The organism is Saccharopolyspora sp. NPDC050389, from assembly GCF_040655595.1.
Taxonomy (GTDB): Bacteria; Actinomycetota; Actinomycetes; order Mycobacteriales; family Pseudonocardiaceae; genus Saccharopolyspora.
The window spans coordinates 1-54,994 of the sequence record NZ_JBFAKG010000009.1 but is presented as its reverse complement, the minus strand read 5'-3'; the positions used below and the strand labels follow the sequence as shown (position 1 = coordinate 54,994).

General features: G+C 70.4%; 57 protein-coding genes and 1 pseudogene (1 of these 58 cut by a window edge). 29 read left to right on the top strand and 29 right to left on the bottom strand.

Annotated features, from left to right (window positions below):
• Positions 1 to 446 carry the 5' portion of a GntR family transcriptional regulator gene (locus AB0I53_RS08175; protein WP_358598341.1) on the bottom strand. 316 nt of this gene lie to the left of the window's left edge, so only the first 446 of its 762 coding nucleotides appear in the window; its start codon is at positions 444 to 446; the stop codon falls past the left edge of the window.
• A 183-nt stretch (positions 447 to 629) separates the two neighbouring features.
• Here AB0I53_RS08175 and AB0I53_RS08170 point away from each other — a divergent pair, with 183 nt between their 5' ends.
• The 6 genes from AB0I53_RS08170 (at position 630) to AB0I53_RS08145 (ending at position 6,517) form a co-directional block, all read left to right on the top strand.
• Positions 630 to 1,850 (top strand): CaiB/BaiF CoA-transferase family protein, encoded by a 1,221-nt coding sequence (locus tag AB0I53_RS08170; RefSeq protein WP_358598338.1) that lies wholly within the window; start codon positions 630 to 632, stop codon positions 1,848 to 1,850.
• Between the two features lie 49 nt (positions 1,851 to 1,899).
• Positions 1,900 to 2,877 carry a tripartite tricarboxylate transporter substrate binding protein gene (locus AB0I53_RS08165; protein ID WP_358598335.1) on the top strand — a complete coding sequence of 326 codons (978 nt, stop codon included), beginning with the start codon at positions 1,900 to 1,902 and terminating at the stop codon, positions 2,875 to 2,877.
• Positions 2,874 to 3,359: a tripartite tricarboxylate transporter TctB family protein gene (locus tag AB0I53_RS08160; protein ID WP_358598332.1), complete on the top strand. Its 486-nt coding sequence runs from the start codon at positions 2,874 to 2,876 to the stop codon at positions 3,357 to 3,359. Before AB0I53_RS08165 ends, AB0I53_RS08160 begins: the two co-directional genes overlap by 4 nt.
• 16 nt (positions 3,360 to 3,375) lie before the next feature.
• A complete protein-coding gene (locus AB0I53_RS08155) occupies positions 3,376 to 4,893 on the top strand; it encodes a tripartite tricarboxylate transporter permease (RefSeq protein WP_358598329.1) in 1,518 nt (505 codons plus the stop codon).
• Positions 4,886 to 5,659, top strand: coding sequence for an enoyl-CoA hydratase/isomerase family protein (locus AB0I53_RS08150; protein ID WP_358598326.1), 774 nt, complete (start codon positions 4,886 to 4,888; stop codon positions 5,657 to 5,659). The genes AB0I53_RS08155 and AB0I53_RS08150 overlap by 8 nt, the downstream gene beginning before the upstream one ends.
• Before the next feature lie 63 nt (positions 5,660 to 5,722).
• Positions 5,723 to 6,517, top strand: a complete 795-nt coding sequence (locus tag AB0I53_RS08145; protein WP_358598323.1) for a maleylpyruvate isomerase family mycothiol-dependent enzyme — start codon at positions 5,723 to 5,725, stop codon at positions 6,515 to 6,517.
• Between the two features lie 72 nt (positions 6,518 to 6,589).
• Here AB0I53_RS08145 and AB0I53_RS08140 read toward each other — a convergent pair whose 3' ends face one another.
• Complete coding sequence (locus AB0I53_RS08140; protein ID WP_358598320.1) at positions 6,590 to 7,972, bottom strand: serine hydrolase domain-containing protein; 1,383 nt, start codon at positions 7,970 to 7,972, stop codon at positions 6,590 to 6,592.
• A 141-nt stretch (positions 7,973 to 8,113) separates the two neighbouring features.
• Here AB0I53_RS08140 and AB0I53_RS08135 point away from each other — a divergent pair, with 141 nt between their 5' ends.
• On the top strand, positions 8,114 to 8,851 hold the full coding sequence (locus tag AB0I53_RS08135; RefSeq protein ID WP_358598317.1) for a TetR/AcrR family transcriptional regulator: 738 nt from the start codon (positions 8,114 to 8,116) through the stop codon (positions 8,849 to 8,851).
• Here the strand turns inward: AB0I53_RS08135 and AB0I53_RS08130 are convergent.
• The gene (locus AB0I53_RS08130; protein WP_358598314.1) at positions 8,848 to 9,879 is read right to left on the bottom strand and encodes a hypothetical protein; all 1,032 of its coding nucleotides are present in this window, start codon (positions 9,877 to 9,879) and stop codon (positions 8,848 to 8,850) included. The genes AB0I53_RS08135 and AB0I53_RS08130 overlap by 4 nt on opposite strands.
• Positions 9,880 to 10,042: 163 nt before the next feature.
• Here AB0I53_RS08130 and AB0I53_RS08125 point away from each other — a divergent pair, with 163 nt between their 5' ends.
• Positions 10,043 to 10,951, top strand: coding sequence for an aminoglycoside phosphotransferase family protein (locus AB0I53_RS08125; protein ID WP_358598311.1), 909 nt, complete (start codon positions 10,043 to 10,045; stop codon positions 10,949 to 10,951).
• A gap of 75 nt (positions 10,952 to 11,026) precedes the next feature.
• On the opposite strand, the gene AB0I53_RS08120 is transcribed toward AB0I53_RS08125, so the two are convergent.
• Both AB0I53_RS08120 and AB0I53_RS08115 read right to left on the bottom strand, forming a co-directional pair.
• Complete coding sequence (locus AB0I53_RS08120; protein ID WP_358598308.1) at positions 11,027 to 11,233, bottom strand: hypothetical protein; 207 nt, start codon at positions 11,231 to 11,233, stop codon at positions 11,027 to 11,029.
• Between the two features lie 11 nt (positions 11,234 to 11,244).
• Complete coding sequence (locus AB0I53_RS08115; RefSeq protein ID WP_358598305.1) at positions 11,245 to 11,715, bottom strand: hypothetical protein; 471 nt, start codon at positions 11,713 to 11,715, stop codon at positions 11,245 to 11,247.
• Between AB0I53_RS08115 and AB0I53_RS08110 the strand changes: the two genes are divergently transcribed.
• Together AB0I53_RS08110 and AB0I53_RS08105 are read left to right on the top strand one after the other, a co-directional pair.
• On the top strand, positions 11,714 to 13,510 hold the full coding sequence (locus AB0I53_RS08110; RefSeq protein ID WP_358598663.1) for a DUF4158 domain-containing protein: 1,797 nt from the start codon (positions 11,714 to 11,716) through the stop codon (positions 13,508 to 13,510). The genes AB0I53_RS08115 and AB0I53_RS08110 overlap by 2 nt on opposite strands.
• An 11-nt stretch (positions 13,511 to 13,521) precedes the next feature.
• Positions 13,522 to 14,520, top strand: a complete 999-nt coding sequence (locus tag AB0I53_RS08105) for a transposase (RefSeq protein WP_358598302.1) — start codon at positions 13,522 to 13,524, stop codon at positions 14,518 to 14,520.
• Here AB0I53_RS08105 and AB0I53_RS08100 read toward each other — a convergent pair.
• On the bottom strand, positions 14,402 to 14,854 hold the full coding sequence (locus AB0I53_RS08100) for a GNAT family N-acetyltransferase (RefSeq protein WP_358598299.1): 453 nt from the start codon (positions 14,852 to 14,854) through the stop codon (positions 14,402 to 14,404). The two genes, AB0I53_RS08105 and AB0I53_RS08100, sit on opposite strands and share 119 nt — an antisense overlap.
• Positions 14,855 to 15,085: 231 nt before the next feature.
• Between AB0I53_RS08100 and AB0I53_RS08095 the strand changes: the two genes are divergently transcribed.
• The 5 genes from AB0I53_RS08095 to AB0I53_RS08075 all read left to right on the top strand — a co-directional run bounded on the left by AB0I53_RS08095 (position 15,086) and on the right by AB0I53_RS08075 (position 19,372).
• The gene (locus AB0I53_RS08095; protein WP_358598296.1) at positions 15,086 to 15,484 is read left to right on the top strand and encodes a MerR family transcriptional regulator; all 399 of its coding nucleotides are present in this window, start codon (positions 15,086 to 15,088) and stop codon (positions 15,482 to 15,484) included.
• Between the two features lie 485 nt (positions 15,485 to 15,969).
• A complete protein-coding gene (locus AB0I53_RS08090; protein WP_358598293.1) occupies positions 15,970 to 17,427 on the top strand; it encodes an MFS transporter in 1,458 nt (485 codons plus the stop codon).
• A gap of 347 nt (positions 17,428 to 17,774) precedes the next feature.
• Positions 17,775 to 18,242 (top strand): hypothetical protein, encoded by a 468-nt coding sequence (locus AB0I53_RS08085; protein WP_358598290.1) that lies wholly within the window; start codon positions 17,775 to 17,777, stop codon positions 18,240 to 18,242.
• On the top strand, positions 18,239 to 18,373 hold the full coding sequence (locus AB0I53_RS08080; protein ID WP_358598287.1) for a hypothetical protein: 135 nt from the start codon (positions 18,239 to 18,241) through the stop codon (positions 18,371 to 18,373). The genes AB0I53_RS08085 and AB0I53_RS08080 overlap by 4 nt, the downstream gene beginning before the upstream one ends.
• Positions 18,374 to 18,412: 39 nt before the next feature.
• Positions 18,413 to 19,372: a recombinase family protein gene (locus AB0I53_RS08075; protein WP_358598284.1), complete on the top strand. Its 960-nt coding sequence runs from the start codon at positions 18,413 to 18,415 to the stop codon at positions 19,370 to 19,372.
• An 82-nt stretch (positions 19,373 to 19,454) separates the two neighbouring features.
• Here AB0I53_RS08075 and AB0I53_RS08070 read toward each other — a convergent pair whose 3' ends face one another.
• The 3 genes from AB0I53_RS08070 to AB0I53_RS08060 all read right to left on the bottom strand — a co-directional run bounded on the left by AB0I53_RS08070 (position 19,455) and on the right by AB0I53_RS08060 (position 21,037).
• A complete protein-coding gene (locus AB0I53_RS08070) occupies positions 19,455 to 19,682 on the bottom strand; it encodes a sigma factor (protein ID WP_358598281.1) in 228 nt (75 codons plus the stop codon).
• Complete coding sequence (locus tag AB0I53_RS08065; RefSeq protein ID WP_358598278.1) at positions 19,679 to 20,368, bottom strand: hypothetical protein; 690 nt, start codon at positions 20,366 to 20,368, stop codon at positions 19,679 to 19,681. The genes AB0I53_RS08070 and AB0I53_RS08065 overlap by 4 nt, the downstream gene beginning before the upstream one ends.
• A 123-nt stretch (positions 20,369 to 20,491) precedes the next feature.
• Positions 20,492 to 21,037, bottom strand: a complete 546-nt coding sequence (locus AB0I53_RS08060) for a DUF1697 domain-containing protein (protein WP_358598275.1) — start codon at positions 21,035 to 21,037, stop codon at positions 20,492 to 20,494.
• A 59-nt stretch (positions 21,038 to 21,096) separates the two neighbouring features.
• On the opposite strand from AB0I53_RS08060, the gene AB0I53_RS08055 reads away from it, so the two are divergent.
• Positions 21,097 to 21,483 carry a hypothetical protein gene (locus AB0I53_RS08055; protein ID WP_358598272.1) on the top strand — a complete coding sequence of 129 codons (387 nt, stop codon included), beginning with the start codon at positions 21,097 to 21,099 and terminating at the stop codon, positions 21,481 to 21,483.
• 49 nt (positions 21,484 to 21,532) lie between these two features.
• The gene (locus AB0I53_RS08050; protein ID WP_358598269.1) at positions 21,533 to 22,807 is read left to right on the top strand and encodes a cellulase family glycosylhydrolase; all 1,275 of its coding nucleotides are present in this window, start codon (positions 21,533 to 21,535) and stop codon (positions 22,805 to 22,807) included.
• On the opposite strand, the gene AB0I53_RS08045 is transcribed toward AB0I53_RS08050, so the two are convergent.
• Positions 22,708 to 23,169: an STAS domain-containing protein gene (locus tag AB0I53_RS08045; protein ID WP_358598267.1), complete on the bottom strand. Its 462-nt coding sequence runs from the start codon at positions 23,167 to 23,169 to the stop codon at positions 22,708 to 22,710. The two genes, AB0I53_RS08050 and AB0I53_RS08045, sit on opposite strands and share 100 nt — an antisense overlap.
• Before the next feature lie 313 nt (positions 23,170 to 23,482).
• Here AB0I53_RS08045 and AB0I53_RS08040 point away from each other — a divergent pair, with 313 nt between their 5' ends.
• Positions 23,483 to 24,016 (top strand): adenylate kinase, encoded by a 534-nt coding sequence (locus AB0I53_RS08040; protein WP_358598264.1) that lies wholly within the window; start codon positions 23,483 to 23,485, stop codon positions 24,014 to 24,016.
• 7 nt (positions 24,017 to 24,023) lie between these two features.
• Here AB0I53_RS08040 and AB0I53_RS08035 read toward each other — a convergent pair whose 3' ends face one another.
• Both AB0I53_RS08035 and AB0I53_RS08030 read right to left on the bottom strand, forming a co-directional pair.
• On the bottom strand, positions 24,024 to 26,423 hold the full coding sequence (locus AB0I53_RS08035; RefSeq protein ID WP_358598261.1) for an ATP-dependent Clp protease ATP-binding subunit: 2,400 nt from the start codon (positions 26,421 to 26,423) through the stop codon (positions 24,024 to 24,026).
• A 308-nt stretch (positions 26,424 to 26,731) separates the two neighbouring features.
• A complete protein-coding gene (locus tag AB0I53_RS08030) occupies positions 26,732 to 27,019 on the bottom strand; it encodes a hypothetical protein (RefSeq protein ID WP_358598259.1) in 288 nt (95 codons plus the stop codon).
• 409 nt (positions 27,020 to 27,428) lie between these two features.
• On the opposite strand from AB0I53_RS08030, the gene AB0I53_RS08025 reads away from it, so the two are divergent.
• On the top strand, positions 27,429 to 27,830 hold the full coding sequence (locus AB0I53_RS08025) for a GNAT family N-acetyltransferase (RefSeq protein WP_358598661.1): 402 nt from the start codon (positions 27,429 to 27,431) through the stop codon (positions 27,828 to 27,830).
• 16 nt (positions 27,831 to 27,846) lie between these two features.
• Here AB0I53_RS08025 and AB0I53_RS08020 read toward each other — a convergent pair whose 3' ends face one another.
• The gene (locus AB0I53_RS08020) at positions 27,847 to 28,722 is read right to left on the bottom strand and encodes a helix-turn-helix transcriptional regulator (RefSeq protein WP_358598257.1); all 876 of its coding nucleotides are present in this window, start codon (positions 28,720 to 28,722) and stop codon (positions 27,847 to 27,849) included.
• Positions 28,723 to 28,871: 149 nt separating this feature from the next.
• Between AB0I53_RS08020 and AB0I53_RS08015 the strand changes: the two genes are divergently transcribed.
• Both AB0I53_RS08015 and AB0I53_RS08010 read left to right on the top strand, forming a co-directional pair.
• Entirely contained in the window at positions 28,872 to 29,942 is a 1,071-nt protein-coding gene (locus AB0I53_RS08015; protein ID WP_358598254.1) for an MFS transporter, read from the top strand.
• A 17-nt stretch (positions 29,943 to 29,959) separates the two neighbouring features.
• Complete coding sequence (locus AB0I53_RS08010; RefSeq protein WP_358598251.1) at positions 29,960 to 30,787, top strand: alpha/beta hydrolase; 828 nt, start codon at positions 29,960 to 29,962, stop codon at positions 30,785 to 30,787.
• Between the two features lie 76 nt (positions 30,788 to 30,863).
• Here the strand turns inward: AB0I53_RS08010 and AB0I53_RS08005 are convergent, their stop codons facing one another.
• From AB0I53_RS08005 to AB0I53_RS07985, 5 genes and pseudogenes are all read right to left on the bottom strand, one after another.
• Positions 30,864 to 31,217, bottom strand: a complete 354-nt coding sequence (locus AB0I53_RS08005; protein WP_358598659.1) for a hypothetical protein — start codon at positions 31,215 to 31,217, stop codon at positions 30,864 to 30,866.
• Between the two features lie 316 nt (positions 31,218 to 31,533).
• A pseudogene (locus AB0I53_RS08000) lies at positions 31,534 to 31,986 on the bottom strand (FAD-dependent monooxygenase); the annotation flags it as partial.
• A 129-nt stretch (positions 31,987 to 32,115) separates the two neighbouring features.
• Complete coding sequence (locus AB0I53_RS07995) at positions 32,116 to 32,739, bottom strand: TetR family transcriptional regulator (RefSeq protein ID WP_358598248.1); 624 nt, start codon at positions 32,737 to 32,739, stop codon at positions 32,116 to 32,118.
• Between the two features lie 59 nt (positions 32,740 to 32,798).
• On the bottom strand, positions 32,799 to 33,452 hold the full coding sequence (locus AB0I53_RS07990) for a phosphoribosyltransferase family protein (protein WP_358598656.1): 654 nt from the start codon (positions 33,450 to 33,452) through the stop codon (positions 32,799 to 32,801).
• A gap of 104 nt (positions 33,453 to 33,556) precedes the next feature.
• Complete coding sequence (locus tag AB0I53_RS07985) at positions 33,557 to 35,314, bottom strand: ABC-ATPase domain-containing protein (RefSeq protein ID WP_358598245.1); 1,758 nt, start codon at positions 35,312 to 35,314, stop codon at positions 33,557 to 33,559.
• Positions 35,315 to 35,667: 353 nt separating this feature from the next.
• On the opposite strand from AB0I53_RS07985, the gene AB0I53_RS07980 reads away from it, so the two are divergent.
• Entirely contained in the window at positions 35,668 to 36,441 is a 774-nt protein-coding gene (locus AB0I53_RS07980; RefSeq protein ID WP_358598242.1) for a lysozyme, read from the top strand.
• 69 nt (positions 36,442 to 36,510) lie between these two features.
• Here AB0I53_RS07980 and AB0I53_RS07975 read toward each other — a convergent pair whose 3' ends face one another.
• Both AB0I53_RS07975 and AB0I53_RS07970 read right to left on the bottom strand, forming a co-directional pair.
• Entirely contained in the window at positions 36,511 to 37,503 is a 993-nt protein-coding gene (locus tag AB0I53_RS07975) for an LCP family protein (RefSeq protein ID WP_358598239.1), read from the bottom strand.
• A gap of 320 nt (positions 37,504 to 37,823) precedes the next feature.
• The gene (locus AB0I53_RS07970; protein ID WP_358598237.1) at positions 37,824 to 39,080 is read right to left on the bottom strand and encodes an aspartate aminotransferase family protein; all 1,257 of its coding nucleotides are present in this window, start codon (positions 39,078 to 39,080) and stop codon (positions 37,824 to 37,826) included.
• Between the two features lie 117 nt (positions 39,081 to 39,197).
• On the opposite strand from AB0I53_RS07970, the gene AB0I53_RS07965 reads away from it, so the two are divergent.
• Positions 39,198 to 40,679, top strand: coding sequence for an NAD-dependent succinate-semialdehyde dehydrogenase (locus AB0I53_RS07965; protein ID WP_358598234.1), 1,482 nt, complete (start codon positions 39,198 to 39,200; stop codon positions 40,677 to 40,679).
• Positions 40,680 to 40,738: 59 nt separating this feature from the next.
• On the opposite strand, the gene AB0I53_RS07960 is transcribed toward AB0I53_RS07965, so the two are convergent.
• The 4 genes from AB0I53_RS07960 to AB0I53_RS07945 all read right to left on the bottom strand — a co-directional run bounded on the left by AB0I53_RS07960 (position 40,739) and on the right by AB0I53_RS07945 (position 43,597).
• Positions 40,739 to 41,431 (bottom strand): GntR family transcriptional regulator, encoded by a 693-nt coding sequence (locus tag AB0I53_RS07960; protein ID WP_358598231.1) that lies wholly within the window; start codon positions 41,429 to 41,431, stop codon positions 40,739 to 40,741.
• Between the two features lie 14 nt (positions 41,432 to 41,445).
• Entirely contained in the window at positions 41,446 to 42,207 is a 762-nt protein-coding gene (locus AB0I53_RS07955) for a maleate cis-trans isomerase (RefSeq protein WP_358598229.1), read from the bottom strand.
• A gap of 125 nt (positions 42,208 to 42,332) precedes the next feature.
• The gene (locus tag AB0I53_RS07950) at positions 42,333 to 43,091 is read right to left on the bottom strand and encodes an Asp/Glu racemase (protein ID WP_358598226.1); all 759 of its coding nucleotides are present in this window, start codon (positions 43,089 to 43,091) and stop codon (positions 42,333 to 42,335) included.
• Positions 43,092 to 43,102: 11 nt separating this feature from the next.
• Positions 43,103 to 43,597 (bottom strand): DUF3830 family protein, encoded by a 495-nt coding sequence (locus AB0I53_RS07945; protein ID WP_358598223.1) that lies wholly within the window; start codon positions 43,595 to 43,597, stop codon positions 43,103 to 43,105.
• A 269-nt stretch (positions 43,598 to 43,866) separates the two neighbouring features.
• Here AB0I53_RS07945 and AB0I53_RS07940 point away from each other — a divergent pair, with 269 nt between their 5' ends.
• Both AB0I53_RS07940 and AB0I53_RS07935 read left to right on the top strand, forming a co-directional pair.
• Entirely contained in the window at positions 43,867 to 44,844 is a 978-nt protein-coding gene (locus tag AB0I53_RS07940; RefSeq protein WP_358598220.1) for a D-2-hydroxyacid dehydrogenase, read from the top strand.
• Positions 44,844 to 46,262 (top strand): amidase, encoded by a 1,419-nt coding sequence (locus AB0I53_RS07935; protein ID WP_358598217.1) that lies wholly within the window; start codon positions 44,844 to 44,846, stop codon positions 46,260 to 46,262. Before AB0I53_RS07940 ends, AB0I53_RS07935 begins: the two co-directional genes overlap by 1 nt.
• A 6-nt stretch (positions 46,263 to 46,268) precedes the next feature.
• Here the strand turns inward: AB0I53_RS07935 and AB0I53_RS07930 are convergent, their stop codons facing one another.
• Positions 46,269 to 47,234 carry a putative sulfate exporter family transporter gene (locus tag AB0I53_RS07930; protein ID WP_358598653.1) on the bottom strand — a complete coding sequence of 322 codons (966 nt, stop codon included), beginning with the start codon at positions 47,232 to 47,234 and terminating at the stop codon, positions 46,269 to 46,271.
• Positions 47,235 to 47,415: 181 nt separating this feature from the next.
• Between AB0I53_RS07930 and AB0I53_RS07925 the strand changes: the two genes are divergently transcribed.
• A complete protein-coding gene (locus AB0I53_RS07925) occupies positions 47,416 to 48,330 on the top strand; it encodes a LysR family transcriptional regulator (protein ID WP_358598214.1) in 915 nt (304 codons plus the stop codon).
• Between the two features lie 282 nt (positions 48,331 to 48,612).
• Here AB0I53_RS07925 and AB0I53_RS07920 read toward each other — a convergent pair whose 3' ends face one another.
• Positions 48,613 to 50,064 (bottom strand): gamma-aminobutyraldehyde dehydrogenase, encoded by a 1,452-nt coding sequence (locus tag AB0I53_RS07920; protein WP_358598211.1) that lies wholly within the window; start codon positions 50,062 to 50,064, stop codon positions 48,613 to 48,615.
• A gap of 89 nt (positions 50,065 to 50,153) precedes the next feature.
• Positions 50,154 to 51,431 (bottom strand): MFS transporter, encoded by a 1,278-nt coding sequence (locus AB0I53_RS07915; protein ID WP_358598208.1) that lies wholly within the window; start codon positions 51,429 to 51,431, stop codon positions 50,154 to 50,156.
• A gap of 69 nt (positions 51,432 to 51,500) precedes the next feature.
• Here AB0I53_RS07915 and AB0I53_RS07910 point away from each other — a divergent pair, with 69 nt between their 5' ends.
• A complete protein-coding gene (locus AB0I53_RS07910; protein WP_358598206.1) occupies positions 51,501 to 52,211 on the top strand; it encodes a GntR family transcriptional regulator in 711 nt (236 codons plus the stop codon).
• A 137-nt stretch (positions 52,212 to 52,348) separates the two neighbouring features.
• On the opposite strand, the gene AB0I53_RS07905 is transcribed toward AB0I53_RS07910, so the two are convergent.
• On the bottom strand, positions 52,349 to 52,801 hold the full coding sequence (locus AB0I53_RS07905) for a VOC family protein (protein WP_358598204.1): 453 nt from the start codon (positions 52,799 to 52,801) through the stop codon (positions 52,349 to 52,351).
• A 52-nt stretch (positions 52,802 to 52,853) separates the two neighbouring features.
• Complete coding sequence (locus tag AB0I53_RS07900) at positions 52,854 to 53,849, bottom strand: WYL domain-containing protein (protein WP_358598201.1); 996 nt, start codon at positions 53,847 to 53,849, stop codon at positions 52,854 to 52,856.
• A 91-nt stretch (positions 53,850 to 53,940) separates the two neighbouring features.
• Between AB0I53_RS07900 and AB0I53_RS07895 the strand changes: the two genes are divergently transcribed.
• Together AB0I53_RS07895 and AB0I53_RS07890 are read left to right on the top strand one after the other, a co-directional pair.
• Positions 53,941 to 54,501, top strand: a complete 561-nt coding sequence (locus AB0I53_RS07895) for a DinB family protein (RefSeq protein ID WP_358598651.1) — start codon at positions 53,941 to 53,943, stop codon at positions 54,499 to 54,501.
• 146 nt (positions 54,502 to 54,647) lie between these two features.
• Positions 54,648 to 54,994, top strand: a 347-nt coding sequence (locus tag AB0I53_RS07890) for a crosslink repair DNA glycosylase YcaQ family protein (RefSeq protein ID WP_358598198.1), incomplete at its 3' end; no start/stop codon positions are given.

The following is a 54,994-nucleotide window of genomic DNA, read 5'->3' as shown; positions in this document are numbered from 1 at the left end:
AATTCGAAGGAGCATTCCATGAAGGCCGGTTCGTCGCCGGCGGCTGCGGCGTCGTCCATGCGCTGCAGGGCTTGCCGGCAGCGGCGCAGGCGGGCGGGTTCGGTGACCGGCACGCCCAGCCGCACCGCGAGTCGTTCGAATTCGGCGCGCAGGGTGCAGATCTCGTAGATGTCGTGCAGCGTCAGCGGGGTCACGATCACGCCTTTGCGCGGCACCTGCCGCACGAGGCCTTCGCGTTCCAGCACTCGCAGCGCTTCCCGCAGCGGTGGCCGGCTGATGCCCAGCTCGTGGGTCAGGCGGTTCTCCACGATGCGCTGCCCGCACAGCAGATCGCCGCCGATGATCATGCGGCGCAGCGTGGCGGCGGCCAGTTCCACCAGGCTCGGCGGGCCGACGATGCTCGGGGCCCGGCGGGTCGCGGGGCTGTCTTCAACGGATCCGGTCACGTCCAGCAGTCTCTCCTCCCGGGCCCGGCTCCCGGTGCTCTTTCGCGCCAGCGTCGTGGCGCTGGTCCGCTTGGAGCAACCTCGTCGGGCAAGCTTGTCAGCTCTGTTCTGCCTGCTGTAGACAAAAGTCAGGTGATGCCGATCACGGTATCCGGTTTCCGCCCGGATTTCTTGGAGCCGCGCATGACTTCTCCCCCAGATTCCCGATCCCAGGCCCCGCTGCACGGGGTGCGCGTGGTGGAGATCGGCGCGTTCATGGCCGCGCCGTTCGCGACGATGCAACTGGCCGACCTCGGTGCCGACGTCATCAAGGTGGAAAACCCCGCCGGTGGTGATCCGGTGCGCCAGACCGGGCCGTTCCTCGACGGCCACAGCTCCCCGTTCGTGCGGCTCAACCGCAACAAGCGGTCGGTGGCGCTGGATCTGAAGACCGACGAGGGCCGGCGGCTGCTGTGGTCGCTGCTGGACACGACGGATGTGCTGGTGGAGAACCTGCGGCCGGGTGCGCTGTCCGCGCTGGGTTTCGGCTACGCCGCCGTGCACGCCCGCAGCCCGCGGCTGGTGTACGTGTCGGCGTCGGGGTGGGGGCAGGACGGGCCGCTTGCCGCGCAGCCGGGGCTGGACATCATGGCGCAGGCCCGCGCGGGGCTGATGAGCATCACCGGCCCGCCCGGCGGGGAGCCGGCCAAGGTCGGGGTGCCGATGTGCGACCTGGTGTGCGGGTTGTACGCGGCGATGGGCGCGATGGCCGCGCTGCGGGCCCGGGAGCACACCGGCGAGGGCCAGCACGTGGACGTGTCGCTGTACGAGTCGGGTGTGTCGTTCGCGGTGTGGGAGGCCGGGAACTTCTTCGCCACCGGCGAGGTCGGCCGCGCGCACGGCTCGGCGCACCAGAACAGCGCCCCCTACCAGGCGGTGCGCAGCAAGGACGGGTGGGTGACCGTCGGGGCCACCACGACGAAGACCTGGCCGGCGTTCTGCCACGCCCTCGGGCTCACCGAGTTGCTCGACGACGACCGCTACACCAGTTCCTACGACCGTTACCACCACCGCGACAGCCTCATCGCGGCCATCGAGGTGGCCACGGCGTCCCGCACCACCGAGGAGATCGTCGAGGTGCTGGTGGCCGCGGGGGTGCCGTGTGCGCCGATCGCCACCATGGACCGGGTGTTCACCGACGAGCACCTCGGGCACCGTGGTTTCTTCTGGGACGCGCCGCATCCCTCGCTCGGCGAGGTGCGGCAGATCGGTTCGCCGATGCGGATGTCGGCGACCCCGGCGCGGCGCGGCGCCGCCGGGCCGGTGCTGGGCGCGCACACCACGGAGGTGCTGGCCGAGGCCGGCGCCGGCGCTGAGGAGCTGGCGCGGTTGCGCGAGTCCGGGGTCATCGCCACCGGCGAGTAAATCCCCTACTTCTTCCCTTTTTCGCGACGCAGCTCAAGGAGGAGCAGCGATGCGCGTGTTGTTGCGGGGTCGTGGCGTGTTGGCCGCGTTGTGCGCGGTGGTGCTGCTGGGCGGGTGCGCCACCGGCGGCGCCGGGCAGGACGGTGCCGGTGGGCCGCGGCCGGCCGGGAACGTGACGATGGTGGTGCCCTTCGCCGCCGGCGGCGGCAGCGACATCGCCGGGCGGGCGATGGCCGACGGGCTGGCGGGTGTGGAGCCGGGGCTGCGGGTCAACGTCGACAACCGGGAGGGCGGGCAGGGCGCGGTCGGCTACTCCTACTTCCTGGCCAAGGCCGGTTCGCCGGACTACCTGCTGGCCACCGAGACGTCGCTGCTGTCGCTGCCGTTGAGCGTCGACGTGGCGTTCTCCTACCGCAGCTTCACCCCGATCATGAAGGTCGGCGAGGACTACACGCTGCTGGTGGCGTTGCCGGAGTCGCCGATCACCAGTTGCGCGGACGCGGTGGCGCAAAGCCGCGGGCGGCGGGTGCTGGCGGGGATTTCCGGTGCGGTGGGCCCGGATGCGGTGGTGTTCTCGCAGATGGAGCGGGTGGCCGGCGCGGATTTCGACACCGTGCCCTACGAGGGCGGCGGGGAGACCCTCTCGGCGGTGCTCGGCGGGCAGGTGGAGCTGGCGTCGCTGAATCCCAGCGAGGTCGTGGGCCAACTGCGGGCCGGGCAGCTCAAGGCGCTGTGCGTGTTCGCCGACCAGCGCTACACCTATCCGGAGCTGGCGGGGATTCCGACGTCGGTGGAGCAGGGCGTGCCGGTGTCCTTCGCGCAGTTCCGCGGCATGATCGCGCCGGGAGGGCTCAACCCGCAGGCCGCCGAGTACTGGATCGGGCTGGCCCGCCGGTTCGCCGACTCCCCCGCCTACGCCGAGTACGTCGAGTCGGAGTTCCTGCAGCCGCGGGTGGCCTTTGGTGAGGAGTTCACCGCGTACTTGCGGGACAGCGAGGAGCTGCTGGCGCAGGTGGTGCGGCGATGAGCGGGCAGCGGTCGCCGCAGGTGGCGCTCTTCGGCGGGTTGACGCTGGTGGGTGCGGGTTTCGCGGTCAGCGCGGTCGGTTACGGGGTGCTGCTGCCGGAGTCGCGGATCGGGCCGGGGTTCCTGCCGTTGGTGGCCGGCGGGTTGCTGGCGGTGTTCTCGGTTCTGCTGCTGGTCGAGCAGCTGCGCCGGCCGGCCCCGGCCGTCCCGGAGCGCGGCACCGATGATTTCGGGCGAACGCCTGCGCAGCGGATGTGGATCCTGCGGCGGGTGTTCGCGCTGCTGCCGGCGGCGCTGCTGGCGGTGCCGGTGGTGGGCATGGTCGCCGCGTTCGGGCTGCTGGTGCTGGTGATCTCCACCTGGCTGGAGCGGCGGCGGGTGCTGCCCGCGGTGGCGCTGTCGGCGGTGTCGGCGGCCGCGATGCACGTGATCTTCGCGGTGGTGCTGCGGGTGCCGCTGCCCACCGGCGTGTTCGGGTTCTGAGAAACCGGAGGCCCGCGTGATCGACAATTTGTTGTTGGGTTTATCGACGGCGTTCACGCCGACGAATCTGTTGTGGTGCTTCGTAGGCGTGGTGCTGGGGACCGTGATCGGGCTGTTGCCCGGGCTCGGTTCGAGCACGGGTGTGGCGATCCTGATCCCGCTGACGCTGACCGTGGAGCCGGTCACCGCGCTGATCATGCTGGCCGGGATCTACTACGGCTCGCAGTACGGCGGCACGATCACCTCGGTGCTGCTGTCCACGCCGGGCGAGGCGGCCAGCGTGGTGACCACTTTGGACGGTTATCAGATGGCGCGGCAGGGCCGTGCGGGCGCGGCGCTGGCGATCGCGGCGATCGGCTCGTTCGCGGCGGCGATCGTGTCGCTGGTGCTGCTGGCCGCGCTGGCGCCGCCGTTCGCGCAGTTCGCGTTGCGGTTCGGGCCGCCGGAGAACCTGGCGGTGATGGTGCTGGCGTTGGTGACGATGGTGGTGCTCTCGACCGGTTCGAAGTTGCGGGCGGCCGCGATGGCCTGCGCCGGGATGTTGCTGGCGTGCGTGGGCATCGACGCGGGCACCGGCGAGGCCCGCTACACCTTCGGCAGCATCGAGCTGCTGTCGGGCATCCCCTACATCGAGGTGGTCATCGGGTTGTTCGCCGTCGGCGAGGTGCTGTACCAGATCCGGGTGGGTGCGGCGACGCCGATTCGCGCGCGGTTCCGGGATCTGGTGATCCGCCGCCGCGACATCCGCGATTCGGCCGGCGCGATCGGCCGGGGCAGCGCGATCGGGTTCCTGCTGGGCACGCTGCCGGGCGCGGGATCGACGCTGGCGTCGTTTCTGGCCTACGGGCTGGAGAAACGCGTCTCGCGCAACGCCGCGCAGTTCGGGCACGGCGCGATCCAGGGCGTCGCGGCGCCGGAGAGCGCCAACAACGCCGCGGCCAACGCCAACTTCATCCCGACGCTGACGCTGGGCATTCCCGGCGGTGCGACCACGGCGGTGCTGCTGGGCGCGTTGACGGTCTACGGGGTGCAGCCGGGGCCGCTGCTGTTCGAGGAGCAGCCGGAGCTGGTGTGGGGTCTGCTGGTGTCGTTTTTCATCGGCAACGTGATCCTGCTGGTGCTCAACCTGCCGTTGGCGCCGGTGTTCGCGCAGCTGCTGCGCATCCCTTACGCCTACCTGTACCCGTTGATCCTGTTCACCAGTTTCGTCGGGGCCTACGCCATCGACAACAACGTCTTCAGCGTGTGGCTGGTGCTGATCTTCGGTGTCATCGGCTACGGCATGAAGCGCTTCGACCTTCCGATGGCGCCGCTGGTGGTCGGGGTGGTCATCGGGGCGTTGTTCGAGAAGGCGCTGGTGCAGTCCTCGGCGCTGCTGGACGGCAATCTGTGGCTGGTGCTGACCAAACCGATCGCGGTGGTGATCCTGGCGCTGGCGGTGGTGCTGCTGGCCGGCCCGGTGCTCACCCGCCGCGTCCGCGTGTTCCTCCGGCGCGGTGCGCCGGAACCGTCCGATGAGGAGTCGCATGTCTGACGAGTTGCTGGTGGCCCGCGAGGGTGCCGTGTTGCAGGTGACGTTCAACCGGCCGCGGCAGCGCAACGCGATGAGCTGGGAGATGTACGACGGGCTGGTCGCCGCGTGCGAGGCCGCCGACGCCGATGACGGCATCCGGGTGCTGGTGTTGCGCGGCGCCGGGGATGAGGCGTTCGTGGCCGGCACCGACATCGCGCAGTTCACCGAGTTCACCTCCGGCGAGGACGGGGTGGCCTATGAGCAGCGGATGGAGGCGGTGCTGGAGCGGCTGGAGACCACCAGGGTGCCCACGGTCGCGGCGATCTCCGGGTTCTGCGTGGGTGCGGGCATCGCGTTGGCGGCGGCGTGCGACATCCGGGTGTCCACGACGACGGGCCGGTTCGGGGTGCCGGTGGCGCGGACGCTGGGCAACTGCCTGTCGATGAACACCTATTCGCTGCTGGTGTTCCACCTGGGGCCTGCTCGTGCGAAGGACATGTTGTTGCGGGCGCGGATGTTCGGCGCCGATGAGGCGCATGCGGCGGGGTTCGTCGCGCAGCTGTGCGAGGTCGGCGAGCTGGAGGAGACCGTGGCGGGCGTCGCCGAGCGGCTGGCGCAGCACGCGCCGTTGACGATGTGGGCGGGCAAGGAGGCGGTGCGCCGATTGCGGTTGGCGAACCTGCCCGACGGCGACGACCTGGTGCGCACCGTGTTCGGCAGCGACGACTTCCGCAACGGGGTGCGCGCTTTCCTGGACAAGAGCCCGCACCGCTGGACCGGCCGCTGAGGGTCGCGGGCAGCGCCCGGGGGTATCCGGGTGTTGTCCGAGGATCGAGCGAGGGGGTGGATCATGACCACCATCGTGCGGGCCCATGATGTGGCGCGAACCGAGCATGCTCACGCGGCCGAGGTGCTGTTCCCGGAGGTCAGGGCGATGCGGGCGCTGCTGGGCGAGTTGTCGGCCGAGGAGTGGCTGATGCCCACCGACTGCCCCCGCTGGACCGTGCGGGACGTGGTCGCCCATGTGCTCGGCAACGCAGAGGTCACGCTCGCCCCGGATCTCATGGTGCTGCGGGCGGGGGAAGGCACGCTGCGGTATCCGCAGCTGTACCGGCTGGATGCGATGAACGAGATGGCGGTGGACGCGTGGCGGGATCGGCAGGCCGGTGAGCTGGCGGCGGAGTTCGCGCCGTTGTGGCGGCAGGTGATCCGGGCGCTGCCCGGCATGACCGAGTCGGTGCGCGGCCAGACGTTCGACACCGGTTATCCCGGGGCGCTGCCGGTGGCGATGGGTTACGTGGTGGATGTGGTGCTCGCCCGCGACATGTGGATGCACCGCATCGACATCTGCCGGGCGACTGGGCGGGAGTTCGCCGTGCACGAGCATGATCGCGGCGTGGTCGAGCAGGTGCTGCGGGATCTCGACGATGCGTGGGCGGGGCCGCCGCTGGTGCTGGAGCTCACCGGCGTGGTCTTCGGCGGCTGGCAGATCGGCGCGGATGCGCCGGTGGCGACCGTGCGCGGCGATGCTGTGGGTGTGCTGCGCATGTTCTCGGGCCGCACCGAGCCGCAGCCGGATCTGATCGTCGAGCACGGTGACAGCGCGGTGCTGGGTGCGCTTCGCGACGCGCGCGTGCCGTTCTGAAGGTTGCCGGTCGATGCTGGTCAACGGCGAATGACCCGCGCACTGGGCGCGGGTCATTCGCGGCGTTCCCGTTCAGGCGGCTTTGGGTGTGGCGCGCATGAAGACGTACACGCACGGGGTGCCGTTGGCCAGCGTGGAGAACACCACCGGGCTGTACGCCTCGCCGCCGAGGTTGAAAGATGCGGCGAAGACCGTTGGTGTTACCGGCACCAGGCCCGCCTCCAGGGGTGGGGCGATGCCTTTCAGGTCATCGACGAATTCGTAGCGGATCCGTGCGCTGCCTGTGTCGTCCTGGCTGATGGTCGTGATGACTCCGGCGCGCCGGTAGCTGCCCAGCAGCGGTGTCGGGTCCACCTCGGGTGGGTTCGCCGGTGGGGCGAACGGTGCTGGCATGTGGGCGTCGGCCAGCTCGGCCAGCAGTTCCCGGAACAGGTCGGTGTAGAGCCGGGCGACGTCGCCGCCGTTGGTGAGCAGCACGATCGCCACGCCCGTCTGCGGGATGACGCGCAGGTAGGAGTGCTGCGAGACCGCGCTGCCGTCGTGGCCGAAGCCGAAGATCCCGTTCCAGTCGTGCAGGGTCCAGCCGAGGCCCCAGGCGTCCGCGGACACGCTCCATTTGTCCGGGCTGTCGATCTCGCGGCGCTGCATCGCGGCGACCGCATCAGTGGACAGGATCCGGGTGCCGTCCGCGGCGATGCCGCCGTCCAGGTGCATCTTGGCGAAGCGGGCGACGTCACCGGCCGAGACGATGACCCGGCCATACGGCCCCGCCGAGCGTGGCAGCACGTCCCAGACGGCTGCCGGTTCGGGATCCTGACCGGGTTGGCCGAGGTGGCCCATGGCCACCCGGAACCGCAGCGCCTCTTCCGGCAGCGTCATGGAGCGTTCCAGCCCGAGCGGGGTGAACAGCCGGTCTCGCAGCGCCTGGTCCCAGGTCTGCCCGGTGAGCACCTCGATGATCCGGCCGAGCACGACGTAGCCGAGGCTGCCGTAGGAGAACGCCGTGCCTGGCGGGCAGTCCAGCGCCACGTCTCTGGCGGCTTCGACGTACTTCGCCAGGCAGTCGTCGCCCCGGCCGGCGTCGTAGATGAAGTCGTTGGTCACCCCGCCGGTGTGCGACAGCAGTTGCCGGATGGTGATCGTCTTGGTGGCTTCGGGATCCGGGGTGCCGAACTCCGGTAGGACGCTCACGACCGGCGCGTCCAGGTCCAGCTCGCCGGAGTCGACCAGCTGCATCACCAGCGTGGCGGTGTAGGTCTTGGCGAGTGACCCGGCGAGGAACAGCGAGTCGGGGGTGGCGGGCAACCCGGTCTCGCGGTGCAGCACACCGCTGGCCAGCTCGTGGACGGTGCCGTCGGCGAGCACGGCGAGCGTGGCTGCCGGGACGTGATGGGTTGCGCGCAGCTCGTCGAGCCTGGCTTGCCACCGGTCAACGTCGAATCGCGGTACCGACATGAATGGAGATCCCTTCTCTGACCTGCGAACCGAACATTGTGCGGAGTTACGCACACCGTACGGAGACCGTGCGTTGTTCGCAAGGACGTACACTGTTCGGGCAGGATCGTTGTGGACCGCGCGAGAGGGCGAGGAGACCGCATGCCAGCCGACGAACAGCCGTTTCCCTCGGTGTGGGCCCGTCCGCAACGGCGGCGGCGGGAACAGCCGGCACTGAGCCGGGAACAGATCGTGGCCGCGGCGCTGCGATTGCTGGACGCCGAGGGCATCGACGCGTTGAGCATGCGCAAGCTCGGCACCCTGCTCAACGCCGGGGCCACCTCGATGTACACGCATGTGGCCAACAAGGACGAGCTGATCGAACTGGTCGTGGACGAGGTCTACGGCGAGATCGACGTGCCGGTCCTTGGCGATGCCGCGGGCTGGCGGGCGGCCATCACCGGCTGCGCGCACAGCATCCGGTCGACGCTGCTGCGCCACCCGTGGATCGTCTCCGTGCTCGGCGAGGCAGGCGTGGCCTATCTCGGGCCGAACCTGATGCGGCTGACCGAGGCCATCCTCGCCGTGTTCGAGGAAGGCGGCTTCCCGTTGGAAGCGGCCGACCAGGCGATGAACACGGTCTTCGCCTACGTCATCGGGATGTCGACCAGCGAGGCCGCCTGGTTGACCATGCTCGCGCGCAGCGGTCAGGGCGAGCAGGAATGGGCCGAGCGCCTGTGGCCCGCCGCGCAACGAGCGGTGCAGGACTATCCGCGGCAGCGCAAGCTGTACGCCGCGCAACGAGGCCAGAATCTGCGCAGTACCCGCGATGGCGAATTCGCCGCCGGGCTGGACTGCGTCCTGCACGGCCTCGCAACCCGCCTCGTACCCGCCGGCTAGGTGCCGGCCAGCGGTACACCGATCTGGACGTCGAGGTAGGACACGTGGTCCGCGCCGTCGACCGGGCCCCGGCGCGCGTCGACGATCACGACGGTGCCGGCCACGATCCCGGCGAAGCCGGTTCCGGAGAGGCGGCAGTCCTCGATTCGTTCGGTGACCGCGCGGCGAACCTCCTCGGTCAGGAACGTGAGCCCGCGCGGGAATTCCTGGCTGAGTGGATGCCGTTGCCGGCCTGCTTCGATCCAGCTGCCGATGCCGAACTGGGCCGAGACGATCTGGTCGCCGCGGAGCGAGACCCGGAAGTAGCCGTTCGACTGGACGCGGTTGCAGGCCTGCTGCGGTGGGTAGGCGCAGTCGTATCCGCCGGCCCGGAGATCGTCGACGGCGGAGCTCATCGTCGTCGCGTAGTGCTCGGCAGCGAACGGCCAGCGCCGCACCGAGGCGTCCCGGGCGGTGACGACCAGCCCGTCGACGGCGGAAAGCGTGTAGTCGGCATGCCGGTCCCGCCACGCCGTCCGCGGGATCTCGGTGCCATCGCGCCGTCTGCGATCCTGCTGGAAATCGTCGATCTCCTGCCGGATCCGGTCACCGGCGCCGGCCCAGATCGCGGCCAGCGCCGGTACCGCGGCGGCCGTGACCGGATCCTCGCTCCCGGGGTCCAGCTGAGGGAACGGGAACCACGCCCAGGTCAGCTGGTCGTCGCGGTCGAGCACGAACTGCGCCACCTGCGGAACGATCGTGTCCGTCGCGTCCCGGTGACCGACCCGGCACCACAGGGCACGCCCGTCTGCGTTGACCCGGACCTGCGCGCAGAACCAGCCGGCGTCGGTCAAGGGCGCGGTGATCGACTCGGCGGTCCCGCCGGGCGGGATCGGTTCGGCCCACGAGCTCTCCCCCGCCGCGCCGTGTTCGTACACTCCGGCGGGCGGTAGCGCGGGCGGCTCGACCGGCCCGGTGCAACCGGTCAACGCGAGCGCGCCAAGAGCCATGCCCAACCAAGGCGCGGAGAACGTGCGTGATCGGGGCATGGTGATCATCAAAGCAGGCGGTCAAGCCGGGCGACCTGCTGACTGCGGAAAAGCGCCGCTGCTGCTCGGCGCCCGTCTAGAGTGGTTGTCGTGCTTTGACGTGTTCGCGGCCCGCCTCGGACTCCTTCGTCCACGTGATCATCGATGACGAAGGAGTGGTTCGATGATGTCTTCTGCTGTGGTGGTTCCGGCCGCGCTCGCGGCGACCCATCGCAACAACTCCCGCTGGATCGACGGGCTTCCCGCGCTGGCCGAGCAGCGGCTGGCGGCGTGGCGGCTGCGGCCGGATGGCGCCGCTTGGCACGGCATGGTGGCACTGGCGCTGCCGGTCGTGCGCGCCGATGGCGGCGCCGCGGTGCTGAAGTTGCAGCCGGTCACCGAGGACACCGCCGGGGAGCCGGTGGGGCTGCGGGCGTGGGCCGGGCGGGGTGCGGTGCGGCTGCTGGAGCACGATCCGGATTCGGGCAGCATGCTGCTGGAGCGGCTCACGACGCGATCCCTGTCCAGTGTGGACGATGATGTGACGGCGGCGCGGATCCTGGCCGGGCTGCTGGCGCGATTGAGCGCGGTGCCCGCTCCGCCCGGGGTGCGGCGGCTGTCGGAAATCGCGGCCGCGATGATCACCGAGGCTCCCGGTGCCTGCGCGCGGCTGACCGATCCGGCGCAGCGGCGGCTGCTGGAGCACTGCGCGGGCGTGGTCGAGGAGTTGCGCGGCGAGGCGGGCGACCGGTTGCTGCACTGGGACCTGCATTACGACAACGTGCTGGCGGCGAGGCGGGAACCGTGGCTGGCCATCGACCCGCAGCCGCTGGCCGGTGACCCGTGTTTCGAACTGATGCCGGCGTTGCACAACCGGTGGGACGACGCGGTGGCCACCGGCGATGTGGCCGCGGCGGTGCGCCGCCGGTTCGAGGCGATGATCGAGGTGCTGGGCCTGGAGCGGCAGCGCGCGGCGGGCTGGACGCTGGGGCGGGTGCTGCAGAACTGCCTGTGGGAAATCGAGGACGGCGAAACCGGGCTCAGTGACGTGCAGGTCGCCGTGGCGGAGGCGCTGATCGAATGGGGCCCGTGACCGCGGCCGATCAGGGTGGCACGCACGCACCATTGTGGACAGTTACCCGCCGGCGAAGCCCGCCAGGGGCTGGGCTCACCGCCCGGTTTCCGCGCGGAACCGGCCGACCGCCCAGGTCAGCGTGCGGACGGCGTTGCGCCCGTATGGGGCGTCCTCGCCGGGTTCGGTGAGGCGCTCGCGCAGGACGAGTCGCGCCCGCGTGTAGTTGTGCGCGGTGCTGATCCATTCGAAGACCGCGTCGGCCGGCGCGGGAATGGTGCGTTGCACGGTCACGGTTTCCATGTCGGCTCTTCTCATCGGGTGAGCGGGCGGCGTTCGTCTGCCGCGCGCAGCTTGTCGGGATTGCGGACGGCGTACAGCCCATGCACGAGCCCATCACCGATGTCGAACATGCGGATCGAGTCGAGCCGGCCATCGGCGCTGAACAGCACCGCGGGCAGCGCGTTGTAGACGGCGAGGCGCGCGTCCATGTGCGACATGCGTCGCTGGCCGAGCCCGGTGATGTAGCGCGCGACCGGTTCGCGGCCCGTGATCGGCCGGCGCGCCGCGGTCACCTGCCCGCCGCCGTCGGAGATCTGGACGACGTCCGGAGCCATCACGTCCATGAGGGTCTGGACATCGCCGGTCTTGGCGGCGAGCAGGAACCTGCCGATGACGGCCTGGCTCGTCCGCGCCTCGGGCTGGAAACGCTTCCGCCGGGCGTGGACGTGCTCGCGGGCGCGATGCGCTATCTGCCGGACGTTGGTGTCGGACTTGCCGACCATGGCGGCGATCTCGGGGTGGCTGAAGCCGAACACCTCGCCCAGCACGAACTGGCAGAGCAAAGCGATCCAGCGGCACCAGGGCGAGATCCGGGCGGCGTACGGGTTCCGGGCGAACACCGAGGAGGACCAGGAGCGCCTGGCCCAGTGGCTGGCCGTGGAGCTGTGTCCGGTGGAGCTGTCGCGCGAGCGGCTGGCGGCGGCGGCGGTGGTGGCCCGGTGCCGCAACGACCTCATCGAGCCGCCAGCACCGGGACAGGTTGGGCGGCTGGTGGGCCGGGCGGTCAAGGAGTTCGAGGCCCGGTGCTGCCGGATGACGCTGGACCGGCTGACGCACGCGACCCGCTCACGGCTGGACGACTTGGTCGCCGGAGACGACGGCGCCGAAGGCCAGGACGGCGAGGGGGCCGTGTCCGGGGGCGGGCGGTCGCACTTCACCGAGCTGAAGACGGACCCCGGGGGCGCCGGGCCTGGAGAGTCTGCTGGCGGAGGTGAACAAGCTGGAGCGGGTCCGGGGATCGAGTTGCCGACCGACCTGTTCGCGGACGTGTCGGAGAAGCTGGTGGACGCCTGGCGGGCGCGGGCGTCGAAGGAGTACCCGGCGAACCTGGAGCGGATGAAGCCGCCGCGGCGCCTGACGCTGCTGGCCACGCTGTGCCATGTGCGGCAGACGGAGATCACCGACTCCCTTGTCGACCTGTTCATCCAGCTCGTGCTGAAGACCAACACCCGTGCGGAGCGGAAGGTCGACAAGGAGCTGACGAACGAGCTGAAGAAGATCCGGGGCAAGGAGGGCATGCTGCTGCGGGTCGCTGAGGCGGCGCTGGCCGAGCCCTCGGGTGTGGTGCGGCGGGTGATCTATCCGGTGGTCGGCGGGGAGAAGACGCTCAAGGCACTGGCGGCCGAGGCCGCGGCGAACGAGGCCCGCTACAAGGCCCGGGTGCGCACGGTGCTGCGCTCGTCGTACTCGGCGCACTGGCGCCGGATGCTCTCGCCGCTGCTGCGGGGGCTGGAGCTGAAGTGCAACAACACTGCCTACCGGCCGGTGATGGACACGATCGACCTGCTCAAGCGGTACTTGGAGCAGCCGATCAACGAGGGCGCGTTCTTCGATGCGGCGGAGACGGTGCCGCTGGAGGGCGTGGTGCCCGAGCAGTGGCGGGCTGCGGTGGTCGACGAGAAGGGTCGTATCGAGCGCATCCCGTACGAGCTGTGCGTGCTCGTGGCGCTGCGGGACGCGCTGCGCCGGCGGGAGATCTGGGTAGTGGGCGCCAACCGGTGGCGTAACCCGGAGGATGACCTGCCTGCCGACTTCGAGGACAACCGGGATGTGCACTACGCCGCGCTCGGCCAGCCGCTGGACGCCGGGGAGTTCATCACCGCCCTGCAAGGCCGGCTGCGCACCTCGCTGGACCGCTTCGAGAAGTCGCTGGCGGAGGGCACCACGGGCGGGGTGGCGATCGCGCGGAAGCACGGCGAGCCGTGGATCAGGGTCTCCCCGCGCGGCAAGCAGGAGGAGCCGGAGTCCCTGGGGGCGATCAAGGACGAGATCGAGCGCCGGTGGGGCACCATCGACCTGCTGGACATCCTGAAGTACGCCGAGTTCGACACCGACTTCATCGCCGAGTTCACCTCGGTGGCCACACGGGAGGTCACCTCGAAGGAGGTGCTGCGGCGCCGGCTGCTGCTGGTGCTGTTCGCGCTGGGCACCAACATGGGCATCAAGCGGGTGGCGGTCACGGGCAAGCACGGCGAGAGCGAGGCGACGCGCTGCGGCGGGTGCGGCACCTGTTCGTAAACCGGGCCAACATGAGCGCCGCGCTGGTCAAGCTGGTGAACGCCACTTTCGCCGTGCGCGATGAGGTGGGGTGGGGCACGGGGACGGCGTGCGCGTCCGACAGCCGCAAGTTCGGCTCCTGGTCCTCGAACCTGATGACCGAGTGGCACCAGCGCTACCGGAGCCCCGGGGTGATGATCTACTGGCACGTCGAGCGGAAGTCGGCGTGCATCTACTTCCAGCTCAAGAGCTGTTCCGCTTCCGAGGTGGCGTCGATGATCGAGGGTGTGCTGCGGCACTGCACCGACATGGAGGTCGACCGGCAGTACACCGACACCCACGGCGCCTCGATCGTCAGGTTCGCCTTCGCGCACATGCTCGACTTCAAGCTGATGCCGAGGTTGAAGAACATCGGCTCCGCGCGGCTGTACCGGCCGGCGGCCGGTGAGGACGAGAAGTGGCCGCACCTGGCGCCGGTGCTCTCGACCAAGACGATCGACTGGGACCTGATCCGCCAGCAGTACGACCAGATCGTGAAGTACACCACCGCGCTCAGGTTGGGCACCGCGGAGGCCGAGCAGGTCCTGCGCCGCTTCACCCGCGGCGGGCCCAAGCACCCCACCTACCGGGCGATCGAAGAGCTGGGCCGTGCTGTACGGACGGCGTTCATCTGCGACTACCTCGCCGACGTCGAGCTGCGGCAGGAGATCCACGAGGGGTTGCAGGTCGTGGAGAACTGGAACAGCGCGAACAAGGACCTCTTCTACGGCAAGGACGGCGACCTGGCAGGTGCGGACAAGGAGTCCCAGGAAGTGTCCATGCTCGCCCTCCACCTGCTTCAGTCCGCCCTGGTCCACGTCAACACGCTGCTGATGCAGCAGGTCCTCGCCGATGACAAGTGGGCCGACACGCTCACCGACGCGGACCGGCGGGCCCTGTCCCCCCTGTTCTGGACGCACGTGAACCCCTACGGCCGGTTCGAACTGGACATGAACAGCCGCCTGGAGCTGGACCTGACCGCCACGGAGTGAAGCCGATGGCCCGGTAGAGCCGCTCGCCTTCGCCCGTGGCGTTGAGGTTGATGACCTTGCATCCTTGCTGGTCGAACCAGTCCACGAGAGCGGTGAGCACGGCCGTGGCCATGCCGCGGCGGCGGAAGCCGGCTGTTGTGGCGACCAGGCGGACGTGCCCGGTCAGGCCGCTGTGCCGGGGCCGGGGAGGTGCTGGTGCACGGTGCGCAGGGCGCAGGGCGCAGGGCGCAGGGCGCAGGAAGCGAGGCTGCGGTCGGGGGCGTCGACGACGAAGGCGCCCATCCGCGGGGTGTCGAGGCCCTCGCGCAAGTGGTCGCGCAGGTGCGCGGCCCATGCGCCGTCGAGACGGAACTGACGGAGGCCCTGGCCGCGTAGCGCCGGGCTGCCGCTACCGGCCGGTGGCGGGTTGGCGGGGCGTTCGGCGAGGTAGAAAGTGCGGGCGACCTCGACGGCCGCCGTGACGGAGCGCAGGCCCCTGTCGTGGGCCGCCGCGTCCCGTGCCCGCGCTGTGGCGCCCTCGGACGCTTGACCTTGACGCTGGTGTCAGGGTTCTAGTGTCCGAACCATGTTGAAGGAGATCGAGATGCGGATCGGAGAGCTGGCGAACCTGACCGGCGTCAGCGCCCGGTCCCTGCGCTACTACGAGCAGCAGGGCCTCCTGGCGCCCCTCCGCGCCGAGAACGGCTACCGCGTGTACGGCGAGCTGGACGCCGTACGGGCCGTGAACATCAAGGACGCCCTCGACGCCGGCCTCACCCTAGACGAAGTCCGCCCCGCGCTGGTCAACGGTTGCCTGGACGTGCCGCTGCGCGAAAGCCCGTACTGCGCTGACGAGTTGCGGCGGGCCACCGACCGGCTCACCGCGCTGGACGACCGGATCGCCGCGCTCCAGGAGCTGCGCAGCCGGCTCGCGAAGCACATCGATGAGACCGTCACCCGCCGCCCTGTGGGGGGCACGGACTGACGGCCGCCACCGAAACGCGGGCCCGAACCTACGGTGCCGCGCCGATCAGCCGTGTCCTGCCACTGGCCGCGGGCCGCCTTCGCCGCCGGAACCGACGACATGGTCATCGCCGTGGTGCTCCCTAGATCGCCGCCGACCTGCGGGTGAGCGAGCCGGCGGCAGGTCAGCTCGTCACCGTCTTCACGCTTGTCTTCGGCCTGGCCACACCGGTCATGCCGTCCTGACGCCTACGGCGGGCTGGCGACACCGTTGATCACCAGGCGGCCGGTCCCGAATCCGTCGGGAGCATCCAAGTGACAACGAATCACGCCGTATTCGACCCAAAGGTCGAGGCCATAGGGACAACTTCGTCTGAGCCAACTTCCCGATGGCACCCTCCCCAGGCCGCCTCGCCCTACGACACGGCATGAGGACCGATCGAGTTCGCGTCACACCCCTGAGCACCCATGAATCCGACAGGCCCTGAACAACCATTGGAGTACGAAGTGACAGTCACGGAACCAGGAACGGGAGCGCCGGATACCGGCGTGCCCGCAGGTCGACGCCGGTGGGCGCTCGTTCTCCTTGCCGGAGCGCTGGCGCTGGACGTCAGCGGAGTTGCGGTCATCAATGCCGCGTTGCCCTCCATCGGTGATGAGTACAACATCGACGGCTCCACGCTGCAGTGGACGATGACGGCCTATGCCATTGCCTTTGCCGGGTTCCTCCTGCTCGGGGGCAGGGTCGCAGACGTCCTGGGCCGCAGGAAGATCTTCGCCGTGGGCGTCGCGCTCTTCGCCGCGGCCTCGCTGGGCGCCGCGCTCGCCCCGACCGTTGGGGTGCTGATCGCGGCTCGTGCACTGCAGGGGATCGGTGCAGCGCTGTCCGGCCCTGCGTCGCTTGCTCTGCTCAGCCAGATCTTTCCTGAAGGGCCGCAGCGGAACCGGGCGCTGGCGGTCTATGCGGCGACCGGCGGGTCCAGCTTCAGCGTCGGGCTGGTTGTCGGCGGGGCTCTCACCGACTTCCTTGGCTGGCGCTCGGTGTTCGCGGTCAGTGTTCTCGCCGGAGTTCTGATCCTGGCAGGGGTCCGGGCGCTGCTGCCTGCGGGCCGGCGCCAGCCGCGCCCCTTGGATATCCCGGGCGCGATCCTGGTCACTCTGGGTATAGGCCTGGTCGTGTACGGCGTGAGCGAGGGCAGTGAAGTCGGCTGGGGGTCCGCACCGGTGCTGGTCTCACTGGTGTTGGCCGTGATCGGGCTGGCGGGCTTCGTCGTGTGGGAGAAGGGGCGTACGGAGCCGTTGCTTCCGATGAGTATCTTCCGCAGCCGCTCGGTGAGGGCCGCCTCCCTCACCGGTGCTGTCTTCTACACCGGTGCTGGTGGGCTGCTGTTCTTCTCGCCGCTGTACGCGCAAGGGATACTCGGTTACTCGCCGTTCGAGTCTGCACTGGCCGTCCTGCCCGTGGGCGTGGTCGTGATCATCAGCTCGCAGATCGCCGGACATCTGATGTCGCCAGCGGCTTACAAGCCCCTGATGGCTGCCAGCCTGCTTCTCATCGGAACCGGCGTCACTCTGTGGGTGGGCACACCTCAGGACGGTTCGTACTGGGTGGACATGCTCCCCGGCATCGTGGTCATGAGCACCGGCCAGGGTTTGGGTTTCGGCGCGATGACGGCCGCCACGCTGGAGGGCCTGCCGCTCCATCAGCACGGAGTCGCTGGTGCGGTCAATGTGACCCGGCAACAGCGTCGGTTTGGCGATCTTGGTTGCTGTTTCGACCGGTGTCAGCGGCGGTGCCACAAATCCAGCCGATCAACTGTCAGGTTTCCACGCGGCATATTGGGTGGCGGGCGCCATCGGGCTCCTGGGTGGGCTGACCGTTCTGCTCACCAGGTTTCCCAAGATGGACACCACGCCATCAGCTTCCGAGGAGAGGCCGTGACAGTGCAAGCCGGACGTACCTGAACATGCCCGGCGGCCACGTCCCTGCCCCCTGATGAGGGCAGGACACGGGTCATACTCCGCTTCGGCCGCATCCTCCCGGCAGAGCCGCCCGAGTCCTCGGAGAGCGCGACGAGGCGGGTCGTCGGCTGATGGGCCGAAACGGCCGCCATCGGCCGTGGACGGTCACCACCTCGGGGGGCGATCGAGCTCACCGCCCCGCGGGTGAACAACAAGCGCACCGACGAGATGCTGTCCGAACAGCGCGAACGGGACTGAACGCGGCCGGGCAGCGGAGGGGGACGCGCTGAGCGGCACAACGAGCCGGGAGCACCAGCGCGCAGCGGCCCGGCAGCTGGCTGGGCGGGCACGTGAGGTCCAGCGCGTGGACGGGGGCTGGGCGGCGGCGCGAGCTGCTGCGGCGGATCAGCCGGGGCCAGTACGGGCGACGGAAGGGCTGGCCCCACGTCCCCGAACTCAGTTCGCCGTGGCAGGACACGGTCGCCGCGGAGCGGGACGGATGGCGCACGCGCGCGGCCAACCTGGACGGCGAGGGCGATCACGCGTTCGCTGTCGATTACCGCGTCTGCCGCCGCCGCCGGCTCGGCTGGGTCGAGAACCCGTACACCCCCGAGCATCTCCAGCGGTGCGGGCTGGCCTCCGCGGGGCTGGCCGCCCTGCGCCAGAAGTACGGGCTGTCCTGGCACACGCTCGGCGGCCGCGGACGGGACTCCCACGCTTTCTGGGGGCGGCGCCGGTGTGCCAGGCGGCTACCAGCAGCGCGAGGTCTGCCCGCACGTCCCCCACGGGTGAGACCGCACCGTACGCCCGTCCGGTGACCGGAGGCGGCTGGGAAAAGTCGCGCTACCTCGCCCAGGACGCCGAGGACCGGGCTGCGGATGCCCGTGCCGCCGCCGAGGCCCTGGCCGCCGAGTGCGGCGATCCCACCCCAGCGCCCCGCAGAACGTGAACTACCTGTCTTCCGCCGTTGTTTCATAGGTGACCACTCATGAAACAGGCGCTCTCCGGCGGCCCACCTGCGGCGATCATGTTTCATGAGTTGTTGCAAACGGCCGGACACCTGAAACACCCTCATGAAACGCTCTGGGTCGTGAGCGACGACTTCAAGCGCGTGGAAGCCAACGACTGCCCGATGTCCACCTGTGCCGTCCTGGCGGGCTCGCCCTGCCGCACCGGCAAGGGCAAGGTGGCCGCGCAGTACCACACCGCCCGCTTCCGCCTCGTGCCGCAACTCTCCAAGGCGCTCAACGTGCCCACCCCTGCCCTGCGCAAGCCCGGCTCGGCGTGGGCCGAGCTACCCCGCCCGGTGAACGCCGTCAAGCCGGTCGGGCACATCCGTATCGGGTACGCCCGTGCGTCCACCGCCCGGCAATCCCTCGACGCACAGCTCGACTCTCTCGCCGAGGCCGGGGTCACCCGCATCTTCTCGGAGAAGATCTCCACCCGTGCCACCACCCGGCCCGAGCTGGACAAGGCCGTTGCTCTCGCCGGTGAACTGCGCGCCTCCGGCGTCCGCGTCACCCTCGTCGTCCACGAGCACAAACGGCTCGGCCGAGGCATCGAACTGGCGACGCTAACCGAAGAGTTGAAGGCCAGCGACGTCGGCCTGGAATTCCTCACCGGGGAACTCCAGGGCTCGCACGACCCCTCCGGCATCGTGTTCACCGTGCTGGCCGCCCTCTCTGGCAGCGAACGCGAGTACATCCGCGACCGTACCCTCGAAGGCCACGAATCCGCCCGCACCCGCGGCAAGACCATCGGCGGCGCCAGCGTCGCCGACCCCGACATGCTCGCCATGGCCCTCCACCTGCGCGAGCAGGAACTGAGCCTGCGCGACATCGCCGCCCGCCTCATCATCACCACCGGCAAGAAAAAGGGCCAGCACCCCTCACCCGCCACCGTGATGCGGATGCTGCGCGAGCACGACGAGCAGACGGCCGGCGTCTGATGGCTGGCCCTCGCGCCAGATTCAGACCCGAGCCTCACCCAGCGCTACATGTCCGTTCGCCGTAGCTATACGAGAACAGGGCCTAGTCCTCGCGTCGCCGCCTCGCCGCGCGGAGCTGGTTGAGCGATTGCCGGGTGACGACCTGCGCGAGGTACGCGCGCGGGTTCGCCACGTCACGCGGATCGGTGTCGCTCCACCGGAGGTAGCTGTCCTGCAGCACGTCCTCGGCGTCGGCCGCGCTGCCGAGGATCTCGTACGCGATGGTGAAAAGCAGCGGCCGGTACTCGGCGAAGACCGCGTCGGAGCTCATCGGACCGCCTTTTCCTCGCCCGCACGGGTCGGCTGGGGCCTTGGTAGCCATCGGTAGGTGGCGGGCTTCCTCCTGATCGACGCCACCGTCGAACGGCAGACGAACTCCTTGACCACCGCGGCGGGCCGGCCGGACAGCATGAACCGGCGCGGGCTGTCGTCCGCGCGGGCGGCCTGGATGAGCGCGGCGCGGCGCCCCAGACTCACCGCTTGCCCGCCGAGCCCGACCGACAGCGACCCGGGTTCCTGGCCCCGGATCAGGGCCAGCACCGTGTCCGCGCCGTGCGCGCCCATGGGTATCGCCGCCTGGCAGCTCATCCGGAGATGGACGGCCACACCCGTCGGCGGCGCGGCCGCATCGCCGACTCCCACGATCCGCGGATGGTCCACGCACACGAGGGTCTCGTCGGTGAGCAGCCGGGCATGCTCGTCGACCGGAAGTCCGCTTCGCAACGCGAGATCGGGCACCTCGAACGAACCGGCCCATATCGTGCAGTCGCTCGCGACGACGTTCCCGTCGTCGGTGCCCGCCGCGTGCTGGTGCAACCGGAGCCGCTCGACGAACCGAGAACGCGGGTTCACCACCGTGACCTCGACGTCGCGATGTCCCGCGGCCGCGATCCGGTTCACCGCCATCACTCCGGCGTATCCCGCGCCGACCACCACGACCTGCAGGCGCCCAGCCATCGCACGTCTCCTCTCGCTGCGGTGCCACTAAACCCTGGGACACCGCGCGAAGCTCAACCGTGACACGAGGTCACTGTGCGCTGGGCCACGCCCGACTCCCGGCCGCGACGAGGGCGGACGCGGTCATGCTCGCTGCCGGGCGAGGCCGGCCAGTGCGATGACCGTCTTCCAGTTGCGGGCGGTGAGGCTGACCCCGAGCCGCTTCTCCAGGTAGGCGGCGGTGACTTTGCTCCGGCCCGCCCCGGCCGGGTAGTGCAGGTAGAGCTCCCGCCCGGCCAGGTGGAGTTCTTCGGGCGCACCGTCGGGCACGGTCAGCTGCGCGGCATGGCCGGCGTCGGGTTCGGCGGCCAGGAACGCCACGTGCAGCTTGGTGTGGTCGCTTTGCCCTTCCTGGAACGGGTGGCGCGCGGCGATGCCGGTGATCTCGGCGCCGGTGCGCACCATGACCGGAGTGTCCACGCCGAGTTCACCGGCCAGCCGCCGCCGCAAATCCGCCGCCACGGCCTCGGGGTCGGCGCGATCGGAGGTGAAGACCACGTTGCCGCTCTGCAGGTACGTCGCGACCTCGCCGTGCCCGGCCGCGGTGACGAGGTCGCGCAGGTCGGCCATGGCGACGCGACCGCGGCCACCGAGGTTGACCGCGCGCAGCAGCGCGATGTAGGTGTGCACGGCGGGAATCCTGCCATCTTCCGGCAGGTCCGGGCGGCCTGTTCCTAAGATGATCGTCCATGGTCGTCCCTTCCTCAGCCCCGCTTCCGGTCGTCACGATCGGGGACATCGTGTGCACCCGGACGGAGGTCATGACGCCCTCGGGCACGGCACCGGTGGGCGAGGTGGCGTGGACGTTCACCGACATGAGCCGCACGACCCGCGCGATCCCGGCGTGGGCGATCGTGCTGTGCGTGCTGTTCGTCTTCGCCTGCTTCCTGGGCCTGTTGTTCCTGCTGGCGAAGGAGGAACGCACCGAGGGATGGGTGCAGATCGGGGTGCAGGGGCCGCGGCTGCTGCACTTCACGCAGATCGCGGTGACCTCGCCGATGGCGGTCGCCGACCTCAACGCGCGGGTGAACACGGCGCGGGCGGTGTCGTTCCAGGCCGGGCAGCAGCTCAACTAATCGCGAAACCTCTTCGCATTTTGTGGTGGGTTGGTTACCGTCGCCGACCATGCCCCTCCGGCGCTGGATGACCACGCTCGCCGCGCTCACACTCACCCTCGGCATGGCCGCGCCCGCCCACGCCGAACCCACCACCCGACCGCTGACCGACCTCGACGGACGACCACTGCACGTCTCCGGATTCAACAACGGCAACAGCGCCAAAAACGCCGCCGACGCCATGCCCTGGACCGGACCCGACGACATCGCCGCCGAAGCCACCAAGATCGGCTCCAACTCCGTACGCCTGCTGATCTTCTGGTCCAAAGTCGAACCGGCCCCCGGCACCTACGACGACACCTACCTCGACGACATCGCCGAACGCATCGACTGGTACTCCCGCTCAGGCATGCACGTCGTCCTCGACATGCACCAGGACATGTGGGGACCCGCCGTCACCGGCAACGACCGCAACAACGGCGCACCAGCATGGGCCACCCACTTCGACGGCCTCCCCGCCGAAGTGCAAGACCCCTGGCCCCTGACCTACCCGCAACCCGGCGTCACCCGCGCCTTCGACCACTTCTGGGGCACCACCGGCAAACACCCGGAACTGGCCGAACACTTCACCAAAGCCTGGCAGCACGTCGCACAACGCTTCGCCACCGACCGGCGCGTCCTCGGCTTCGACCTCATCAACGAACCCTGGGGCGGCAGCGTCCCATCACCACTGTTCGAACAACACCTGCTCGGCCCGCTCTACCAGCGCACCATCGATGCCATCCGCGAAGTCGACGACACCCACTGGATCTTCGTCGAACCACAAGCCCTCGGCGTCAACCAAGGCCTGCCCTCAGCACTCCCACCGCTGACCGACCCCCGAGAAGGCGAAGCACGCATCGGCTACGCCCCACACCTCTACCCGCTCCTCCTCGACAGCGGCCAGACCTACACCGGGCTGACCCGCACCCTCACCCTCGCCACCATCAAGCAGTGGTTCGCCACCAACACCAACACCGCACAACGGCTCGGCGCACCACTGATCATCGGCGAATTCGGCCTCGACGCCACGAAACCCGGCGCCCTCGACTACGTCGACGACGTCCGCGCCGAAGCCGACAAGGCAGGCGCCGGCTGGTGGTACTGGTCCAACGACCCAGGCGGCTGGGCGCACCCGACGGCGGCTGGGCACCCCTGGCCGACCACCTCGCCCGCAACAACGACGGCTGAAGCCCTACCGAGGCGTCACCCACGCGCCTCGGCGACGGCTTCGGCCGCCGTAGCCCGGCACACGAACCGCTCACGCAACCCGGTGATCGTCAGCAGCCGCAGCACCGCACCATGACCAGGAACCACGAACAACCTGGTCCGGCGGTGCTCGGCGCGACGCTGCGCGTGCAACAACAGCTCGACAGCCGCACTGCTGGCGAAGGACACCTCCGAAACATCCACAACGATGGCCTGCAAAGCAGCGGCCGTCAGCCGCTGCCGGATCAGCTCGGTAAGCCTGGGCACCGTGGCAAGATCGATCTCACCACCGATGCGAACCACCACAACGCCCGGAACAGGCCACTCCACGGCCAGCCGCAACGCGGACGTGCACATCGGATGCGCGACGATCGGATCGTCGCTGGCGCGCGGCGCGACGATCGCGTGGCCCGTGCCCACCCACGCGGCCGGTGACATGCCTGATCTGGAGACGATCACGCTACCTCCCCTGGTTGCGTATCGACGGTTCGGTTGGCCACGGGACCGGGAACTCGCCGCTGCGCTCAACGCAAGGGGTACGCCGTGGCGGCTGCTCAACCGCACCTCCCACCGTAGGAGCCGCCGCCCGACCCAAACAAGGCTCGCCACGTTCGTGTGACATTCGGTCTCGATCAGGTGGCAGCGAGGCGGCAACGCACCCAAATACCGACCAGCCGGGCGACATTCCACCCCGCCGCCCGCGCCACCCAGTCACACAGAGTGACCGCGAAATGGGGCGTTCCGGCACCCGCAACACGCTAAGCTGCCGACCATGCCGGCAGGCCCCGCCCAACGCATCGTCGTCTACGGCGTGACGGGATCCGGTAAATCAACCGCGGCAAGCCGCATCAGCGAAGCCACCGGACTCCCGTGGCACTCCGTGGACGACCTCACCTGGGAACCCGGCTGGGTCGAAGTCCCGGCAACCGAACAACGCGACAAGATCCAAGCCATCTGCACCCAGCAGGAATGGATCCTCGACTCCGCCTACGGCAAATGGCTCGACATCCCCTTCGCCCGCGCCGACCTCATCGTCGCCCTGGACTACCCCCGCTGGCTGTCCCTGAGCCGCCTGCTCCGACGCAGCATCGCCCGCGTCATCACCAAGACCACCGTCTGCAACGGAAACCGCGAAACCATCCGCACCCTCCTCGCACACGACTCGATCCTGCGCTGGCACTTCCGGTCCTTCCACACCAAACGCGCCCGAATCCGGCAATGGGCCACCAACCCCCACGGCCCCACCGTCTACCGGTTCCGACGCCCCAAAGACCTCACCACCTGGATCAACACGCTCCACCACTGAACCGCGATCACCCGAACACGCTGTGCCGCTGAACCGGCTGCGAACTCTCCACCTCGGCACGCTCCACCGGCGCCGCATGCCGACCACCCGACACCGGCTCCCACACCGACGTCACCGCCAGCGACAACTCCCCATCAGCCACATCCACCGACACCTGATCACCCGCCGACACCGTGCCGGCCAGCACCATCGACGCCAACCGGTTGTCCAACTCCCGGGCGATCACCCGCCGCAACGGCCGCGCCCCGAACTCCGGCTGATACCCCCGATCCACCAACCAATCCAAACCGGCCTCACCCACGACCAACCGAATGCCCTTGGACTCCAACTGCGCACCGGTGCGCTCCAACAACAACGACGCGATCCGCCGCAACTGCTCCGCACCCAACGGCCGGAACACCACCACATCATCGATCCGGTTGATGAACTCCGGCCGGAAGAACGCCCGCAACTCCTCCAGCACCACCACCGCCGACTCCCCCGCATCGGCACCCGCATCCAGCACCCGATCAGCCCCGATGTTCGAGGTCATGATCACCACCACGTTGCGGAAATCCACCAGCCGACCCTGCGAATCGGTCAGCCGCCCCGCATCCAACACCTGCAGCAACGTGTTGAACACATCCGGATGCGCCTTCTCCACCTCATCCAGCAACACCACCGAATACGGCTGCCGCCGCACCCGATCCGTCAACTGCCCCGCCTCGCCATAACCCACATACCCCGGCGGCGCCCCCACCAGCCGCGACACCGTGTGCTTCTCCTGGAACTCCCCCATGTCCAACCGCAACAACCGCTGCGCATCACCGAACAACGCGTGCGCCAACGCCCGCGCCAACTCCGTCTTGCCCACACCGGTGGGCCCCAAGAACAAGAAACTCCCGATCGGCCGATCCGGATCCGCCAAACCCGCCCGAGCCCGACGCACCGCCTCGGCCACCGACGCCACCGCCGCATCCTGACCGACCACCCGCGACCGCAACTGCTGCTCCAACTCCAGCAACCGCTGCACGTCCTGCGCGCTCACGTCCGCCACCGGAATCCCGGTCCGCGACGCCACCACATCCGCCACGTCGTCGGCGACCACCGTCGGCTCGAACACCGCCGACTCCCGCACCTCACCACCACGCCGCAACCGCACCCGCGAACACGCCTGATCCAGCAGATCCACCGCCTTGTCCGGCAAGAACCGATCCGCGATGTAGCGCTGCGACAACTCCGCCGCCGCCGACAACGCACCATCATCGATGCGCACCCGGTGATGCCGCTGGTACTTCTCCCGCAACCCCTCCAGCACCACCACCGTCTCGGCCACCGACGGCTCCCCCACCATGATCGGCGCGAACCGGCGCTCCAACGCCGGATCCTTCTCCACGTGCCGCCGGTACTCCTCCACGGTCGTCGCCCCGATCAACCGCACATCACCACGCGCCAACGCCGGCTTCAGCATCGTGCCCGCATCCATCGAACCCTCACCCGCACCGGCCCCCACGATGCTGTGCACCTCGTCGATGAACACCAGCACGTCCTCCCGATGCGCCCGGATCTCCGTCAGCACATCCCGGAACCGCTGCTCGAACTCTCCCCGGTACTTCGCCCCGGCCACCATCCCCGCCAGGTCCAGCGACACCACCCGCATGTCCGCCAACGACCACGGCACCGCGCCCTCGACGATCCGCCGCGCCAGCCCCTCCACGATCGCGGTCTTGCCCACCCCCGGATCCCCCACGAACACCGGGTTGTTCTTCGACCGCCGACCCAGCACCTCGATCGCCTGCTCGATCTCGGCATCCCGGCCCACCACCGGATCCAGCTTCCCGGCCCGCGCCAACTCCGTCAGATCCAACCCGAACTCGTCCAGCCGCGGCGTCACGCTCAACACCGACCGAGCCCCACCCCGATCACCCAACTCGATCGCCCGCGCCAACGCCCTCCCGGCCACCGAATCCGCATCCGCGGCCAACCCCAACACCAGATGCCGCGCCCCCACCACGTCGACACCCTCGCCCAACGCCTGCTGATAAGCCCCCAGCAACGCCCGCCGAGCCGCCGACGACAACCCCGCACGGCCCACCGCCCCAGAATCCTGCGCCACCACCGCCGACCGCACCGCGGCCGCCAACTCCTCCACCCGCACCCCGGAGGACACCAGCAACTCCGCCGTCGCCGGAACCTGCGTCACCGCCCACAGCAGATGCGCACCGTCCAACTCCCGGCTGCCCCAGTCCACAGTGGCCCGAACCGCCTTCGACACCACCTCATGCGCCTGCGCATCCAGCAACGTGCCCAACGCCAGACCGCGCTCCGACGCCGAAGCATCCCCCGACGCCCCCGAGAACACCTCGCTGAACAGCGAATCAAAGGCGGCAGAGGAATCACCGACACTGCCGCGAACCAAAGGGGCCACCTCCACACGCACACGCAGGCCCCGCCTGCAACCGAACTCCAGCAGCAGACCAGCACTCGGCACCCGCACGGCAGGACCGGCGCCCGACCGCCGATCCCACCAGCGCGCCCACCGGCAGCACCGCGCTGATCCCCACGACCGCGCTACCGAGCCCGCGCCCCGGATCACCTACCGGATCCGCGAGGCACGACTCGATCATCGCAGTCGTGATGTTGGCACCAACATACTGAGAGGCCCGCAACAGCCGTGCAGCACCACTGTGGTCGCTCCCGGCACCGCACCGACGGTGCTCGCCCGCGTGCCCCGGGTCAGCTCGCGCGCTTCTGCGCCTTCTCGATCGCGTCGGCCAACCGGGTCAGCTCCTTGCCGATGTGCGACAGGCGCTCCGACATCACGCTGGCGTGCCCGGACAGCGGGCCGGCGTGCCCCGCGGCCCGCAGCCACTCGGTCACCCCGCCGCACCCGACGGCCATGCCCTCGACCGTCAACGAGAACCCGCGCATCACCTGCTCGATCTCCTCGACGCTGTGCGGCACAGCGGGATCGCGCAGGCGATCGCCCAGCGCGGCGGCGGCCTCGCCGACCTGCCACGCCACCTCGGCCGAATAGCCCGACTCGCCGGAATCGGCACTCCGTCTCGTCCCCGACCGCCGAGGTGGCGTGTGCCTACCCGCCTGCGTCGGCGTGTTGTCGGAATGTCCAGCGGCAGTCATAACGAACCAATCAACCCGAGACGGACACCTAGCTCCACCCCGACGCGCCAGAAGCCCCCCGACCGGTGGCGCAAGTCCACCCGTTTCCCGGTTCTCCGCAGCGCAGGAGTAGGTGCCGCGAGGTTATCGCGTAGTGGCCTCGGTTGGTGCAGGTTGGTCCGCAGGATTAATTTTGATCAACACTGAAACCATGGGAACTATCAAAATAAATGCTGTGCCAACGCGATCCCAGCGGTCGCTCAGCGCCGGAAAAGCGATTTCCTCCCCGGTTGTGGGCTGGGACGATCGCGTGGTGGAGATCGACTACCGCTGGCGGGCCGAGACCGCCGACGACGAACTCATCGCCCTGACCATCTCGCACGGCGGCACGGCCGAGCCCGGCTGGTGGGACCGGGTGCGCGCGCACAGCCTGGGCTGGGTGACCGCGCGGCTGCCCGACGAAGCGCTGATCGGTTTCGTCAACGTCGCCTGGGACGGCGGTGACCACGCCTTCCTGCTCGACACCAAGGTCCGGCCGGACCACCAGCATCGCAGCATCGGAACGGAACTCGTGCGGCGCGCGGCGGAGGCCGCCCAGCGGGCCGGCTGCACCTGGTTGCACGTCGACTTCGAGCCGCACCTGCGCGGCTTCTACTTCGACTCCTGCGGCTTCCGCCCCACGGACGCAGGCCTGATCCTCCTGGCGGATCGCTGACGCGCCGCGCCCCGGATCAGCCGGGCAGCGACGCGCCCACCCTGGACTCCCCGCTGATGGAGGTTCCCAGCAGCCGCAGCGCGGCCTCCGAAGGCGAACCCGGTTCCGCGGTGAACAAATCCAGCCGCTGATCCTGCTGGTCCGGCACCTGCAGCGCCTGGTACTCCAGCTCCAGCGGCCCGACCAGCGGATGCCGCAGCCGCTTGCAGCCGTGGGTGCAGTCGCGCACCCGCCGCCGGCCCCACAGTTCCGCGAACTCGGGGCTCTTCATCGAAAGCTCCCCGACCAACGCCGCGATCAGCGGTTCATCCGGGTAGCGGCCGGCGACCAACCGCAGGTAGGCGACGTGCCCACGCGCCTCATCGGTCCACTGCGGATAGAGCTCGCAGGTGTGCGGATCGAGGAACAGCATGCGCGACAGGCTCGGCCGGTCCGCCGTCCGGTTCGGGCTGCCGGAGTCCAGGTGCCCCGCCAGCAACGCGTGCCCGAGCCGGTTCCAGGCCAGCACGTCGTTGCGGCGGCCGATCACCAGCGCGGGCACCGCGTCCATCGAGCCCAGCAGGTGCCGCATCCGCGGCCGCACCGACTCCGGTCGCGGCGCCCGCCGCTTCGCGCGCACCGGCCGCGCCAGGTTCCGCAGGTGCACCTGCTCGGTGTCGTCCAGGCGCAACGCGCGCGCGATCGCGTCGAGCACCTCTGCCGAGACGTTGCGGCTCTGCCCCTGCTCCAAGCGCGTGTAGTACGCGACGCTCACGCCCGCCAGCTGCGCCAGCTCCTCGCGGCGCAGGCCTGGGACCCGCCGCCGCATCCCGTAGGACACCAGGCCCACGTCCTCGGGTTTCAGCCGCGCCCGCCTCGACCGCAGGAAGGCCCCGAGCTCACCATCGTCCACATCGGCCAGTCTGCCCGACCCGCGGCACCGCAACCTGACCCTGCCAGGGGTACGCACCGCACTCCTACGAAACGGCGAGGCCTGGGTAACCCCGCCACCGCGACCGAGGCTTGCCGGGTCAACACCAACCGGCACGAAAGGCCGTCGCCATGCCCCTGGCCCTGCTCGCCCTGGCCATCAGCGCGTTCGGGATCGGCACCACCGAATTCATCACCAACCGCCTGCTGCCCGACCTCGCCGCGGCGTTCGGCGTGTCCATCCCCACCGCGGGCCTGCTCACCTCCGGCTACGCCCTCGCCCCCACCTACGGCGTGCTGATGGCCGGACGGGTCGTGTCCGCGCTAGCCCACGGCGCGTTCTTCGGTGTCGGCTCCGTCGTGGCCGCCGGCCTGGTCGACGCCCGCAAGAAGGCCAGCGCGATTGCGCTGATGTTCACCGGGCTGACGCTGGCCAATGTCCTCGGCATGCCGATGGGCACCCTGCTCGGCCAGCAGTTCGGCTGGCGCTCGGCGTTCTGGGGCGTGACCGCGCTCGGTGTCGTCGGCCTGATCGGCATCGCCGCCCTGGTGCCCCACCAACCCGCCGAACCGGGCAGCGGCCTGCGCGGCGAACTCGCCGCCTTCCGCCGCCCGCAGGTGTGGCTGGCGCTGGCTGTCACCGCGATCGGCTTCAGCGGCCTGCTCACCTCGTTCACCTACGTCGCCCCGATGCTGACCGACGTGGCGGGCTTCTCCCCCGCAAGCATCGCCTGGCTGCTGGCGATCTACGGAGCCGGGCTGGTCGTAGGCACCTACCTCGGTGGCAAGGCCGCCGACCGGGCGCTGCTGCCCACGATCTTCACGCTCCTGGCCGCACTGGCTGCCGTCCTAGCGCTGTTCCCCGCGACACTGCACCACCCTGTCGCGGCCGTGGTCGCGCTGTTCGTGCTGGGCGCGGTCGGATTCGGCACGATCCCGCCCCTGCAGATGCGCGTGATGCAGCTGGCCGGCGGCGCGGCGACGCTCGTCTCGGCCGCCAACATCACCGCGTTCAACCTCGGCGCCGCCGCCGGAGCGTGGCTCGGCGGACTCGCCATCGACGCCGGCTTCGGCTACGCCTCCCCCAACTGGGTCGGAGCCGGGCTGACCGCGGCAGGCCTGGTCCTCGCCATCGCCACCGCAGACCTGCGCCGCACCAACAGGCGTCCCGCATCCGCGGACCGCGCCCCGGCCCACCACTGACCACAAAGGACACCAACGTGCCGACCACCACCATCGGAAGCAGCACCGTCGACTACCGCAGCACCGGCTCCGGTCCCGGGCTGCTGCTCATCCACGGCACCGGAGCCGACGCCGAGAGCAACTGGACCGAGCTGATCAACAGCGTCGCCGCCCGCTTCACCGCCGTCGCGGTCAACCTTCCCGGATCAGGCCGCACCCCGGCTTCACCCGAGCCCCTCGACATCGTCACCCTCGCCGACCAGGCCGCCGCCACCGCAGCCGCGGCGGGACTAGCCGACTTCCACGTCGTGGGGCACTCGCTGGGGGCCATGATCGCCACCGCCGTCGCCACCGCCGTCGCCACCCGCCACGGGACCCGGGTGCGTTCCCTGGTGGCCCACGCGGGCTGGGCACGAAGCGGCGCGAGGGAGCAGTTCCAGTTCGGCCTGTGGGCAAGCCTGCTGCGGACCGATCCGGAGCTGCTGGCCCGGCACCTTCAGCTCACCGCCATGGGCCCGGCCACCCTCGCCGGTCGAGACGCCGACGAGTTCGAGCAGGCGGTCACCGGATTCACCGACATGCTGAGCCGACAGCAGCTGCAGCCGCTGATCGAGCTCGACGCCCACGTGGACATCCGCTCGCTGCTCGGCTCGATCACGGCGCCCTCGCTGGTCCTGGCCGGCCGCGACGACCAGATCGTGCCCGTCGCCCACCAGCACGAACTGGCCCGCGCGATTCCCGGCGCGGTCTACCGGGAGCTGCCCGGTGGACACGGTCTGCCGTTCGAGGACCCGGCCGTCTTCACCGCGGCCATCGCCGACTGGTTGGACGGCCAGGAATCCGCGACTTCCGAGGCGAGGCGTTGATCAGCGGCGGCTGACAGGCTTCCCCGGCGCGCCGGGGAAGCCACTGCCCACAATGGACGATCAGCGGTTTCCCCGGTCAGGCGCGGGCGGTCGCCGCGACGCCGAACCACCGCTCGGCGGCGGTCTGGAGCGCATCCAGCTCGGTGGCATCCGGACAGAGTGATGCCGATGCCCACGCCACGTAGCAGTCCGGCCGGAGGAGCAGGGCGGTGGCGCCGATGTCGGCTCCGTCGAGCCGCCCGCGGATCACGTCCGCCTGGTCGTGGTGCCCGGCGAGCGTTCCCGGCGATCCGTCCTCGGTCAGGTCGATCAGCAGCGGGCGCGCGCTGCGGGTCAGCTCCGCCAGCCGCACCGGCCCGGTTTCGGTGTGCAGCGCAAGTTCCGGGGCGCACCGGCCGATGAGCGGGTGGAGGCCGGCGGCGGCTCCCATGTCGTAGCGGACGTCGGCGCCGGCGGTGAGATCCGCGATGTGCTGGATGGTGGCGGGGATCGTCGAGCAGCTCGGTGAACAGTTCGCGCAGGGCGGTGACGTCGCTGCCCGGGGCGATCAGCGGGTCCTGCCCGGGCAACGGCGCGTATCCGAACCCGCCGTGCTCGGTGCGGTGCGGCAGGAACGGCAGGATCGCGCCGCTGCCGGGCACGTTCAGCGCGCCGGTCGTGGGATCCACCCACTCCGCGGGAACGGTGGCGTCGGCCGTCCGGTTCGTCGTCCGGTCGTAGCTGACGCCGGGAAAGCCGATGCCGGCGCGCTTGCGGACGACGCTGTGGGCACCGTCCGCGCCGACCAGGTACCGGGCCCGCAGCCGGTACGGCCCGTCCGGGCCCGTGACCTCGACCGTGACGACGTCGTCGTCCTGCGACAGGCCGGTGACCTCATGTCCCCGGCGGATGTCGGTGCCCAGCTCGACGGCCCGCTGCGCCAGGACTTCCACGATGCGGCGTTGCGGCACGGCCAGGTTGTAGACGGGGCTGTCCGCCAGCAGGCCCAGGTTCAGGCTCATCCCGGCGAACATGAAGTAGGCGGAGTTCGGCTGCGGTGGTTGCGGGCTGCCGCTGAGCCGCTCGTGCAGTCCTCGGCGGTCGACCATCTTCACCACCTGGCCGACGAGGCCGTTGGCCTTCGGCTCGTCGCTGGGCGCGGTCAGTCGCTCCAGCACGATCGGCCGCAGCCCGGCCAGGCCCAGCTCGCAGGCCAGCATCAGCCCGTTCGGGCCGCCGCCGGCGATGACGACATCGGCGATCATCGGGGATTCGCTCCGTTCGTTCGAGAGGAAAAGGGCAGGACGAATCGGCCCGGCCGCGACCGGGCCGAGCGATTCCGTCGCGTTTCAGGGAGTCGGGAGGCCCGCCGCGATCCGGGCGAGCGCCTCGCGCAGCAGCGGTACGGCGGAGCCGTGCGGGTCTTCGCGCAGCCAGTGCGTCACGGCCGTGGCGCTGCCCGCGCCGACCACCGCGGCGACCAGTTGCGGGTACAGGTCGTGCGCCACGTCGGTGCCGGTGCGTTCGGCGATGGCCTTGGCCAGTTCGTCCTGCGCGGTCGCGTTCGCCTTGAGGACCTCGCCCTGCACCGCTGGTTCGGCGAGCATGAGCCGCAGCCTGTCGATCCAGCCCGGGTCGCGGGCCTGCTGGTCGTCCGGTGCCGGCGCGAACTGGGCCTGCACCGCGCTGCCGATCGCGTCCCACAACGGTTCGGTGGCCGGTCGCGCGCGCAGCTCGTCGGCGATCCGCAGGGCGCGTTCGAGGTGGCTGGCGACGATGGCCTCGGCCTTGCCGGCGAAGTAGTTCCGGAAGGTTCGCGGGGAGACGTTCGCCGCCGCGGCGATGTCGTCCGCGGTGACGTCCTGCCATCCGCGTTCGACGACCAGGCGGATCGCCGCCCGGCTCAGCGCGAGGCGTGTTTCGCGCTTCTTGCGCTCCCTCAGCCCGATGCGGGCGTCGTCTTCGGTGGCCATGCCGACCACAGTAGCAAATCTTGCCAAATTTGCAAGATTTCCAAATTGGCATGTTTATGTCAGTCGAAGTCGTGGAGGATCTCGAAGATCTCCTCGTCGGTGGTGGCGTTGAAGTCGCGGTACCACTGCCCCACCGCGGCGAAGCCGACCGGCTGCAGCACGCACACCACCACGTCGGCTTCCGCGCGCAGCGCGGCGACCGCGTCCGGCGCCCCCACCGGGACGGCCAGCACCACGTTGCGCGGCGCCGACTCGCGCAGCATCCGCACCGCCGCGCGGGCCGTGGCCCCGGTGGCCAGCCCGTCGTCGACCAGCACCACGTCACGCCCAGCCATCGGCAGCGGTTCGCCGCGCTGGAACAACCGCTCCCGGCGCCGCGCCTCGGTCCGCTCCCGCTCGCAGGCCGCCTGCAGCGTCCGCTCGTCGAGGTGGAACGAGCGCACCAGCTGCGGGTCGTAGCTCGCCGGGCCGTCGGCGGTCACCGCACCGACGGCGAGCTCCGGCTGGCTCGGCGCGCCGATCTTGCGGGCCACGCAGACCCGCAGCGGCGCCTTCAGCACGCGAGCCACCTCGGCGGCCACCGGCACCCCTCCCCTGGCCAACCCGAGGACCACGGGATCGACCAGCTCCAGTCCGGTCATCCGCTGGGCCAGGACCCGGCCGGCGTGCCGGCGATCGGCGTAACCGGCGGTGGTTCGTTCCGGGAAACTCATGCGAGGCATCGCTCGCCTCCCGTCCGCCGCGCGTGCGCACGACAGCACATCGGGTAAACCACTCGCCTCGATGATGCCCGTCCGCCGCCGCTGGGCAAACCTCCTCACGTGCGAAAACCGGCCACCCGCAGCACCCGGAGCCGGTTCAGCGCGGCCGCCAGCTCGAAGCGCCGCGGCACGGCGAAGTCCCCCACGTAGCGCTCGTCGACGGCCGCGACGCCGCGCTCGGCGACGTCCGCAGCGAAAGCATCGAGCACCTCCGCGACGGTGCGGGCGCCATCCAGCACTCCGCGCCGCGCGCAGCTGACCAGCGCCAGGCCGATCCCGGTGACCTGCGCGGGGTCGACGACCTGCTCGACGCCGCGCAGTTCCACAGTGGATTCGCCCAGAGTCAGCGCGTCCACCCCGCGGGCGCGGACCTTCGGGCGTTCGGTGGGGATCGAGCGCGGATCCACCACGCGGTGGCGGGCCGGCGGGAACGCCTGGGCTTCCGAGCGGCGGCCGGTGGGCGCGGCGGCCAGCTGCTTGGCGCGCTCGGTGACGTCGCGGGCGCGGTAGGCGTCGAGCATCAGCACCTGGTCGGCGACGTCCATGTAGTCCCCGGAGCCGCCCATCACCAGCACCGTCGACACCCCGTGCGCGGCGTGCAGCGGCCGGATCAGGTCGACGAACGGCGTCAGCGGCTCGGACTCCTTGGCCACCAGCGCCTGCATCCGGGCGTCGCGGATCATCAGGTTCGTCGCCGCGGTGTCCTCGTCGACCAGCAGCACCTTCGCCCCGGCCTCCACCGCCTCCACGATCGCGGCCGCCTGCGAGGTCGAGCCGGAGGCGTTGTCGGTGGAGAAGTCGGTGGTGTCGGCGCCGGTGGGCAGGTGGCTGACGAACGGGCTGACGTCCACGCGGTGCACCCGCCGCCCGTCCTCGGCGCGCACCTTGACGGTGTCCTCGCGGCACACCACCAGTTCCCGGCCGTCGCCGGGAACGTGGTCGTAGACGCCGAACTCCAGCGCGCGCAGCAGCGTGGACTTGCCGTGGAACCCGCCGCCGACGATCAGGGTGATCCCCTCGGGCACTCCCATGCCGCGCACCCGGCCCCGATTGGGCAGCTCCACCTCGACGCGCAGCGACTCCGGCGAGGCGAACGGCACCCCGTCGGTCAGCGGCCGCTCGTCGACGCCGCTGCGCCGGGGCAGCATCGCGCCGTCGGCGACGAACGCCACCAAGCCCAGCTCCGGCAGCATCCGGCGCAGCGCGTCGGTGTCCTCAATGGAGTCCACGAACTCCCGCAGCCGCCGCTGGTCGGCCGTCGCCCAGCGCAGCGCGGCCTCCACCACGTCGGGCAGCTCGTCGCACAACGCCTGCTCCGCCTGCCTGCCGTCGATGGTCCGGCCGCGCCCCGGCAGGTCGATGCCGAGGCGCAGCACCACCGTTGCGCCGACGATCTGGCAGGCGCTGCGATCCAGCACCTCCTGCCGGCCGGCGTCGACCCGCAACCGGCTGTCGCCGAGCCTGCGGTGCGCCGCTCGCACCAGGTATCCGGCCAGCGCCCGCGCGCGCACCGGCGTCGACCACAACTGCTCGGGGAAACCCGCGACCGCCGGATCGACCCGGACCTCGCAGCGGCTGGCCGGCGCGAACGGGTCCGGCTGCACGCGCTGGATCTCCAGGGTGAACCCGCCGAAGGACCAGCGGCCGCTCAAGGACTTGTAGCGGCCGTAGCTCGCGCCGTGCATGGCGCGCAGTTCCTGCCCCAGCGCTTGCTCGTCGCCGCGATCACCGCGGGGCCGCTCGTCGCGCCGGCGATCACCCGGCCCCCGATCCCTGTACCGCCCCGCTCCGGGACCGCCCGTTCGCTGTGCCATGCCCGAGACCTACCGGACGGGCCGCCGATTCTCCAATCGGGAGACCTGGATCACTCCGGATGCCACCACAGTGGACGCACGCAGTGTCCACATGGGGCAAATCCGGCGAAACGCCGTGCCGGGACCCAGCGGGCCCGCAAACTGCGGGTTATTCTCCCAACGCGCAAGATCCGCTACCCCACCCGGTCCGACACCTCGGACTCTCGGTCCCACTCGACGACGATGCCTGTTTTGGTGAGGAGGCGAGTGCAGTGCTCTGCAAATCCCGCGGTCCGGTCGGCAGCCGCAATCGGCGACGCCTGGCCCGCAACGTTTCCCGCCGTCCACGTAGGACCGCGGCCCTTCTCGCGGCGATGATCGCCGCAGCGGCGCTGGCCGGTGGCACGGCCCACGCCGAGCAGTCGCCCACCACGCCGCGGCTGAGCCCCGAAGATCCCAACGGCGCGTGGGCGGGCTACAGCGTGGAAGGCGGCCGCGACGCCCAACCGCGTTACCTCCCCGCCGGTGCGGTGTCCGGAATGGACGTCAGCGGCCATCAGGGCGACGTCGACTGGCCCCGGGCCTGGGCCGACGGCGCCCGGTTCGCCTACGTCAAGGCCACCGAGGGCACCGGTTTCCGCAATGCCCGCTTCGCCCAGCAGTACGACGGTTCCCACGACGTCGGCATGACCCGCGGCTCCTACCACTTCGGGCTGCCGGACCGCTCCAACGGCCACGACCAGGCCAACTTCTTCGTCGACAACGGCGGTGGCTGGCACCGCGACGGGCGCACCCTGCCCGGGGCGCTGGACATCGAGTACAACCCCTACGGCGAGGCCTGCTACGGCCTGGACCCGGCCGCGATGTCGCGGTGGATCGCCGACTTCAGCAACACCTACCACGGCCGGACCGGGCGCTTCCCGGTCATCTACACCACGACCAACTGGTGGAACCGCTGCACCGCGTCCAACCCGGACTTCGCCCCGAACAACCCGCTGTGGATCGCCCGCTACGGGTCCGACCTCGGCGCGCTGCCGGCCGGCTGGAACTACCAGACCATCTGGCAGCACAACGACAAGGGCACCTTCCCCGGTGGGCAGGACACCTTCAACGGCAGCAGCAAGCAGCTCAAGCGATTCATCTCCTGACCGTCCCTCCCAACGGCGATGCGGGCCGCTCCGGACTTCCGGAGCGGCCCGCATCGTTCGTCGCGCGGTCTACTTGTTGAGCAGGTCCGGCGGGATGGGTTGGTCGTTGGCGATCGCGTCGAACATGCGGCCGGCGTCCTTGGAGTCCCAGACGATCACCGAGCCACCGTCGGAGTCCCTGCCGAAGCGCCCGAACGGGGCACTGGTGGTCACGCCCTCCCCGCCGCTGATGTCGCCCATCGCCAGCCCCAGCGACGCCAGGTGCCACAGGTGGTCGCTGTCGTTGACCACGAACGTTCCGCTCGCGCTGGAGGCCAGCGGGAACAGCCGGAACGGGTTGAACAGCGTCGACGGGCTGGTCGCCTTGTTGACCAGGGCGCCCAGCAGTTTGCGCTGGTTCTCCGCCCGCTCCAGGTCACCGCCCTTGAGCGAGTAGCGCGCCCGTACGAAGGCCAGCGCCTGCGGGCCGTCCAGCTCCTGGCAGCCGGCCGGCAGGTGCGCGTTGGCCATCTCGTCGTCCATCGGCTTGTCCAGGCAGATCTCGACCCCGCCGACGGCGTTGACCAGGTCGGCGAACCCGCCGAAGCCGATTTCCGCGTAGTGGTCGATGTGCACCCCGGTGGCCTTCTCCACGGTCTCGGCCAGCAGCTGCGGCCCGCCGAAGGAGAACGCCGCGTTGAGCTTGGTCTTGCCGTGCCCCGGGATTTCCACGTACGAGTCGCGAGGCAGGCTGATCAGCGCCGGCTGGCCGCCGCCGCTGGGGATGTGCACCAGCATCACGCTGTCGGTGCGCTGCCCGCCGGCGTCGCCGGCCGACAGTTCTTCGCGCTGCGCCTCATCGAGGCCTTCACGGCTGTCGGAGCCGACCAGCAGCCAGTTGGAGCCGGACGAGTCCGGGGCCTGGCCGCCGAACGACAGCGCGTCGGTGCGCTGCAGCATGCTGTCGAAGTAGATCACCAGGCCGCCCAGCAGCAGCACCAGCACCACCAGCGTGATGCCGATGCGCCGGCCCCACCGCTTCTGCTTGCGCCGCGGCGGCAGCGGTGGCGGTTCGTCGTCCACCGGCCGCCGGGGACCTCGATGCGGCGGAGGCGGCGGACGCCGTCCCGGCGGCGGCCCGCTCGGGGCGCCCCGGTAGTAGTCGTACCTCTCGCCGCCGCTTTGCGGCCTCCGGCTCCTCGGCGGTTGCCCCGCCGACCAGTCGCTCATGCACACACCCGCGTCGGTCCGATCCGGCGCGCCCCGCACGCGCCGGTTTGGCGTGAAGCATCGCAGACGACCGCAGGGGAATCACCCACCGCTACCGAACGGTGATCGGAGACCACTCGTTTCGGCTGGTGGTGGGCGTGAGCGCGACCTCACACCCACCACAGCCGGGGTGGTCAGCCGTTGACGGCGTCGCGCACCGATTCCGCCCACAGCCCGACGGCGTCGTCGACCTGTTCGGCGGTGACGATCAGCGGCGGGATCATCCGCACCACGTTGCCGTGCGGGCCGCAGGTAAGCAGCAGCAGCCCGCGCTGGGCGGCGGCCTGGTGCGCGCGGGTGGCCGTCGCGGTGTCCGGTGCGCCCTCGGGAGTGCTGAACTCGTTGCCGAGCATCAGGCCCAGCCCGCGCACGTCGCCGATCACCGGGTGTTCGGCGGCGACCTTGCGCAGGCCTTCCTGCAGCCGGGCGCCCTGTTCGGCGGCGTTTTCGACGAGCTGCTCGTCCCGCACCACGTCGAGGGTGGCCAGCGCCGCCGCGGCGGCCACCGCGTTGCCGCCGTAGGTGCCGCCCTGCGAGCCGGGCCAGGCCTGGCTCATCAGCGCCTCCGACGCGGCGATGGCCGACAGCGGGAAGCCGCTGGCCAGGCCCTTGGCGGTGATCAGGATGTCGGGGCGGATGCCAGCGTGGTCGTGGCCCCAGAACCGGCCGGTGCGCCCGACGCCGGTCTGCACCTCGTCGACGATCAGCAGGATGCCGTGCCGGTCGGCGCGTTCCCGCAGGCCGGCGAGGAACTCCGGCGGCGCGGGGATGTAGCCGCCCTCGCCGAGCACCGGTTCGATGATGATCGCGGCGGTGTCGCGCGGGGAGCTGACGGTGACCAGCAGCTGGTCGAACTCGGCCAGCGCGTAGCGCACCGCGTCGGCCTCGCTGCAGCGGTGCCGGTAGGCCTCGGGGAACGGGGTGAACACGACGCCGGGCATCATCGGGCCGATCCCGGCCCGCACCTTCACCCCGGAGCTGGTGAGCGCGCCGGCGCCCATCGTGCGCCCGTGGAAGCCACCCTGGAAGGCGACGATGTTCTGCCGTCCGGTGGCCTGGCGGGCCAGCCGGACCGAGGCCTCCACCGCTTCGCTGCCGGAGTTGACGTAGAACAGCCGGTCCAGGCCGTCCGGCAGCACTTCGCCGAGGCGTTCGGTCAGCCGCAGCAGGGGCCGGTGCATGACGGTCGTGTACTGGCCGTGGATGAGGGTACCCACCTGGCGCTGGGCTGCCTCGACCACGCGCGGGTGGCAGTGTCCCGTGCTGGTGACCCCGATCCCGGCGGTGAAGTCCAGGTAGCGGCGATCCTGCTCGTCGTAGAGGTAGACGCCTTCACCGCGGGCGGCCAGGACCGGCGTGGCCTGCTTCAGCACCGGCGAGAGCTCAGCCATGATCGACTCCAAGCTTAGAGACGTGCAGAATGTAGGATTGTTGACAATCTCCGCTGACATGCAACCATCACCGAGCGTCGCTGTCCACTACCCGAGGCAGAAGGGTTCGCCGTTGCCATGACGATCTCAACCGAACAGCACCCACGAGAGGCCGCCGTCGTCGACGCCGCGCCCAAGCAACTGCTCATCGGCGGCAAATGGCGCGACGCCGACGGAGACCGCAGCTTCGAGGTCGAAGATCCCTCCACCGGCCGGGCGCTGTGCTCGGTCGCCGACGCCTCCCCGCACGACGGGCTGGCGGCGCTGGCGGCCGCGGCCGACGCCCAGCCGCAGTGGGCCAAGCACCCGCCCCGCGAGCGCGGCGAGATCCTGCGCCGAGCCTTCGAGCTGATCATGCAGCGGCACGAGGACCTCGCGCTGCTGATGACGCTGGAGATGGGCAAGCCGCTGACCGAGTCGCGCGCCGAGGTCACCTACGCGGCGGAGTTCTTCCGCTGGTTCTCCGAGGAGGCCGTGCGCATCGGCGGCGACTACGCGGTGGCGCCCAACGGCAGCGGCCGGTTCCTGGTGATGCGCCAGCCGGTCGGCCCGGCGCTGCTGATCACCCCGTGGAACTTCCCGATGGCGATGGGCACCCGCAAGATCGGCCCGGCCATCGCCGCGGGCTGCACCTCGGTGATCAAGCCGGCGCACCAGACGCCGCTGTCGATGCTGGCGCTGGCCGAGATCCTCATCGAGGCCGGGCTGCCCGACGGCGTCCTCAACGTGGTCACCTCGCGCAGCGCGGGCAAGCTGATGGAGCCGATGATCCGCGACGGCCGCGCCCGCAAGCTGTCGTTCACCGGTTCCACCGCGGTGGGCCGCAAACTCATCGAGCAGTCCGCCGACCAGGTGCTCAAGGTGTCGCTGGAGCTGGGCGGCAACGCGCCGTTCCTGGTCTTCCCCGACGCCGACCTGGACGCCGCGGTCGACGGCGCGATGCTGGCCAAGATGCGCAACATCGGCGAGGCCTGCACGGCGGCCAACCGGTTCTACGTGCACGCCGACGTCGCCGCGGAGTTCTCCCGGCGGCTGGCCGAGCGGATGAGCGGCCTGCGGGTGGGCCGCGGCGTCACCGACGAGGTCCAGGTGGGCCCGCTGATCGACGACACACAGCTGGGCAAGGTCACCGAACTGGTCGCCGACGCCGTGCAGCTCGGCGCCGAGGTCGTCACCGGCGGCGCCGGCCGCGACGGCGACGGCTACTTCTACCAGCCGACCGTGCTGACGAACGTGCCGGTGGAGGCCCGGATGGGCCGGGAGGAGATCTTCGGGCCGGTCGCGCCGATCACCACCTTCACCGACGAGCAGGCCGCCGTCGCCCAGGCCAACGACACCGAGTACGGCCTGGTCAGCTACCTCTACACCCGCGATCTGCAGCGCGGCCTGCGTGTGTCGGAGGCGCTGGAGAGCGGCATGGTCGGCCTCAACCAGGGCATCGTGTCCAACCCGGCGGCGCCCTTCGGCGGCGTGAAGCACTCCGGGCTGGGGCGCGAAGGCGGCAAGTTCGGCATCGACGAGTTCCTGGAAACCAAGTACGTCGCCGTCGGCGGCCTCTGAGCAAGGATGCGGGGCGGGTTTCCTCCGTCGTGGAGGAGACCCGCCCCGCATCATGTGCGTCAGTTCTCCATAGAACCGTTGAGGCGCTCCAGCGCGTCGGTCATGTGCCCCGTCAACCGCTCCAGCAGCAACTGCTCGTCGCCCAGCTCGATCGCGTCGACGAGCCCCTTGTGCTCGTCGACCAACGCCTGCACGTCCGCGTGGTACTTGTCCTGCAACGCAGTCAGGCACATCCGCTTCTCCACCAGCAGCGTCTGCGCCATCCGCTGCAGCCGGGGGCTGCCCGACACCCGCACCAGCGTCTCGTGGAACTCCTGGTCGGCGTCGGCCAGCTCGATCGAGTCGCCCTTGCCCGCCGCGGCGACCATCCGGCTCTGCGCCGCGGTCAGCTCCGCCACCGCCTCCACCCGGTGGTGGCGGACGATCTGCTCGCACGCGGCGCGCTCCACCGCCAGCCGGGCCAGGTAGATGTCGTGGACGTCCTCGGCGTCCAGCGTCATCACGAACAACCCGCGGTGCGGCTCACTGCGCAGCAACCCTTCGGCGACCAGCCGCTGCATGGCCTCCCGCAGCGGCCCCCGGCTGACGCCCAGCCGCGCGGCGAGTTCGGCTTCGCCGAGCTGACTGCCCGGCGGCAGCGACCCGTACATGATCGCCGCCCGCAGCTGGTCGGCCACGATCGCCGCGGTCGACTTGCGCTGCACCGGCTCTAACTCACCCGGCTGCTGGTTCTGCTCGTGGGTCCCGAGCACCTGACACCATCTCCTCATTCCGGGGAGGCATCGCGCTCCCCTCCTGCTCCCTCGCGGAACAGCTTTCCCAATCCGTCGTGCGCCGCGCGATCACCGGCCAGCCGCAGCGCCTCCCAGGCGCTGACCTGGTTGGCGGTGAGCACCGGTTTGCCGAGCCGGTCTTCCAGCTCGCCCAGCCACGACGCGGTGTGCAGCGCGGTGTCCGGCATCAGCAGCGCATCGGCCCGGTCGTCGTCGTTGGCCGCGGCGAACTCCAGCACCTCGTCGCGCCCGAGCGTGCCCACCTCGGCGGCGGTGATGATGCCCCGACTGGACAACCGCACCACCTCCAGCCCGGCGGCCTGCAGGAACTCCACGAACCTCGCGGCCACGTCGTCCGGGTAGGTCGCGGCCACCGCCACCCGCCGCAGGCCCAAAGCCGCCGCGGCGTGCACGAACGCGAACGACGTGCTGGAGGTCGGCAGCCCCGTAACGGCCTGCAGCTTCTCCACCTGCTCCCGCGCGCCCTGCGGGCCGAAGACGAAGCTGCCGCTGGTGCACGCCCAGATCACCGACTGCACGCCGTGATCCAGAAGCTGCCGCGCACCGTCGGCGAGCACGTCGTCCGAGCCGATGTCCAGCAGCGCGTCGACCCGATGCGCGTCCTCACGCATCAAGGTGTGCACCAGAGGCAGCCCTATACCACCACCGAGCAGCCCTTCGAGAGCGGGGTAGTCGTCCTCGGCGCTGTAGCCGGGGTAGAGAATTCCTGCGGTGTACGGCACCGGTAGCTCCATCCTTCGTCGACATCGTTTCCGTCACCACCGCTGCGGATCCGCCGACGCCAACACCGCACAACCGGTCGATTGTTGACAATGTTACCGCAGGGTCCGCCGCGGCTAACCCGATCTTGATGCGATCGTCACGCGGCCGGCGCGTCCACCACCTGCATCAGCCGCTGTTCCGGGGCCACCGCCTGCAGCCCCATCTCGCGCAGCGCCGCCCAGATCGTGACCTGGTTGGCCGTCAGCACCGGCTTGCCCAGCTCCTGTTCCAGCGGCCCGATGATGTCGTAGGTCGGCAGGTTGGTGCAGCTGATGAACATCGCCTCGGCCTCCGGCCGGTCGGCCGAGCGCACGATGTCCACCACCTGCCGGTAGTTGACCTTCCAGATCTGGCCGAGCAGGCCCAGGCCGACGCTGGTGACCACGTCGATGCCGTGCTCGTCGAGGAAGCCGTGCAACCGCTCGGTCACGCTCTCCACGTACGGCGTGGCGATCGAGATCCGGCCGGCGCCCAGCATCTGCAGGGCCTGCACCAGCGCGCCGGAGGCGGTGACCGCGGCAGGCGCACCGGCCTGCCGCATCACCTCCACCAGCGCCCGCTCCCCCGTCGCCCCGTTGACGAAGCTGCCGGAGGTGCACGCGTAGGCGACCACCTCCGGCTCCGGGACCAGCAGGTCACGGGTCGCGCCGTGCACCGCCGCCTCGTCGCTGACCAGGCTGGCCTGCTCGACGGTCACCGGCACCGGCACGAACGCCGTTCGCGTCAGATACAGCGAGATGCCCGCTGGGGTCCACCGCCACAGCTCGCGGTCCAGCGCCAGGTCGAACGGGGCGATCACTCCCACGCCGCGTTGCGGCTCCGGGCCCGATACCGCCCCGAGGAAGTCAGGCGGCATTTGTTCCCCCGTCAACCGTCGTAGCGGTCGTAGCGGAGGGTCTCGCCGATGCTGCCGGACCGCCAGACGTCGTTGCACGCCTCGGCCATCCGGTCCAGCCCCTCCACGATGGTGGCGTAGACGTTGCCCGGCACCCAGCCCACGTCTCCGTTGAGCAGCAGGTTGTTCCGCCCGTAGAAGATCGCCAGGTCGATCACGCCTGGCAGCTCGTGGATGTTCTTCTCCTCCTTGAACTGGCGGTCGAGCATGCCGCCGGGGAAGGAGAAGTACACGACGTCGCCGGGGATCGGGGTGACCGTCGGGTTCTCCTGGCCTGGTTCCTCCGCCGCGAACCGCGGCACCATCGTGTAGATCTCGTTGCGCGCGTACTTGGCGTGGTGCACCGGCCCGACCTGGGGCAGCGCTTGCCACACGGCTTCGCAGGTGCGGGGGGCATCCTTGTCCAGCAGTTCCGCCACGCAGGACACACCGCGCTTTTCCAGCGTGATCGACAGGTACCTGGGCATCGTGATCTTCCGTTCGCAGGAGTGGGGACTGTTGGCTCATCTCCTCCGGTCCCGGCCACGCCCGGCTCGGCCGCGCGTGGTCGGGAATCGCCTCGGCTGCCGAGGGTACCCGTGGATTGTTGACAATCCTACGAACGCTTCATAGCGTGTCAATGCCTCGCGCCGAAGCGGTTTTCCCGTTCAGCGCAGGCGAAACAAACTCTTTACCCGGCGCGCCCGACGATCAGCCCCGCCCGGCCTCCACACCCCACCGCCCCTAAGGTCAGGTCATGATCCACCGCACTCCCACGGTCGTCGTCCTGCACGGCGGGACCCCACCGGCGGAAATGGCCCGCATCCAAGCCCACGCCGAGCTGCGCTACGCCACCGCCGACGAGCTGCCCACCGCGCTGCCCGGCGCCGACGCGCTGTTCGTCTGGGCCTTCCGCTCCGAGGCGATCGCCGATGCGTGGCCGCGCGCCGACGCGCTGCGCTGGATCCACGCCGCCAGCGCCGGAGTCGACCGGCTGCTGTTCCCCGCCCTGCAGGACTCCGACGTTCTGCTGACCAACTCCCGCGGCGTCTTCGACCGCCCGATGGCCGAGTACGTGCTCGCCACCGTGCTCACCTTCGCCAAAGACCTCCACACCACGCTGCGGCTGCAGGACCGCAAGCAGTGGCAGCACCGCGTGACCGAACGCATCGCAGGCAAGTCCGCGCTCGTCGCGGGCACCGGGCCGATCGGCCGGGCCATCGCCCGCCAGCTCACCGCCGCCGGGCTCACCGTGTCCGGCGCCGGGCGCGTCGGGCGCAGCGGCGACCCCGACTTCGGCGACGTGCACGCCTCCAGCGACCTCGCGCACGTCATCGGCGCCTTCGACTACATCGTGCTCGCCGCCCCGCTCACCGAGCAGACCAAGGGACTCGTCGACGCCGAGGTCCTCGCCCACTGCCGCCCCACCGCGCGCCTGATCAACGTCGGCCGCGGCGAACTCGTCGTCGAATCCGACCTCATCGCCGCCCTGCAGGCCGGGCAGCTGGCCGGCGCGGCGCTGGACGTCTTCGAAACCGAACCGCTGCCGGAGACCTCACCGCTGTGGGAGATGCCCAACGTGCTCGTCTCCCCGCACATGTCCGGCGACACCGTCGGCTGGATCGATGAACTCGTCGACCTGTTCCTCGCCAACCTGCGCAGCTACACCGACGGCACGCAGCTGCGCAACGTGGTCGACAAGCAACGGGGTTACGTCAGCGGAACGGAGCACTGATGGCAAACACGCACCCGGCCGAACGCACGGTCGCCGACCTCACCGCCACCGAACTGCTCGCCGCATACGCCGCGGGCGAACTGTCCCCGGTGGAGGCCACCGAGGCGGCGCTGCGCCGCATCGCCGACGCCGACCCGGCGGTCAACGCCTACTGCCTGGTCGACGCCGACCGCGCGATGGACCAGGCCAGGGCGTCCGAACGGCGCTGGCAGCGCGGCGAACCGGCCGGGCGGCTGGACGGCGTGCCGACCTCGATCAAGGACATCTTCCTCACCAAGCACTGGCCGACGCTGCGCGGCTCCCGAACCATCGACCCGCACCAGCAGTGGACCGCCGACGCCCCGGCCGTGGCCCGCCTGCGCGAGCACAACGCCGTGTTCGTCGGCAAGACCACCACACCGGAGCTGGCGTGGAAGGGCGTCACCGACAGCCCGCTGCAAGGCATCACCCGCAACCCGTGGGACCCCACCCGCACCGCCGGCGGATCCAGCGGCGGCGCCGCCGCTGCCGTCGCGCTGGGCATGGCGCCGCTGGCCATCGGCACCGATGGCGGCGGATCGGTGCGCATCCCCGCCTCGTTCTGCGGCATCGTCGCCCTCAAAGCCACCTACGGCCGGATCCCGCACTACCCCGCCAGCCCCTACGGCACCCTCGCCCACGCCGGACCGATGACCGCCACGGTCACCGAAACCGCGCTGATGCTCGACGTGCTGTCCGAACCGGACAGCCGCGACTGGTCCGCGCTCGAACCACCGATCGCGTCCTTCGTGGACGGACTCGACGCCGGAGTGCGCGGCCTGCGCATCGCGGTCAGCCTCGACCTCGGCTTCGGGACCCCCGTCGACCCCGACGTGGCCCGCGCGATCACCGCGGCCGCCCGCACCTTCGAAGAACTCGGCGCCGTCGTCGAGCAGGTCGATCCCGGCATCACCGATCCCGTCGAGGACTTCCACGTGCTGTGGTTCGCCGGCGCCGCCAAATCCGTCGAACACCTCACCGCCGAACAGCGCGAACTGCTCGACCCCGGGTTGCACGAGATCTGCCGCCAAGGCCTCACCTACTCCGCCCAGGACTACCTGGAAGCCACCAACACCCGGATGCTCCTGGGACAGCGCATGGGCGCCTTCCACCAGACCTACGACCTGCTGCTGACCCCGACCGTGCCGATCCCGGCATTCGAAGCGGGCCTGGAAGTCCCGCCCGGCTCCCCCCAGCCGCGCTGGACCAGCTGGACCCCGTTCACCTACCCGTTCAACATGACCCAGCAGCCGGCCATCAGCGTCCCCTGTGGACACACCACCGACGGGCTGCCGATCGGCCTGCAGATCGTCGGCCCCCGCCACTCCGACGCGAAGATCCTCCGCGCGGCCCACGCCTACGAACAAACCCAGCCCCGGCTCCGCCCGCAAACCCCCTGACCTCGATCACGTCAGCGAGAGCATGGCGGCGAAGCCCAGCGCCGTCACCAGGAGAGTGGAACAGGCAGCCAGGGCAAAGGCCTTCGGCCCATTGCGAAGCAATGCCCTGATCCGCACCCCGAATCCCAGCGCGAACAACGCACCCGCCAACAGCAGGGTGGTCAGCTGCTTCGCACCATCGAGCACCTCGACCGGCAGCACATCCACACTGCGCACCGCCACCGCGATCAGGAAACCGAGCACGAACAACGGCATGATCGGCGGCCGCTTGCCGCTGCCCGCACTGCGACGCCGGCGCTCCACCAGGCTGACCGCGGTGACCATCGGCGCCAGCAGCACCACCCTGCTCAGCTTGACCACCACCGCGACCGCCACCGCCGCACCGCCCGCCGGCGACGCGGCCGCCACCACCTGCGCCACCTCGTGCACGCTCCCACCGGCGATCCGGCCGATCTCATCGGCCGACAACCCCAGCCCGCCGGCCACCACGGGCAACGCCAGCATCGAGATCGTCCCGAACACCGTCACCATCGCGACACTCGTGGCCACGTCCTCGTCATCGCGCTCGACGACGCTTTCCATCGCCGCCACCGCCGACGCACCGCAGATCGAAAATCCCGTCGCCACCAACACCGACAACCCGCGCGGCACCCGCATCAACCGGCCGATCAGCAACGTCCCCAGAAACGTCAAACCCACGATCAGCAACACCGCCACCACGGTGCCCGCACCGAGCCCCAGCACCTGCGTCACCGACAGCTGCAAACCCAGCAGCACCACCCCGACGCGCAACAGCTTCTTCGTCGCCCACGCGATGCCCGGCCTAGCCGCCACCGGAAACCCCGGCACGTTCCCGGCCACGATGCCCAGCACCACCGCCGCGGTCAACGCGCTCACCGCCGGGACCAGCCCGGAGATCACCAAGGACACCGCGATCGCCGCGGCGGTCACCGCAAGCCCCGGCCACAACACACCGACACCGGCACCCGACTGCTTCGAGCTGAACGTCTTCGTCACCCGTCCAGACTCGCCACCGCAGCACCCTTGCAGTAGCCGTGATCCGCACAGGACGTCATAGCCAAAGTGCATGCCCGACCAGCGCAGCCGCCCACAGCCGACCGAAACCACTCGGCCACTGACCTATCCTGTGGGCATGGCCCCGCCTGACCCCGAATCGCTCCGGCTGCTGGTCCTCGTCGGCGAACTCGGCAGCATCGGAGCCGCCGCGGCCGAACTGCGCGTCAGCCAGCCCTCCGCCAGCAAACGGCTCGGCAGGCTGGAACGCCAACTCGCCCTCCCGCTGGTGGAACGCACCCGCCAAGGCTGCACGCTCACCCCCGCCGGGACCATGGTCTGCGACTGGGCCAAGCAAGTCCTCGCCCACGTCGACGGCCTGATGAACGGTGTGCGCGCCCTGCGCGCCCAGCACGAAGCCAAACTCCGCGTCGCCGCCAGCATGACCGTCGCCGAATACCTCGCGCCCCGCTGGATCAGCCGGCTCCGCGCCACCCTCCCCGACGTGCACCTGGAACTCGACGTCGCCAACTCCCTGGCCGTCGCCGAAGCCGTCCGCCACGGCCACGCCGACCTCGGCTTCATCGAAACCCCGGTACCGCCCGAAGGCGTCTCGGTCCGGTTCGTCACCCGCGACCGCATGGTCGTCGTCGCCCCACCCGAACACCCCTGGGCCCGGCTGCGCCGCCCCCTGACCGCCACCGAACTCGCCGCCACGCCGCTGATCGTGCGCGAACACGGCTCCGGCACCCGCGAAACCCTCCACCGCGCCCTCACCGAAGTCGGCGCCGAGCCCGTCACCCCGCTGCTCGAACTCCGCTCCACCACCGCGGTGCGCAACTCCGTCGTCGCCGGCGCCGGGCCCGCGGTCCTCAGCGTCCTCGCCGTCGCCACCGACCTCGTCGAACAGCGCCTCGTCGACGTCCCCGTCACGGCCCTCGACCTGCACCGACCGCTGCACGCTGTCTGGCGCGCCGGCCTCCAGCTCACCGGCTCGGCCGCCGCCCTGCTGGCCATCGCCATGCGCACCCCGGAAACCGGCACCGCTGGATGAAGGCCCGCCAACAGAGCCCGTTTTAGATGTGGTGGCGTGGATGTTGCAGGCCGGGGGTTTCGTTGACTTTGAAGCGGCGCCAGCTGCTTAGCCCACCTACGCAACTCGCACCGCCGCGGGTTCTCAGGCAGCGCCCACCCTGCCGGGGTTCTTGGCGAGGACAGCCCCGAAGCCACGTATTGGACATACACAAATCGGGGATCCCACAGTCCAGACGGCGGCCGTAACTCCCGCAGGGGGCCGCCACCCGCACCGCTACGCGAAACGAGTCCTCAACAGGCCCTACTCCTCGTCCCAGGCCGACATCACGTGCTTGATCCGGCTGTACTCCTCCAGCCCGTAGCGACCGAAATCCCGCGCCGACGCCGAATGCTTGAACCCGCTGTGCGGCATCTCCGCCACGAACGGATGGTGCGTGTTGATCCACACCGTCCCGGCCTGCATCCGCCGCGACACCCGCATCGCCCGCGCATGATCACGCGTCCAGATGCTCGACACCAGCCCGTAGCGCACCCCGTTGGCCAGCTCCACGGCCTCCTGCTCGCTGCCGAAGCGCTGCACCGTCAGCACCGGCCCGAGCACCTCGTTCTGCACCAACTCGTCGTCCTGCTCCACCCCGGCGACCACCGTCGCCTCGTGGAAGAAGCCCCGCTCCCCCTTGCGCCGCCCACCCGCGACGATCCGCGCGTGCTCCGGCAGCCGCTCCAGATGCGCCTGCACCAACTCCAACTGCCCCAGGCTGTTCAACGGCCCGAACGCCGCATCCGGATCCTGCGGCGGCCCCGGCCGCATCGCCCCGGCCCACTCCGCCAACGCCGCCACCAGCTCGTCGAACACCGCCGGCCCAGCCAACACCCGGCTCGCCGCCGTGCAGCTCTGCCCCGCGTTCCCGAAGGCCGCCAGGGCGATCCGCCGCGCCGCCCGCGGCACGTCCGCATCGTCGAACACCACCGCAGGCGCCTTCCCGCCCAGCTGCAGGTGCGCCCGCTTGAGATCGGCCGCCACCGAACCCGCGACCTCCATCCCGGACCGCACCGTGCCGGTGATCGAGAACATCCCGGGCACCTCGTGCGCCACCATCGCCCGGCCGCTGTCACGATCGCCGCAGATCACGTTCAACGTCCCGGCAGGCAGGAAGCCGCCCGCGATCTCCGCCAGCAACGCCATGCTCACCGGCGTCGTCTCGGCGGGCTTGAGCACCACCGTGTTGCCGGCCGCCAACGCCGGCGCGAACTTCGCCACGGCCAGCAACAACGGATGCGTCCACGACGTGACCTGCGCGCACACCCCGATCGGCTCCCGCCGAGAGAACGACGTGTGCCCCGGCTGGTACTCGCCGCCGACCCCGTCCTCCTGCACCCGCGCCGCCCCGGCGTAGAAGCGGATCAGGTCCACCGCCAACGGCAGCTCGTCATCGCGCACCACCGACCAGGGCTTGCCGGTGTTGCGGCACTCCGCCACCACCAGCTCGTCGGCCCGCTCCTCGACGGCGTCGGCGACGTCCAGCAGCACCTGCTGCCGCTGCCGCGGCGTCGTCTGCGACCAGGATTCGAACGCCGATGAGGCGGCCGCCATCACCGCGTCCACATCCATCCAACGCGTCAACGGAGCAGTGCCGTATTCCTCGCCGGTGCTCGGATCCACCAGCGGCAGCGTCTCTCCGGCCAAGGTGTCGGCGGGCTCGCCGCCGACGAAGTTGTGCAGTTCCAGAGCCGTGGTCAACAAGGCCTCCATAGCTGAGCCGACCGTCGTCGGCCGGCCGGTGCCACGTCCGCCCACCGACCCTAGCCGCCCAGCCGGGTCTGTGAAGGCGGCTCGCCGAGTCAGTCCGTCTTCACCGGCCGCCGCAACCACTGCGCCAGGGTGCCCACCGCCATCAGCACCAGCACCGGCGCGAACGCCCAGCGGTACGCCTGCCCCGCAGGCAGCTGCGATACCGCCTGCAGCACCGCGCCCACCAGCAGCTGGATCAGCACGGCCGCCGAGAACCCGCCCATGTTGACCACTCCCGAGGCGGTTCCGGAGCGCTGCGCCGCGTTGGCCATCCGCGCCCCGTCGAAGGCCAGCATGGCCCCGCCACCACCGGCACCGACGAGCACCAGCGCCACCACCAGCACCGGCATCGGCAACGTCCCGGGCCAGCCGACCAGCACCGCCCACACCAGCACCACGACGGCGGACAGGCCGAGGGTGAACCGGTCGCGCCGCTGTGGCCGGCCGGAGATGTACTGGCCCGCGAACCACGAGCCCGCGATGAACCCGAACACGCTGAGCATCAGCAGCGAACCGACCTCGGCCTGGCCGTGCCCCTGCGACTTCGTCAGCCACGGCCCGCCCCACAGCGTCGTCACCGCCAGGAACTGCGACATCAGCACGAAGTGCACCCAGTAGGAGTGCTTGGTGCCGCGTTGCGCGACCACGTGGCGCAACGTGTGCATGATCCGCTCCGGCGACTCCGGCGCATCGTGCTCCGGCCGGACGTTCGCGGGCTGGTCCCGGATCGCCAGCCCCGCGACCACCGCCAGCACGACCGTCAGCCCAGCCGCGCCGAGGAAGGTCGGCACCCAGCCCAGGCTGTGCAGCGCCAGGCCCAGCGGCAACGTCGAGACGACCTGCCCCAGGCCACCCGCCAGCCCGGTGAGGGCCGCGACCTTGCCGAACCGGTGCGGCGGGAACCAGTGCGCGGCCAGCCGCAGCACGTTGGTGAACATGAACGCGTCACCGAAGCCGATGAGCATGCGACCGGCGATCCCGCCGACGATCGACCCGGTGAGCGCGAACACCGCCGACCCGACGGCCATCGCGACCATGCCCCCGGTGATCACCTTCCGCGGCCCGAGCCGGTCGGCCAGCAGCCCCGAAGGCACCTGCAGGACCAGGTAGACACCGAGCTGCAGCGCGGAGAACAGCGCCAGGACCGCGGGCCCGGTTTCGAAGCGTTGCAACGCTTCCGGCGCCGCCACGCCGAGGCTGGCCCGGTGGAACAGCGCCGCGCAGTAGCAGAGCGCGCCGACTCCCCACACCAGCCACGCCACCCTCGACGAACTGGGGCGATCACCCTGCCTCCCGACGGGTGGCGCGGTCATGACGGTCTCGGACACCGGAAACTCCTCCCCTGGAAAATCTTGTATTCACCATAGATACAAGTTGGGTGGAAGTACGATGACCTCGTGTCGAGCGCAACACCACGCGAAGCCGTGTCCTCCGCCACTGCCGCCGCACCCGAGCCCCCCGCCGCGGACCGCGCGTACCACCACGTCAAGGCCGGGCTGCTGGACGGCAGCTACCCCGACGGCGAGCTGCTGTCCGAGGGTGAAGTGGCGACCGCGCTGCAGATGTCGCGCACCCCGGTGCGGGAGGCGTTCCTGCGTCTGCAGACCGAAGGGTTCCTGCGGCTGTACCCGAAACGCGGCGCACTGGTCGTGCCGGTGACCCCCACCGAGGCACGAGCCGTCGTCGAAGCCCGGCTGGCGCTGGAGAGCTTCGCCATCGACAAGCTCGCCATGCAGGGCCGCGAGGCGATGACCGCAGTCGGCGAGCAACTCGCCACGCACCCTGCCTGCGACGCCACCGAGCTCAGCGACGCCGAGATGCACGAGACCGACCGCGCGTTCCACGCGACCCTGGTCGCCTCGGCCGGAAACCCCGTGGTCGCCGACCTCTACAACGCCCTGCGCGACAAGCAGATGCGGATCACCGCCATGGCCCGCACCCACGCCGTGCGCCCCCGCATCACGCAGCAGCACGCGCACCTCGCGGCCGCGCTCCGCGACGGCGACCCCGAGCTGGCCAAGGCCCGGCTGCGCGAGCACCTCCTGAGCACGGTCCGCGCCTTCGGCGTGGCCGGCGGCCCCTACCTCGACCCGGATTCGGACGTCTGAGGCGGATTCTTAGTCGGTGAGCTAATGTGCTTAGCCTCCATCCGGAGGATTAATTTCGGTCAACACTGAAATGATTATGGTTGTAAAAATATTTCGCCAGGCTGGGCCGAGTCGGAGCCCAGCCTGGCGGCCCCGTGCTACGCCACGCAGAACTCGTTGCCTTCGGGGTCCTGCATAATCCACCAGTGCCCGGCGGGCCCCTGGTCGACCTCGCGGACGCGGGTCGCCCCCAGCTCCTCCAGCCGGGCCACCAATTCCTCGCGGCCGCCTGGCTCGCTGTGGACGTCGACGTGCAGGCGGTTCTTGCAGGACTTGCTCTCGGGCACGTCCTGGAAGAGCAGTCGCCGGCCGCGGCCGACGCCACTGGTCTCGTCGAACGAGTCCTCCGGGTGGCGGACCGCGGCGTAGCCGCGGAAGTTCTTGCGGCCGCGGTGCTCGACGACCGCCTCCTCGCCGATGTGACCGGCGGCCAGCAGCTGCTCGATGAGCGCGCTGGGGTCTTCCACCTCGTAATCCAGGGCCGCGGCCCAGAAATCCGCGAGGACGGGTGCGTTCGTGCTGTCGATGACCAGCTTCCAGCTCAATGCCATGTAACTAGTTATATCGGTTACAGGGATTGCGCTGCAACCGAGCAGCGCTCCCCTACCGGTGCTCGTTGCCCGCCGCGTCGGCGTAGCGGCGGGCCAGGTGCGCGAAGGCGTCTTTGAGCTCGACCGGGCCGATGACCTCGATGTCCGCGTCGAACCTGCCGATGGTGGCGGCCAGGCCGGGCCATGACCAGGAGCCCAGGACGAGCCGGCAGCGGTTCGGGCCGAGCTCCTCGACGACTCCGTCGCGGACGTAGGGAGACACCGCGGCAGCGGGCACGTCGAGGATCACCTCGCCGCGGCAAGGCCAGTCGCCGGAGCCGTCGAAGCCCCGGAACCTGCCGGCCACGAAAGCCGCCACGTCGCCTCCGGGCAGTTCGCGCGGCGTGAAGCGGGGGCCTGTTGGGATGCGCAGGGTGATCCGGTCCGCGCGGAAGGTGCGCCAGTCCTCGCGGTCGAGATCCCAGGCGACGAGATACCAGCGCCCGCCCCAGGTGACGAGGTGATGAGGCTGCACCCGGCGCGGCGGGGCCTGCACACCGCTGTCGCCCGCTCTTGACGGGGATATGGGGTTGTAGTCGAAGCGCAGCACTTCGCGGGCGCGGACGGCGGCGCTGAGCGTCATGAGCACGCCGCTGTCGACCTGCGGGGTCGGCTGGGGCGCGGGCTCGACGGCGGTGACCTGGAAAGTGTCGATCCGGTAGCGCAGCCGTGCGGGCATGACCTGCCGGACGGTGTTCAGCGCGCGCGTCGCGGCTTCCTCGATGCCGGCACCGGCGGTGGCGGCGATCTGGAGTGCGACAGCGAGGGCGATGGCCTGCTCGTCGTCGAACAGCAGCGGGGGCAGTTCCGCGCCGGCGTCGAGCCGGTATCCGCCGTCAGAACCTTTGGTGGCCACTACGGGATAGCCGAGCTCGCGCAAGCGGTCGACATCGCGGCGCACGGTGCGCTCGCTAACCTCCAGCCGCTCCGCCAGCAGCGCCCCCGGCCAGTCGCGGCGCGCCTGGAGCAGGGAGAGCAGCGACAGCAGTCGAGCTGATGTCTTCGGCATGACCCAATATTGCCCCGAGAAGCGGCCACTTCCTGACCGCTTCTCCTGCGACTGTGGTCTCGTGCCGAACAACGAGAAGAACCACAGGGGCGTGACCGCCACCCTCGACAGCGAGCGGGCTGACCTGCTCGCCGCGCTCGCGACCGCGCGATCCGCCCTGACCAACACGACGCGCGGGCTCAGCAACGAGCAAGCCGGCGAGCGCCCGACGGTCAGCGCGCTGTGCCTGGGCGGGCTGATCAAGCACGTCGCGTCCATGGAGGAAGGATGGATGCGCTTCGCGCTCGAGGGCCCGTCGGCGATGCGCTACGCCCTGCCCGACGGCGTGACCTGGGCTGACCTCGCGGCCGGTACCGCGCGCGAGGTCCCGCAGTGGGCGATCGACCACCAGAACGACTTCCAGATGCTGCCCGGCGAAACGCTGGCCGGAATCGTCGAGCGCTACGAGCAGGTCGCCGCCCGAAGCGAGGAGATCATCGCCTCCGTGCCCGACCTGTCGGCGCCGCACCCGCTGCCGGAGGCGCCGTGGAACGAGCCAGGAGCGGTGCGCAGCGTGCGCCGGGTGCTGACGCACATCATCGCCGAGACCGCCCAGCACGCCGGACACGCGGACATCCTGCGCGAGACGCTCGACTGGCAGACATCAAGCTGACCGGTGACGGACACGGAAAACGAAGGGAACTGCGTCGCTGTGAAGATGCGCGAGCTGGGGCGGACCGGTGTCCGGGTTCGCCCCGACCGCCTGGGCACCAGGACCGACCACGACTGCGTCCGGACCATCGGAAAGGCGTTGACCCGATGACCGTTCTCGACGCCCGGGCGCTCAACCGCGCGACGCTGGCCCGGCAGCTGCTGCTCGACCGCGCCGACATGCCTGCCCTCGACGCCGTCGCGCACCTCGGTGGCCTGCAAGCCCAGGAGCCGCAGGAACCGTTCGTCGGGCTCTGGTCCCGGCTGCGCGCGTTCGCACCGGCGGCGCTCTCCGACCTGTTGACGGGTCGGGGCGTGGTGCGGATCCACCTGATGCGCCGCACCGTCCACCTCGTCACCGCCGAGGACGCCCTGTCGTGGCACCGCGGCGCGGACCTTCGGGGCGGTTTGGCCGATGTACTCGGCGATCAGGTCCGCGTGCGTGTCCTCGTCCA

Bases quoted from the DNA above. Each gene is read 5' to 3' on its own strand.
- AB0I53_RS08170 (WP_358598338.1), top strand. From the start codon at position 630: ATGACTTCTCCCCCAGATTCCCGATCCCAGGCCCCGCTGCACGGGGTG.
- AB0I53_RS08165 (WP_358598335.1), top strand. From the start codon at position 1,900: ATGCGCGTGTTGTTGCGGGGTCGTGGCGTGTTGGCCGCGTTGTGCGCG.
- AB0I53_RS08160 (WP_358598332.1), top strand. From the start codon at position 2,874: ATGAGCGGGCAGCGGTCGCCGCAGGTGGCGCTCTTCGGCGGGTTGACG.
- AB0I53_RS08150 (WP_358598326.1), top strand. From the start codon at position 4,886: ATGTCTGACGAGTTGCTGGTGGCCCGCGAGGGTGCCGTGTTGCAGGTG.
- AB0I53_RS08145 (WP_358598323.1), top strand. From the start codon at position 5,723: ATGACCACCATCGTGCGGGCCCATGATGTGGCGCGAACCGAGCATGCT.
- AB0I53_RS08140 (WP_358598320.1), bottom strand. From the start codon at position 7,972: ATGTCGGTACCGCGATTCGACGTTGACCGGTGGCAAGCCAGGCTCGAC.
- AB0I53_RS08135 (WP_358598317.1), top strand. From the start codon at position 8,114: ATGCCAGCCGACGAACAGCCGTTTCCCTCGGTGTGGGCCCGTCCGCAA.
- AB0I53_RS08130 (WP_358598314.1), bottom strand. From the start codon at position 9,879: ATGCCCCGATCACGCACGTTCTCCGCGCCTTGGTTGGGCATGGCTCTT.
- AB0I53_RS08125 (WP_358598311.1), top strand. From the start codon at position 10,043: ATGATGTCTTCTGCTGTGGTGGTTCCGGCCGCGCTCGCGGCGACCCAT.
- AB0I53_RS08120 (WP_358598308.1), bottom strand. From the start codon at position 11,233: ATGGAAACCGTGACCGTGCAACGCACCATTCCCGCGCCGGCCGACGCG.
- AB0I53_RS08110 (WP_358598663.1), top strand. From the start codon at position 11,714: ATGGCGGCGATCTCGGGGTGGCTGAAGCCGAACACCTCGCCCAGCACG.
- AB0I53_RS08115 (WP_358598305.1), bottom strand. From the start codon at position 11,715: ATGGTCGGCAAGTCCGACACCAACGTCCGGCAGATAGCGCATCGCGCC.
- AB0I53_RS08105 (WP_358598302.1), top strand. From the start codon at position 13,522: ATGAGCGCCGCGCTGGTCAAGCTGGTGAACGCCACTTTCGCCGTGCGC.
- AB0I53_RS08100 (WP_358598299.1), bottom strand. From the start codon at position 14,854: ATGGGCCGCGCACCTGCGCGACCACTTGCGCGAGGGCCTCGACACCCC.
- AB0I53_RS08095 (WP_358598296.1), top strand. From the start codon at position 15,086: ATGTTGAAGGAGATCGAGATGCGGATCGGAGAGCTGGCGAACCTGACC.
- AB0I53_RS08075 (WP_358598284.1), top strand. From the start codon at position 18,413: ATGAAACAGGCGCTCTCCGGCGGCCCACCTGCGGCGATCATGTTTCAT.
- AB0I53_RS08070 (WP_358598281.1), bottom strand. From the start codon at position 19,682: ATGAGCTCCGACGCGGTCTTCGCCGAGTACCGGCCGCTGCTTTTCACC.
- AB0I53_RS08065 (WP_358598278.1), bottom strand. From the start codon at position 20,368: ATGGCTGGGCGCCTGCAGGTCGTGGTGGTCGGCGCGGGATACGCCGGA.
- AB0I53_RS08055 (WP_358598272.1), top strand. From the start codon at position 21,097: ATGGTCGTCCCTTCCTCAGCCCCGCTTCCGGTCGTCACGATCGGGGAC.
- AB0I53_RS08050 (WP_358598269.1), top strand. From the start codon at position 21,533: ATGCCCCTCCGGCGCTGGATGACCACGCTCGCCGCGCTCACACTCACC.
- AB0I53_RS08040 (WP_358598264.1), top strand. From the start codon at position 23,483: ATGCCGGCAGGCCCCGCCCAACGCATCGTCGTCTACGGCGTGACGGGA.
- AB0I53_RS08015 (WP_358598254.1), top strand. From the start codon at position 28,872: ATGCCCCTGGCCCTGCTCGCCCTGGCCATCAGCGCGTTCGGGATCGGC.
- AB0I53_RS08005 (WP_358598659.1), bottom strand. From the start codon at position 31,217: ATGGGAGCCGCCGCCGGCCTCCACCCGCTCATCGGCCGGTGCGCCCCG.
- AB0I53_RS07995 (WP_358598248.1), bottom strand. From the start codon at position 32,739: ATGGCCACCGAAGACGACGCCCGCATCGGGCTGAGGGAGCGCAAGAAG.
- AB0I53_RS07990 (WP_358598656.1), bottom strand. From the start codon at position 33,452: ATGAGTTTCCCGGAACGAACCACCGCCGGTTACGCCGATCGCCGGCAC.
- AB0I53_RS07985 (WP_358598245.1), bottom strand. From the start codon at position 35,314: ATGGCACAGCGAACGGGCGGTCCCGGAGCGGGGCGGTACAGGGATCGG.
- AB0I53_RS07980 (WP_358598242.1), top strand. From the start codon at position 35,668: ATGATCGCCGCAGCGGCGCTGGCCGGTGGCACGGCCCACGCCGAGCAG.
- AB0I53_RS07970 (WP_358598237.1), bottom strand. From the start codon at position 39,080: ATGGCTGAGCTCTCGCCGGTGCTGAAGCAGGCCACGCCGGTCCTGGCC.
- AB0I53_RS07965 (WP_358598234.1), top strand. From the start codon at position 39,198: ATGACGATCTCAACCGAACAGCACCCACGAGAGGCCGCCGTCGTCGAC.
- AB0I53_RS07955 (WP_358598229.1), bottom strand. From the start codon at position 42,207: ATGGAGCTACCGGTGCCGTACACCGCAGGAATTCTCTACCCCGGCTAC.
- AB0I53_RS07950 (WP_358598226.1), bottom strand. From the start codon at position 43,091: ATGCCGCCTGACTTCCTCGGGGCGGTATCGGGCCCGGAGCCGCAACGC.
- AB0I53_RS07945 (WP_358598223.1), bottom strand. From the start codon at position 43,597: ATGCCCAGGTACCTGTCGATCACGCTGGAAAAGCGCGGTGTGTCCTGC.
- AB0I53_RS07940 (WP_358598220.1), top strand. From the start codon at position 43,867: ATGATCCACCGCACTCCCACGGTCGTCGTCCTGCACGGCGGGACCCCA.
- AB0I53_RS07935 (WP_358598217.1), top strand. From the start codon at position 44,844: ATGGCAAACACGCACCCGGCCGAACGCACGGTCGCCGACCTCACCGCC.
- AB0I53_RS07925 (WP_358598214.1), top strand. From the start codon at position 47,416: ATGGCCCCGCCTGACCCCGAATCGCTCCGGCTGCTGGTCCTCGTCGGC.
- AB0I53_RS07920 (WP_358598211.1), bottom strand. From the start codon at position 50,064: ATGGAGGCCTTGTTGACCACGGCTCTGGAACTGCACAACTTCGTCGGC.
- AB0I53_RS07905 (WP_358598204.1), bottom strand. From the start codon at position 52,801: ATGGCATTGAGCTGGAAGCTGGTCATCGACAGCACGAACGCACCCGTC.
- AB0I53_RS07900 (WP_358598201.1), bottom strand. From the start codon at position 53,849: ATGCCGAAGACATCAGCTCGACTGCTGTCGCTGCTCTCCCTGCTCCAG.